The following is a 57671-nucleotide window of genomic DNA, read 5'->3' on the forward strand; positions in this document are numbered from 1 at the left end:
ACAACGCCATTGATGAACTGCTACCGCACAACTGGAAGCCGGTGAGCATTAGCAAGGTGTGATGGGCGGACGCTTACAAAGTATTCCGAAAGCTCCATCGTCTGCCGGTCTATGAAAGCGACAAGCGTGCTGAACTCTATCGGGACAAGATCCTTAACAACCCCCACTATCACGAACTCAAAGCAAGAATGGACCTGTGGTGTGCACTTTGGTTCTGGCCAGGGGAGTCCATTGAACTAGCGCCGTTACCCCAGGAGTTCCGGGCTCCTGCCATAGAAACGCTGGAAATTGTCAAACAAGTGTCGCAGCAAAATCACTTCTTTCATTGGGAGCTTGAATATCCGGATGTGTTCACGGCAAACCAGTCCGGTTTCGACGCTGTGTTAGGGAATCCTCCTTGGGAGATACACAAGCCAAACTCAAAAGAGTTCTTTTCCAACCACGACCCGCTCTATCGAGCCTACGGCAAGCAAGAGGCACTTGCCAAACAGCTGGAATACTTCCACAGCGCTGCAGAGCTTGAGCACAGGTGGATCCAATACAACGCAAGTTTTAAGGCCATGTCGAATTGGGCAAAGTATGTCGGCCAGCCATTTGGTGACAGGGTTACGGAAGATAACAAAGGCAAGAAGAAGCACGACTTGGCCCTGGGTGGTGGCGGAAGAAACAGCTTTGCCAACTCGGAGGAGATACATAAGCGCTGGCTAAAACGACGCAAAAAACACAAAGGATTTGCGGATGCGGCCCATCCGTTCCTGCATCAAGGGTCGGCGGATCTCAATACCTACAAAATGTTCCTGGAGCAGAGCCACGCAATACTGAGGCAGGCAGGCCGTATGGGCATGATCGTGCCCAGCGGGCTGTATACCGATAAGGGAACCACGGACCTGAGAACTCTGTTCCTTGAGCAGTGTGACTGGCAATGGCTGTTTGGCTTTGAAAACAGAGAAAAAGTTTTTGATATCGACTCTAGATTCAAATTTTGTCCTCTGATTATAGAAAAAGGCGGAGAGACAAAGGCTATTCGCGCCGCCTTTATGCACCGCAATGTGGATGACTGGGACCAAGCAGAGCGATTTGTCCTTGCCTATCCCCGAGATCGCGTTATCGAATTCTCTCCCTATTCGAAATCGATTCTTGAAATACGCAGCAACAAGGACCTGGAAGTTCTCAAAAAGATCTATGCCAATGGAGTTTTGTTGGGTGATCAGAGTGAAGAGGGGTGGAGGGTTAAATATGGCACTGAGTTCCATTCTACAAATGACTCTAAATTATTCCCTGAGCGGCCAAGGTGGGAGGCGAAGGGCTATCAGCCTGATGAGTATGGCCACTGGCTTAAGGGTGCTTGGAGAGCTTACAGCGGTCCGCAGGATATTTTGGAGCGTGAGCCAGGCTTGGTGCTTTCGCGAGACTCATCACAAGTAATTTCAGTTAGCGATATTGAAGATGTTGCCCTACCGCTCTATGAGGGCCGGATGATCGGGCAGTTTGATTTTAGTGAGAAAGGCTGGGTTAGTGGTAAAAGTCGGTCTGCGGTTTGGGAAAATATTCCGTTCTCCGAAAAAATTATTTCTCCTCAATATTTATGCGGGTTACAAACTGCTAGCGAGTCTTCAAAAACATATATGCACCCTAAAATTGCCTATATGCGGATAGGTTCGGCGACAAACTCAAGAACGGCCATATCGACTTTTTTAAACTATTATCCGGCCGTGGATAGCGTGTTTTTTTATCGTCCGGATAAAGTTTCAGTAAGGACAGCTATTGCTGTTAGCTCAAATCTCAACAGTTTGTCTTATGATTTTCACTTGAGAAACCGTGTGGGCGGGCTGAACTTAAGTGAATTTATAATGAATGAAACATCACTGATAAGCCCTTATCGAATTCTTGGAAACGAACGTATTCTTGCACTAATCGTGGAGCTAATGATGCCTTCTAAAGTGTTTTCGGCGTCATTAATGGAGCTGATTGAAGAATCCGGCAGCCGATTTAAGGAAGTGCTGTTTTCTAAATCTTGGAGAAGAAGGTTTGCTCTGACGAATCATGAACGTTTGAGAATCGCTGCGATGCTAGATGCAATATATGCTTGGATGTATGAAATCGACAGAGAATCTATGCGGCATATCCTCAAAGGGTGTGACTTACCGGCCGCTATGATATCCGCTGCTTACTCGCAGGGTAACATTGAGGCGAAGGGGTTCTGGAGAGTCGACAAGAACTTGGAGCCGGAGTTGCGTCATACAATTTTATCCTATATCGCGTTGTGTGATTTGGAAGAAAATGGATTGGATAAGTTCCTATCTCAAAACGAAGGCGAGGGCTGGATGATCCCCGAGAAGCTTCGCTTAGCTGATTACGGTTTAGGTCACGATGACCGCTCGCGCGATCATCAGTCCGTGGCCTCTCGGCTTGGCCCCCGCTTTTACGATTGGCAGTTGAATGAAGATGTCGAGCGTTCCTGGGAGGAGTGCGCCGCCCACGCGGAACTCATTCGCCAGATTGTCCCAGTGCCCGAAGATAACGATGAAGTCGCTGAGCCCGCCGCTGAGTATGCGGTGGAAAACCCGCAAGGAGCTTTATTCTGATGTTGAACCCCATCACTTACACAGAGCAAGTGGTCAGTGACTTCCTGCGTTACCAGCTAAGCACCTATGCGTTTGCGGATGACAAACTGTATCGGCAGATGCGTGAGCTGCTGAACCTAGAGCACACTCGGAATACACCGCTGCTGAAGGGGCCTTATATCTCCCTGTCCCGCACGTTTCAGCAGGGTTCAAGCCTGGAGCAATTGGTTAATGAGGGCGTGCTCCATCCTCATATCAAGCAACTTTCTCCGTACCCTAGTGCGTATTTACATCAGGATAAGGCATTTCGCTCCATCCACGCGGGCAAGACAACATTGGTTGCCACAGGCACAGGCTCTGGTAAAACCGAAGCCTTCCTAATGCCAATTGTCAGTCGTTGTCTGCAACTGAGGGATGAGGGTGCCCCCGCTGGTATTACTGCCGTCATTGTGTACCCAATGAATGCGCTGGCAGAAGACCAATTACAGCGTATGCGCGAGTTGCTGGCAGGCACCGGTGTGACCTTCGGGATGTACGTGGGTAAAACCCCTAAAAAAGATTCAGATATCACCGGTGTTCGTCTGCCACCGGGCAGTTCGGCGCTGGATTACCGCAACAAACTTGCGGAAGTGCAGAATAAAAAGCAGGACATCGCCGTTCATCCGCCGGAAGAACGGGCGAGCCGTGAAAGCATGCGCACGGCTGGTGAACAGCCTCGCATTCTGCTGACCAACGTGAAGCAACTGGAGTTGCTGCTGACCCGCCAGCAGGATCTGGAATTGTTTGATAATGCGCTGCTGGAATTCATGGTGTTCGATGAGGCGCATACGTTTACAGGCGCGAACGGCGCTGAAACCGCCTGTTTGATCCGCCGCCTTAGAGCTTATTGCGGTAAGGATGAAAACAGCACCACCTGTATCGCCACATCAGCAACCATCGCCGACCCCATTGATGGTCTGGAAGCCGGCCGCGAGTTTGCCAGCCGCTTCTTTGGTGTGGATGGGGCTAATGTAGAGCTGGTGGGTGAAGCCTATGAAAGTGATTTATGGGGTGAGCCAAGAACAGCGAGTGCGCCGCTGGTAGGAGACCAGGCGGTTCAATTGCAGAATCTACTAGAGGTATTGGGCGGTGCTGATAAAAAAGAGGCTGCGGAAACCGATATTCAGGCATTGAGAATCTGGTTTCAATCGGTGACTGGTAGCCGACTGGAGGCAGGTAATTGGCGAGAGGCTCTGTACCAATGGCTCAGCCACAACGAGGTGGTTTATCAGATTGCGCAGGCGCTGCAACGGCCCAAGCGACTGACTGATTTGCTCAAATCTCTTGGCGAAACCCTGGGCCGACAGATCTCGGAAGAAGAGATGCTGATCTGGCTGGCATTGGGCGCAGCTTCACGACACGGCTCCCGGCCACTTTTACGTCCTGTAGTCCACGGCTTTGTGCGCGGCGTGGGCGGCGCGGTTGTAACGTTTCCTGAGCATTCCAATGATGCAAAGTTGTGGCTGTCCGCTGAAGATGCGCTGGAGGAAAGCGACGAAATGCATCGGTTTCCCTTGTCCAGCTGCACAACGTGTGGCCAGCATTACTACGAACACGGTCTTGAAGATTTCAACTTCACCGGTACGGCACCGGGTGGCGGGACTGCAGAGGGCAAAGCCAAGGTATGGCGGGCACAGGATTTCACTCAGGGTGGGGTTAGGGCACTCTCGCTGGATCATCAGGTGGGCAGCGAAGGCGATGAAGAGCCCGCACGCACAGAAACACTGCACGTCTGCCGGTACTGCGGTACCACTCATGACCAGCAGCTTGCCGAATGCATAGGCTGTGGCCGAAATAAGAAATTCAAGCCGTTGTATTTCGTGCAGCAGAAAGAAGAGAATCCTGGCAAGTTGACCCGGTGTGTGTCCTGTGGCGCACATGGCCGGCGGTTTGTGGGCACCTATCGGGAACCGGCCAGGCCTGTCCGAGCTACGACCGTGGCAGATGTCCACGTACTTGCGCAAAGCATGATCCATCGCGCTGAGCGTCGACGCCTGTTGGTGTTTGCGGATAACCGGCAGGATGCTGCGTTTCAGGCCGGCTGGATGCAGGATCGGTCCCGCCGTTACCGTTTGCGTGAACTGATCTATCAAAAGCTGCGTCAGGCCCCCATCTCGCTCAGTGATCTGACCTTGTGGCTAGATCAGCATCTGGATGAAGACGACGAGCTTTCACGCGCATTAATTCCCGAAGTATGGCGAGTGGAGCCTAAGTCTCAGACCGGTATTGCCCATGGCGAAGAACGCAAGTGGTTCCTGCGCGTGCAGATTATGCGGGAACTCACGATGGGCTCCCGTCAGAGCACTGGCCTGGAGCCGTTGGGGCGAATGAAAATCCGTTATCGCGGCCTGGAGCCAGATTTGCCGGTTATTCTTAAATGGGCTAATCGGTTGGGCTGCTCGGCCGAGGCCATGGTCGACGGTGTAGCTTCTCTACTAGATAACGCACGGGCTCGAAGAATGCTGTTTGATCCCGTCACAAAGGCATACTCAAAGTTCTGGCTGGATGGTGAAAAAGAGGTCCTTCGGGGATACCTGCCATCGATGAAGGGTGTGCCAGAGGCCCTGGTCTTCCAGCGAGATGGTCAGCACCACAAAGGCCGCATTAAGCAGTGGTACAGCAATTACGGCAGCGTGCCGCAGCAGGCCGCAATCGCATGGGGCGTGCCAGCCGACGAAGTAGAGGAGTTCCTGCAGGAAGTCTGGAACCTGGTCACCGATAAGTTAGAACTGCTGGTAGACGTTCAGCTTAAAGGCGCCCGGGGTAAGAACTTTCCGGGCTGCCACGGCAGTGTGCAGGTTCATGTAAATCAGCTAATGCTAACGCCTTCGGAGGGGATGTATCGATGCCAGACCTGCCGGAGGCTTCACGCAAGAGCAAATCCCTCAAAAACCTGCATGGCATGGCGCTGCAGCGGAAAGTTGGCTCACGAGGCAGAGAACAAAGACAACTACGATCTGCTGTTGCTAGATCAGGAATTCGCGATGTTGCGGGCCAATGAGCATTCCGCACAAATTCCGGGGCCCGAGCGTGAACGTATTGAGAACGCCTTCAAAGGTGATGGGGAGCGGATCAATACACTGGTCTGTACTCCCACCCTGGAAATGGGGGTGAATATTGGTGCGCTAGATGCGGTACTGATGCGTAACGTGCCGCCGCTGCCCGCTAATTACTGGCAGCGGGCAGGCCGCGCTGGCCGTCAATTCCGGATGGCGCTGGACATCACCTATGCCCGATCCGCCAGCCATGATCGTGCATACTTCAACGAACCTTTGAAGTTGCTGGAAGGCCAGGTAGAACCACCGAGCTTTAACCTTCGGAATTCGGTAATGGTTGCTAAGCACGTTCATGCGACGGTGCTGACAACCTTATTCAAGTTGCTGAGGGAAAGGCATTTGCCGGCTGGTGATCACGAGGAGCTGAGTACGGCACTTTCAAACTGTTTGCCGTCACAGATCAAGCCCTACCTGTTTACCGCTGAGAACGCTGTTCGCTCTGAACCGCTATCGGTCAGCCCTCTGGGGCAGCAAGTCGCCAAGCATCGTCAGATGATATTGGAGGCCGTGAAAGCCTCTTTTAGCCAGGGTTGGCCTCGTGCGGATCTTGAGGTGGTTGAGCGTGACCGGTTAGAGGAAGTCGTCGACCATCTTGCTGACAAGCTGCAAGAAGTGGTATTTCGTTTGTATCGGCGGTTGCAGTGGGCATTGAAGCAACTGGATCGTTTGAGGCTAGTGGCTGCTAATCAAGGTTCACTCGATGCTGATGACGAAGCGCTTCGCGGGCGCTGCGAACGAATGGTGAAAAAGTTGAAGGGCGATACGCGGCGCTCGGCGAGTAAGGCCGAAGGTATAGACGATACCAACACCTATGGCGTGCTCGCTGCTGAAGGGTTCTTGCCCGGCTATGGGCTGGATACAGGATCCGTCACCTTGACCCACGTTGCCCCCCGGTTTGGCTCGAATATCAGTGACTGGGAGATCCGTCGTAACAGCGCATTGGCCGTTAGAGAGTACGTGCCGGGCAACTTGATCTATGCCAATGGTCACAAATTTGTTCCCCGTACCTTTCAGTTGGTGCCGGAAGAACCATTGGTTTTTTCAGTTGATACTGAAACGGAGTCTGTTTACGAAACCGGCGGAGTTAAGGATAAACGCGAGGCTCAGCCCGAGTCTATGGGTGCCACTCACATACTGGGTGTCTCTGTCTGTGATGTAGACGCGCCGCATAACTCCTACATTTCCGATGATGAGGAGTATCGGTTTCAAATGCCAGTCGCAGTATTCGCGCAGGATCAGCGACGGCACTCGGGCGGCTCGGCGTACGAATGGGGTACCACCGTTCTGCACCAAAAGCATGGCCTGCACATGCGGCTCGTGAACGTGGGATCCTCTGCTCAGGTTCGAAGCGGAGAGCGGTTAGGTTATCCGGTCTGCCTGGTATGCGGGGCTAGCCGCTCGCCGATGAGTACCCAGAACGAGATCGATACGTTTAGCCAGCAACATACCGAACGCTGCGGCCGACCGATACAAACGATCAGTTTCTATGCGGAAGTGGTTGCTGACGCGCTGACTTTACCGGACTGTGCTACCAAAGAGGCCGCTTACAGCCTGATGGAGTCCATCCGACAGGGAGCTGCGGAAGTACTCGATATGGAAATATCCGACCTTCAGGTTCAGGTCATTGCCAAAGCAGACACAGACCTGGTTGATGCTGTGCTCTATGACCCAATGCCAGGTGGTTCTGGACTGCTTGAGCAACTTGTTGATCACTGGCCGAAAGTGGTGAGCGCGGCGCGCGCGATTGTAGAGGAGTGTCCAAGCGCCTGTGAATCGTCTTGCATCGACTGCCTGCAGCACTTCAGAAACTCTTTTTATCATGACAGCCTGAATCGCCACACGGCACTGGACTACTTCCAGAGTCAGGGTGATAACCTCAGGCACACCCACGATATTCCACCAGTGCTTCCGGACGACACTCAAACTCAGGAGCCAGGGAATGCACCGGAACAGCAACTGGTTGCGCTGCTGAAAGCGGCCGGACTTTCCGATTTTGAGACCGAAACACCTATCAAGCTCTCAGGAGGATTTGATACTCGGCCCGATGTGTATTTTCATGAACCAAATGACCAGTTTGAAGGTGTTTGCGTGTACCTGGATGGTATGAGCCAACACCTTCATGGGAACGCCCAGACAGCGGTGAAGGATCATCAGATTCGTGAGGAGCTGCGGAACACTGATTATGAAGTGATCGAAATACAGTATCAGGAGCTTTTTGACAAAACCCAGATGAGAGATCACATCCGGCGCATAGCACGAGCTGTTGTTGGAAAGAAACAAGCCAAACAAATTATCGCCACTGATGAGTGGTTTGATAATGCGACTCCGGAGGCAGGAGAAACGTCACCGGTCGCAGAATCCGAATCGTCAGGTCTGAAGGTTATCAGTGCGAATGATCCAGACTTCGCTCCCTACGAAACCTGTGTGCCCCTCAGCTCGCTAAAATCGGCTGCCGGCGCTTTCAGCGTCGAGCAAGCGGGTTTTGCAATGGTGGGAGCTGATTCCGACACGTGGGTTCCGATTTCCGGCAGAAAGCTGGAGAAGGGGATGTTTGTGGCCCAGGTGATCGGGGACTCTATGGAGCCTGATATTCCCAACGGCAGCCATTGTCTTTTCCGCCCTGTACCTGCCGGCACCCGCCAGAACCGGAAGCTATTGGTTTGGCACTCCGGAGTGACCGACCAGGAAAACGGCGGGCAGTACACGCTTAAAGTTTATTCCAGTGAGAAGGCGCGCGCCGATGAGGGTGACTGGATGCATCAACGCATTATCCTGAAGCCACTTAACCCGGCTCATGACCCGATTATCCTTGAGCCGAATGAGGAGGGCGAGGTGTTGGCGATTGCTGAGTTTGTGGAAGTGTTGAGTTAACCGAGTTTCTTACTGATTCGATCGCGAGGAAACTTTTGCGTTTCCTTGGTCGAGCTTTTTCTGAAGTGCGGCAGCGCCGTAGGACTAGGAGTAGTAAATGGAAGTCAAGCTTTGGGACGGTGGTCTTTTCATTCATGAACTGAACGCTATCAGCAAAATGGAAGCTGCGTTTGATGAGAAGAATGCGCCACCATCAATGGCCGAGCGAAAGACAAAACGAAATCAAAATGCGATGGCACAACAGCTGAACAGTTTGGTGGGAAACAAAGCCCAGTCAGGGATGTGGCCCTGGAAGGGATACGCAGGATTCAGGTTCTCTGATTCCAAAGGCAAGGACGGTGAATTTGATCTGGTTATTATTACCCACAAGAACATCCTCATTGTCGAGTTAAAGCATTGGCACGGCACCATAACAAGCTCAGGAGATCGCTGGCTCCAGAATGGTAATGATCGGGGCCGCTCCCCGGTCAGTTCGACCAGAAACAAATTCTTTCTGCTGAAGAACAAGGTTGAACGGATTCGCGATCAGTTGCCGGAAAGGAGGGCGCCCAGAATCGAATATCGGGTTGTCATGTCGGGTAACTGTGATTTTTCCGGTATTTCAGAGAATGAGAAAGACTTCGTTCTGACTTTGGAGGACTTTCTCAAATTCTCGGATGAGAATAGATTCAACAAAGCGTTTCGCCCTCATCCAGCCCAGCAAGGTCTTAACGATTACTTTAATGTATTTGATCAGCTCTTTGATGACTCTAACGTTCAAGAGCGTGACCTTGTGGTAGATGGCTACCGGGCCAAGGAGAAAATCTTCTCCCATCCATTGGGTGCTTACACCGAATATGAGGCAGTGAATGATCAGAACAAGTTTGATCGTGGACTGCTTCGCCTATGGGATTTTAACAAGCTTTCTGGGAACCAACCGAAAACTCCTGAAGGTCGGTACAAAATCATTTCCAGAGAACAGGACGTTCTGACGCAGATTCGTTTAACCGAACCTGAGTTGTACAAGAACTGCCTCCGACCGATGTCCAATCCTTCGCAGGACGATATGACGCGTCAGTTCTGTGAGAGATTCGAACTCCCAACAGGCCACTTGCGTTTCAATGCCTTTATCAACAGCCATGTAGTTGGCTACGCGATCCAGGAGCGGATAAATGTTGGCAAGGTTCTGGTCTCTCAGTTTGCAAGGATGCATGGGGCTAAGGTTGCCCATCGAGACGTAGGTGATCACAGCATTTGGTTGTCCCCGTCGAACGCAATTACACTTTCGAATTTCATTGCAGCCTATTTCCAGCCGGCAGGGACAGTGGGGGAACAGCGAAAGGAATTGAGTATCGGGGCTATCGAAATGCCTGAGGACGACGGATCTGGCATCGAGGCGGCTACTCCGTATACCCGGGATGTTTTCGCGTTAGGTGTGTTGCTCTGGCACTTGGTTAAAGCCCAAAACATCCCTCACAAGGTCGACAGTGCTCTGTTGGAGAAGGTTGTTGAAGAAGTTCAACGATGCGAAGAATGGTATGCCCCTGTAATTCTGCAGGCGATTCATAAGATACCGAGTGAGCGCTATGCGGATGCTGGAAATCTCCTGAGCGCGTTGAATGAAGGCCAGCCATCAAATGCCGAAGTTTTCGAGTTCGATGAGGGCACTTTGGACAGGTTTCGCCAGCCGACGCTCCGTGTTGAGCGGGCTTACCCCTTGGAGCAGGAATACGTTGATAATCCTCTCAAAGAGGTTTATCGATCAGGCTCCAATGTTGTAAAGACGTGGCCCGGTTTTGATCTCGGTGGCGATGATCTGGGAGCGGGGCCAAGGCTCCTCGCGTTTCTAACGACAGTTGAGCGGCTTCAAAAGTTGAAGCTGGGCTTCATTCCTAAGATCGATGAGTTCGGGCTCGCAAAGCGCGATGAGCCTTTCGTGGTCTCTCAATTGATTGAGGGGGTTCACTGGTCAGAACTGTCGGACTTGGATCAGGAAGTGCGCTTCCAAGTGATCGAGCGGCTCAGCGATCACGTTTCGTTCCTGCACGAGCAGGATATTTCTCATGGTGATCTGCACCCGGATAACTTGAAGGTGGTGCTGCCCAATGAGCCTGGGGAATCCCCGCTTATTTATCTACTCGATTTTCCAGACCTGGCCATAGACTCAGAGGAGACAAGAAACTTTCGGTATAGCCCAGCCTCGGAAAATGCGTCTCCCTATGAGCGTGACAACTTTGCGGTCATGCGCATGTCCGCAGAATTGCTTGGCATGGATTGGGATGTTGCGCGTGACGATGATCTTCAGGGCATCCGAGATCTAATCAATCTGGAGCAGGAGAGCCAGGCAGGATTTATCGCCCTAGACAGATTTATAGACGCGATCCAAAAGGAAAGAGAGCCGAAGATTAAACGGACAACGATTTCGGTCCAGACTTCGAAGGTAAACGATCAACTGACGATATTGCCGGATAATGGTGAATTATTGCTGACCGTAGAGCCTGACCGAAAGCGATCAGAGATGTTGACGGTCAAGTTCAGTGGCATTGGAGGTAATTTCCTCTGCACATACGATCCGTCGGAGCGCAAATTTGGGCGTGTGTTGTTCTTGAACATCCAAGACGAGATTTGGGCGAGGGATCGAAATAGCGCTCAATACAAAATTGATTGTGCGCTACAGCTAACCCAAAACCGTCACGATGACTGCTCTGGGCTCAACAAATTTTTCGTCGAGAACGAAGACTTCCTTGCTTTGGTGGATGACGTACAGCGGTTGTCCAAAGAGAAACAAGCGCATAAAGAGCTTGCCGCTTCTGCCGAGGCTGAGGCCGTCAAACCAACGGAATCTGAAAAACAGAAGCTATCTCCGGAGCGCGAACCGTCGATAGACGAAACATCTCATCAGGTTCGAAAACGTGATATTCCGGTTAATCGTTTATGGAAAACCATCATCGACACCGAGACGGAGGGACTGCCGTCGATAGAAGTGTCTGAAGAGCACTCCCCAACCAGGGACCACACATCCCTACGTATTCCTTACTCATCAGAGGGGGCTGTTCTCGACAGTTTTGATAATGATGATGAAGTAAGGCTGGTTAGAAAAAAAGACGATAAAACGTTCTACCTTGGGTACGTTGATGTTCGTAAAAGCTCGGGAAAGGAGCTTGTGGTGGAGAGCACGGCTCGGACACGTTCCATAAGCCCTGACGAAACGCTTTATCTAATGAGCACCCAAAATAAAACGTCGCTTGACCGAAGAAAAAAGGCCGTTACACGGGTGCTTGACCAGCTGTCGGTTATTCCGGACCTCACGGAGTACTTTGAAGAGAATTCTGATAGGCAGCCTGTGAAGCTATCGGATGAACCGGATGAAAAAGACTTTGAGCTTTATCAGCGAGAGGATCGAGAAACGGGCAAGGTGATTGGCCTGAACACAGCGCAAAAAGAAGCTTTCAAGAAATTGGTTGCTTATGGTCCTCTGGGGCTTTTGCAAGGACCGCCCGGAACGGGGAAAACCGAGTTCATCGCAGCGTTTTGTCACTACCTCGTCAGTCGGGAAGGCGTAAACAACATTTTGTTAGTCTCCCAATCTCACGAGGCCGTAAATACAGCAGTTGAGCGAATAAGGTCTCACTGTAGAAAGCTCGATACCGACTTGGACGTTGTGCGTTTCAGCAACAGTGATCAAGCAGTTTCCGATGGTCTGAAAGATGTTTATTCCAACGCTTTGGTAAGTCAGCGGAAAGCTTTGTTTGAGGCTGAACAGAATCACCGACTGACCTCATTAGCTCAATCGCTTCAGGTAAACCCGGCGTTTATCGAGAAGCTTTTGGTCGTAGAAAAACGTATCCGTCATCCGATTAAGGAGATTGAGAGGCTGGATAAGGATCTGCAGCCTGCAGAACTCGACTCCAAGATGCAGAAGGATATGCAACGCGAGCGCGGAGCCTACCGTTCTATCCTTTCCAGCGCCTTGGATGAGCTGTTCTCTAGAGCCGTACCTGAAGAGGGGGAGTATCAGAAACTCTTGTTGGAGTTGCATGGTTCAGTTTGTGATGAATTCGGTGCAAGGCCCCATGAGCTCAGGCGTTGTCTCTCGTTAATACGTGTATCGGAAGAGATGCTTGAGCGACTGGAAAGCAGGAGCGCTAACTATGATGAGTTTCTGGTCCGTTCTCGCACTCTGGTGTGCGGCACTTGCGTTGGGATGGGCCAGGGCCACTTGGCTTTGAACAAGACCCCGTTTGACTGGGTCATTATTGATGAGGCTGCACGCTCCTCCTCAAGTGAATTAGCAGTTGCCATGCAAGTTGGGAAGCGCGTTCTGTTGGTCGGTGACCATAGACAGCTCCCACCCACGTACCAGGACGATCACAAACTTGGTATCGCTCGGGAATTTGGTGTTGCTCCCAAGTCTGACGAGTTGGAGTTCATCATGCGAAGCGATTTTGAACGTTCCTTTGAGTCGTCTTATGGGAAGCGAATTGGCGCTACTCTCACGATGCAGTATCGGATGAACAGAACAATTGGCGCTTTGGTTTCAGATGTATTCTACGGCGGAAGGTTGGAGACAGGTGAGCGTCGCATACCTGAGTGTTTTTCCTATGTACCTTCACCAATAAAGAGTGAGGTGACCTGGCTCGACACCGGAGTGCTTGGCGAGAAAGCCTACTCTAAAGGGGATAAGAGCAAGTTCAATGAAGTGGAGGCGGACGAAATCATCAGTCTGTTGAAAGCAATCGAAAATGACGATGTTTTCTGTAAAGGGTTGCTGGAGACGGTCTCGCATGACAAAGAACCGTCAATTGGTGTGATCTGCATGTATTCCGAGCAGAAACGCTTCCTGAAAAGAAAATTTGCAGCTCAAAACTGGCGTGATGATTTCAGGGAGACAGTAAAAATAGATACGGTTGATAGCTACCAAGGTAAGGAAAACAGGATCATCGTTTTGTCATTGACTAGGTCAGACCCGGAGAGAACACCGGGCTTCTTGAGATCAGACAACCGTGTCAACGTTGCTATGTCACGCGCTATGGAAAGGTTGGTCATTGTTGGGGATATGAGGGTATGGAGCGGCAAGAACAGTCATTACGGCCTCGGAAAAGTCGCAACTTACATCCGGGATCGCCAGGGGGAGGGAAACTTCAATATTCTCCCGGCATCAAAAAAGAAAGGAGGTAAATAAATGTCCATTGGTAATATTCCTCTTTTCGAGCTGGACGTTTCCGTGCCATCTCAGCTTTACATGATTGAGTATTCGCTCGTTGAAAGAGGGAGTCTGCCTTTCGTTCCCGATTTTTTACTCAAGCTGCTTCAAGTGGCAGATTTCCTTCCACAGGAGGTTGCGCACTTTTTCGGATTCTCACGGAAAGAGCTCGATCATGCTCTTTCGGGTTTCTTCAGGTCCGGAGAGGTGGAGTATCGAAAAGATGGAAAACTCGGGCTTACAGCTAAAGGGCACGCCCTGTTTTCTGATACCGATACTTCGCCGATGCGCGAGTCAATAGCGAACTATAGGAAGCCTTTTTGCTTTGACCTCTTGACCTTCAGCTACCTCGGAAACAAGCCGAGGCCTGGTCGAGACAGTCGAACTCTAAAACTTAAAGTTGATCAGGAAAAAGTTGCTGATTCTCAAAAACTTGCAAAAGACTCGTTTCAGAGAAATATTCACGAAATATATAAGAAAGGTCACCTGGTCAAAGGGGCTCCTCAAGGAGGCACGCCTGAGATCTACAAATTCAGTGACTGCAGTAAAAGAAAGGACTTTGTAGATAAGATTCCGGAAGTGCTGTCATTAAACGCTGCGACCTATCAGTTCGAGTTTGAGGATCGAGACGGGCTTGCGGAGTCTGACACCTATATTCGAGCCAGGACCGAGGCACTTAGTTCAGCCTGTGGTTCCAACAACATTAATCAAATTTCGAAAGTTGCGGACCTGCTTGAGGATGAGTTCACTCTTAGGCTGCTTCAGAATGAGGGAGTGAATGCGGAAAGATTGGCATCGCTTGCCCTTGATGAACTGCAAGGGCATGGCACCGAATCTGAAAGGCGCCGCCTATATGGTTCGTTTCAGTTGACGCGAAATTGGCATGATCTTTTTGAGAAGCTCAAATCAGCGCTGAAGTCAGACTCAGATAAGGCTGAGAAAGCCGAGCTTATTTGGTTGGCGCCATCTTCTCACGAACTCTGGGGTAAGTGTGAACGACATGGCCAAGCACTTTCTGAGATTTATGAGCTCTTCTCAAAGCATAAATCTGGAACAGACGGCTTCAAGGTTTACGTCCCGTTGCCCGATGACCGGGACAGGCGCGCAAAAAACACCGCTCAGCGCGAGAATGAAGAGGCAGGTGGCAGGCTCTTTGGCTTTGTAGAGTCGGAGCTTCTATCGCCGGTCGAGATTCTGCTTTTGAAAGACAAGTTCGTCGCAGTTCTCTATCACTTCACAGACCCTGAAAGATCTCCCGCCCCGGTTCCGTTTGGCTTTTTATCAACCAACGGTGCTGACTTAGCGCGAGTGTATTCTTTGATGACGGGGGTATTGAAGGAGTACACCGGGGCTGGGGCTCCTCGGGATTTGGGGCCAATACGTCGTTCGTAAACGAACACGAAATTTAAAATTGGTGAACTGGTGACAGTAGCGTAGCCAAACTTTCAGGGAGTGCTGGTCAACGCCGGCCCTGATCAGGTTGTGTTTCAATCAATCGTTAAATACGGACCTACCGTGCCTATAAAGCCAGGCACGGTAGGTGCATTTGTTAATGGGCTAACGGTGCGAAGCCAAAGTAGTTGAGTCCATTCCACTCATCGTCAGCTTCGAATACCACGGTGTCGTCCAGCCGAGCATCATCGAGTAGATCTTCAATCTCTAATTCATCCTCGGATTTTCCGATGGCTCTGAGCAATCTATCACTTACATATGCGAAAGCGTTCGCATTTCCGTAGTAGATGAACAGTAACGTATCATCGCTAGAGTTGGCTTCGTCTCCGATCAATGCACTGTCTCCGCTAAATGGTGAGTAAAGCGTTTCTGGCTGCTTGATACTGACTTTTTTTACCGCCATTGATTGCCTCGTCTAAAGCGTTGTTGCTCGAAAACTTGCGGTGATTTTAATGCTCTATAAAGCTTCCTCGCAATATGATATTAAAATAATTTTTGCTGCTTTTGAGCGCCAGAAGGCATACTCAATGGCCGAAATCTATCGTGACCGATGTATAGCTGCGTAACGCCCTGACGCCCTTCTCAGTAACAAGGTTTATCAGGAAGTCGCCAGACTCAAGCAGCTCGGCGGCTTCCCGAAGGGTAGCAGCATAAACTTTATTCTCAGCCTGGTTTGTCGTGTTTCCGGTTGTTGGTGATGACTTTTTCCGGTTCAGAACATAGCGTCCGGAACGGTCTTGTTTGGCGGTGAAAAGGGTAGGATCGCCTTTTACCTTACCGATGGCATAGATCCGTTTGACCTCTCCATGACTCGCTGTTACGAAATCAGTGCTCGCTACACGCGGAGCTGGGGTCTGCGCAGCTGCTTCTTCAGTTTCGCGTTTTTGGCTGGTTGGGACGTTTTGCTCGCCCGAAAGTATCGTTATTTGGCTAAGGAGTCCTTCGCGAGCCGCGTCGAGTTTGTCAGCGTTGGTCTTGTTCGAGAGTTGGCCCCGCTCCTTACGTTGGCAAAAGTAGGCAATTCGCTCCGCATTCGCGCCCGATGCATGAGGCAAACCAGAGAGAACGCGATTTCGCTCGACAACCCCTCCGTTGGCAAGCTTCTCGAATACTGCATCAACGCCCTGGCCGAGAGTAATAAATACACAGTCGTCGGGCAGTGATCTTATTTCCTCCACGAGCTGCGTCTGGATTTGACCCCAAAGATAGCTGTTTGAAATCATGGCCCTGCCGCCGGAAAAATTTAGCCCCTGGTCGAGAACCGGGTTCCGCAACGCGGATGTGAAATGCACCAGGTTTTGACGGGTTTGGAAGAGATCTTCGCAACTATCAACACTCAGCCAATGCTGTAAACCAATCAGATCCATCATTTCAGCCAAGTTGCGTCTCATGGCTCCAGCAAAGCTGGCGGAATGTTTAGCTCGTTTGAGCACTTCATCAGCCGGTAAACCCTGCTCAAGCGCTTCTTGAGCCTCTTTAATAGCAATAGTGGCCTGCTGGATGCCCGGAGTAATCCCGCAAATGACCACCTTAGCCGATTCATTGACGAAGTCGAATGGGGCGTAGTAGGTCGCGTAACGTCCATTCTCTGATAAAAGCAGTTCTTTCGGGAGGCCTGCGCTCGCGATTTCAACGTGTGCCACTGATTTTAGGTGGGCGTGTTCCATGGCTTAAAGCTCCATTTTAATGTTGCTGTTTGTATTTGTGTCCAACGGTGATGACGCGGCCGCTATCGCCCACCACAGCATACGGCGGGGCATCATTTGTTAATGCCCGGAGTAGCTGCTTCAGGGATTTGACGAGTGCTTTTCGCTCCCGTCGATCGAGTTCAATTAATGCCGTCCCGCCTTTTTGCTCCGCCATTTCGCCACGATCTAATAGCACATCGAGCACGATGCCGGAGATCGCTCGCTGGGCAGCACGTTTGCGCCCATGTTCAGTAAGTTCGTAAGTAGTGTTTGTCATGCTCATACCTCCTCCTGACCAAAATGGGCTAAATCACTGATGTTACTGAGCCACCAGTAGATTCAGGATCTCGTTAAATGCGTCACTATCTCTGACTTTGATCTTGTTGATGCCAATCCGGCCAAGCTCGCGGAACTTGGCAAGACCACTGTGGCGAGTGGTCGGCTCATCAGAACTTACCGCCGGGTAGTGTTTGACGATCGTGCTTTCCGGCAATGTGATCTCATCCGGAACCCAAAGAAATTGGGTTTTCCCTTCATGCTGGTGAGCGAACGCAGTCCCTCCCATGACCTGGTAGCCGTCAATTTTTGCATTGGGCTTGCGCTGGGCGGGGTGCTTTTCGATCAATGGGTGGTTTGTCAGAACCTCTCTGATGGTCTCTTTATCTGCGACTACGCCAGAGGGTGCTTTCGGTGGCGATTTGCGAGCCATTTGCTCTGCGAGCCGGTCAAGCATTTGGTGGCGCCTGGCCTCTGATGCCCAGACATCCAAGCTTTCAAACAACCAACATGGGTCGATCATCAAAGCCGTGCCCAAGGTTTCGGCGTTCTCGGGGGTTACCCATTGGAGGTTGTCAGGATCAAACACCTTGGTTTTCAGGTAGGCCTCGAAGCCGGGCCGATGCTCTGGTGAGAGGATCGAGTACACCTCTTTGGTTTTATCGAGCTGTCTCAGAGATTGGTGATGGATGGTTTCAGCCAATTCCCGAGCAGAAGGTGAGGGGGCTTCTGGTTTCAAAACGAAGGGAGACAACCATTTGAATTCACGGTACTTGCCTTTGTGAAGGAGCCAGCGCTGCGCATCGGCTTTACGGGCTACTCCTGGACGCTCTTGCGGCAGTTTGTCCTCACCTTCCGCAAAGCCAGCCAGGCGCACGGTTTCAACCGCCAGTCCACTCACAAGGGCAATTTCCTCTCGTGTGAGGGTATCGTCATCCTTGCCGTACTCGAAGTTCATCACCGCTTTGTGGAGGTCCAGGAGCTGCCCGAGGGTTTCTTGACGTTCCTTGAATGTCGAATCGATCACTGCGTCACCGGCGTTGAACTGGACCAGTGCCCTCAGGGAGTCCTGATCCGCCTGATCATCTGCGCCCTGGCGACGTTCAACGGCAAACTCGCGACAGCGGGTAAGCAGCATGTCGATGTCGAACTTTTCCCTCGTGCCACCAGAAAGATCTCGGGATTTATGGTTCTCAAGATCCAGCGCAAGTTCTGCCCTATCCTGTCCGAGAAACAGGTTAATGACGTCGCTCACTTCATTGTTGATGAAGTTTTGCGCAATTTTTTGAAGTTTTTCGCGGCTCGGATTTTCCATGTCATGTCCTCAGAAAAGACCTAAAAGTTCATTGGCAGCCAATTACACTTTAACTTTAATGGCAATTGGGACTTTGTGCAACTAAAAAAGTTAAATGGTTACCAAATAACTTTTGCCGCTTATGAGAGAGTACTTGGTCTAAATTGGGTTGGCTGCAACCTTGGCGCAGCAGTGGGGGACTTCCACGTTTACGACGCTCGCAATTAGACCTAACCCATTTTGACGCACTAACAAGTAAATAGGTTTTGGCCGGACCGTATGCCTGACAACTTTCCGGGTTTTCAGATAGGAAGGTGAGAAAATGTTCTATAATTTTAACTAATTGATGTTAATAGCTTTAAATTCCGGAGTGCGCGTATTTAAATGGCTACTGCAATGCTGATCTGGAGAACTACACAAGAACACTCGAAGCTTTATCTGATTGGCGACACTATTTGTCGCTGTCATGTGTTGGACTATTCAAAACCCACATTGTCACTGACTTACTGATGTATTCGGATGTACGGAGTTGCTATGAGCAGTATTGGCTGGGTGGACTTCTCATCCACTGACAGGGAAAAAGTGTCACAGGTTCTGGCGATGTTGCAGGAGCCGGGGACTTTGGATGAGTTGGGAATAGGCCAGATTCGTGATGCTTTTGCCGATCTCTTGTTTCCGGGATTCTCCACTATCCAGACCCGGGCCAAATACTTCATCACGGTGCCCCGAATCATCCGCGATTACTTTGCGCTGGATGTGCGGATACAGCGCCGGACTTCACTCAGGGATTACCTGGAGTCGCAGGAGAATGAACTTGCCAGGCTTTTGGTAAAGCAGCATGGTCCGGCAGAGAGCGGCATCATCGGCTCGGAAATGGTTGGGAGCGAACAAGGAGTGGCCCGAAAACCATCTTCGGTCTATTGGAATGGCCTTCGCCAGTTCGGGATTGTGAATACTGAAAAATCCCTGACAGAGTTCTCCAGGGAAGTGGGCCAAGTTCAATCGGCTCCTCGTGCCACAGGGCATGAGGAAGATGATTCCGATGCGATGCCGCATCGTTCAGCTGTGCATCTGGATGCCTTTGAGTCGGGTTGGATGAATGATCTTTCGATCCATTTATCCAAGTCCGAAGCCCAATTCCTCATTGATAAGCTGACTCACACCCCCGCCATCCGAAACAGTGTCGTATCGCAGTTTCTGATCCACGGTTTAGCCAAAGAACTGGTTGAAGATGATGCAGCTGCTCTGACATTTCCTGAAATTGTTGCCTGGGTGAAAGGTAGGGCCGAAGTCTCTCAGCTTTGCCGGCAAACCCTTGAGCAGGCGGACGAGTTCAGTGAGGCGGTAAGGGGAGCGCATATCCGGTTCAATATTTTAATTGCGCGGAAGTCTGAAAATATTGCTTTGGAGGCTGAGCGAGAGGCGCTCTTTTCCCATTGGCTTGAACAAGCCAGGAAACGAAATCTTTTCTCGGCCTCCAGTTTGGATAATTGGTTGCAGGCTGCAACCTCGGGCGGAGCCCGAATAAATGTGAATGCCCGTGAGTTTCTGCGCCAGTGGCATGAGGCTATTTTTCAGAATCACCCTGTGAGCAGTCTGGATCGATTGGTTGAAAGTCGAGCCCAGAAAAATAAAGGCCGCCGCTCAGTTCTGTTAAAGAAACTGGGTGACGCGCCGAATTGGCAAGGGATGGATTCATTTAGTTACCGCTGGCCGACAGTCAGGACCATTCTGAGGGATGTGGTGCAGGGTGCTGAATGCTGAATCCAAAAACTGAACGAGTGGATTATGGCTGGGAGTTAAGGCCACCGGAGGGGTACGAGCTCGATTCTGCCATCGCCGCAACCTACACGCTTGACCTGGGAGCACTTCTATCCGTGCCGGTCGCTTTATGTTTCCACGATACGCTGGAAGGAGAAATTCAGGGTGAGCGCCTGGCTCTGTTGGAAGCCGTTGGCCAGTTGAATGGCCGTTTGAAGGTGTTTTACCAAGCCGGAAAGATAAAGCTACCTGGCTCCTATAATCGCTTATTTGCCTTGCTGGAGCCTTGGCTTCAGCCGGTAATGCCAGGAAACGTAGCTTATTCCTCTTTCCATCCGAAGTTCTGGCTGCTTCGCTACACCGCCCCCCAGCGCCCTGTTCGCTACCGTCTCATCGTGCTATCCCGCAACCTGACATTCGATCGAAGTTGGGACCTGGCTTTATCGCTGGATGGAGAGGTGTCACGCGAATCAATTTACAGCGCCCACCAAGGGTGGGATGAGCTTGTGAGAGATCTGCTACTGCAGGATCCTTCCTTTGAGCCCGGCAAGGTAATCAAAAAGGAGCTTGGCCGGATTAACTGGCAGCCACCTAAAAATTTCGGAAGCCCCAGAATTCTTGCGGGTGGGCCTGGGTATGGTCAGCCACTGGATATGCCGAACTCGAATGATTCAATGTTAGTCGTTTCCCCGTTTCTGAAGGATTCTGTGGGTGGCGTCGGGGCTTTGGATGAGTTGGCTCAAAAAGCCCCGGAAGGCAGTCGCTGGTTGCTCAGCCGGGGTGAAGAGCTTGATGAGATAGGGCCAGCGAAGCTTCAGGGGTGGTCGTGTTTTTCCATTAACAGTGATGTCGTTGATGGAGAGGAACGCCTTGAGATGGGCACTGGCAGACAGAACCTTCATGCAAAACTGATTGTTATAGAGCGAGGGCAAACCTGCCACTGGCACCTGGGGTCTGCCAATGCGACAACTGCAGCCATGGGCAGCGCAGGCGCTGATCCACGCAATACCGAATTGATGGTCCGGCTGACAGGGAAAAGTCCTTTGATTGGGCCGGCTGCATTGCTAGAGCAGTGGATCGATGAAGATAACCCCCGAAACGGGCTGTTTGTTGAGCATCATTTTGAAGAGCGAGCAGAGAGTGAAGGCGAAAGTGAGAGAGATCTGTTTCGCGTTCTCTCGTTTGATTTGATCAAGGCGAATTGGACATTGTCTGCCAGAGAAGCTGTGAGCGATCCGACGCTTTTTGAGTTAGAGCTGTCGATAGATGAAGTGCCGAAGCTGCCAAAGGGACTATCGGTGGAGGTTGGTCTCCTGCCAGTGAGGGGGGCCTGTCGAGTTCTCGCCAATGTCATCTGCTGGAACAACTTGAATATAAACCAGCTCAGCGCGTTCCTGACCGTGAGGATCACCTCACAGGCAAGCTCCGAGACAGAGCATCTGGTTATTCAGACTGACTTGAACTTACCGGCGGGTACGGACCGCGAGCGGCGTATTATCGAACAGCTGGTGGATACTGAAGACAAGTTTCTGAATTACATCCGTCTGTTGCTGCAACGACATCCGGACAAAAATGAGTGGCTCGGCTTCGATAGCGCCAATAGTCAGGCGGGTGCGTTGGCCACCTTGTTTGGTGACTCCCCGATTTTCGAGCAGTTGATGCTTGCCGCTGCCCGGGACGCTGAGGCCCTGGATAGAATTCAAAAGATGATCGACCGGCTTGAAGGGACTTCTGTTCCTGTTCCGGAACGGTTTGCTCAATTGTGGCGGCATTTTGCCCCCAAAAAGCGCTAAGACGGATGTTGGTTTATGCATGAGGTTTTCGAGCAGATCGAAAAAACACTGGCCGGCCTGAAGGATTTTCAACAAGCCTCTGTGGAGCGAGTGATTGAAAACTTCTTTTCAGAGGGACATAGCGAGCGAGTTCTTGTGGCTGACGAAGTTGGTTTGGGGAAAACCATTGTTGCGAAGGGGGTAATCGCAAAAATGCTTCTCCGGAAGATCAATCAAAGCCTGGAAGCTGGCATTGAGTGCCCTCGGCAACCTTTTCGCGTGACCTACATCTGTTCCAACCTGGCCCTGGCAAACGAGAATCGTAAAAAGCTGGCGGTGTTCAGTGGCGATCTTGCCAAGAAATATGTCAGAGAGCCCTCGTTCGGTCGGTTGGTGGAGTTGGCAGCCAGAGAAAGGCACGGTGCCAATGGGCAGTTGCTTGAAGTCTGTTCACTGACGCCCTCCACGTCGTTCTCGCTTACAAATAGCGATGGCAACGTGTGGGAACGGCATATCCTCTTTCAGTGCTTGATGAGCCACAACGCACTGAAGCCGCGGCGATCGGTACTGGACCGGTTGATGCGCAGTGAAGTCAAACAGAGAACCTGGAATACCCGAGAGCGATGGTTTCAGGGGTGGTATGAGCTGAATGAAAACCTTGTAGATGAGTTTCTAAGTGATCTTGAATCTGAGGTGTCGCTTTCAGAGGACCTTGCGGATTGGCTTGAGGTTTCTGGCGGCTCTTGCATTGATGCGCTGGAGGCAATCGGTCGTCGGTTATCTGACTGCTTGCCGGACGACTCCGAGAAAACCTGGAATGAGGTTTTGGGTGTCTTGGGGGGTGGCGCATCAGATGTAAGCTCCGCTTCTTTTTACCGATTACGCTCGGAATTGCGGACCAAACTGGCTAAAACCTGTGCCCGACACATTCGCGCAGATCTATTCATCCTGGATGAGTTTCAGCGTTTTAATTCCCTTTTGGACATGTCGGCGGATTCTGAAAACGCACTGATCGCACAGGAGGTGTTTAAGCGTGATAATCCTGGGAAAATTCTGCTGTTATCAGCCACGCCTTTTAAGGCGCTCAGCCGCATAGAAGATGATGAAGTTGAAGCCTCCCACCAGGAAGAACTACGCCACCTCCTGACATTCCTTATGAATTCCGATCAGAAACGCCTTTCCGAATATGAGGCTGCCCGAAGAGAGCTTTTGGCGACCATTCTGCGACTTCGAGATGACTCATTTTCAGTTGAGGATCTTTCGAGTGCTGAAAAGCTGAGAGTGGAGCGGGCCCTTGCAGATTTTATTGCCCGCACCGAGCGTGGGCAGATCGGTGAAAACGTTGACTCGGTATTTAGATCGGAGCGCCTAGATTGCGCGAAATACTTCAGCCAAAGCGATATCAATTCATTCGCAGCAATGACCGGGCTGGCGGATACCGTCGACCAGGTGTCTCAGGCAAGACACGGTCATCAACTAATGGAGTTCTATAAATCAGCTCCCTGGGCGTTGTCTTTTCTCGGCGGCTATTCATTCCGAGACAGGCTGGAGCGGAATCTGAAGAACGCCAAAGTTCGTTCTGCTCTGGGGAAGTCAACTCTGGGCTGGCTGCCTCGGGAGCGTGTTGCTAACTTTCGGTTGAATCTTTTGGAAGACGCTCCCAATGCGAAAGTGCGTGGTCTAGTAGAGCGGATTATGAGTGACAGGGTTGAAGAATTGCTGTGGGTTCCTCCCAGCGCACCGCATTACCCCTTGCATGGCCCGTTTGCAGACAACCTGAACTTCACCAAAACCTTACTGTTCTCGGCCTGGGCAATGGTTCCAAGGGCCTTGAGTGGATTGTTGTCCTACGAAATCGAGAGACGTCTTCAGAAAAGAAAGGGCGGTCGCTCCAGATATTTTGTTGAGGATAAGAAACGGAGTGTTCCGCTTATTCGCCTGGAGGGTAAGAATGCGTTGACAGGGTGGTCACTGATTTATCCGTCACGAGTGCTGGCGTCAGAGACGTTAGTCCGGGGTGATACGACACTGGAAGAGCTCTTGACCCAGCGGAGTATGCAATTTGGAGATAGGCTGAGAAGTCTTCATCAATATGAGTCTGATGGGCCTGATGATCACAATTGGTATGCGTTTGCCGGTATGTTGCTGGACCATGCCACTGGCTACAGCGATGAGCTTGAAGATTGGCTGGATTGGCTCCGGACCGAGCTAGCAAGTTCAAAGGATGTAGGACGGCGGAAACATCTGGATGAGATTGCGGACAGCCTGGAACAGCTCCTGGACGGGCAAAAAACGCTGGGCAAAATGCCAAACGACCTGGCTGATTATCTGGCCCTGCTTTCCGTGTCAGGACCTGGGGTATGCGCGCTGCGCATGATCTCAGGGCTTTACGATGTTGGGTCGTCGGCCGAATTAAAAGCAGCGGTTGGAGTCGCTTTTGGGGTGCTGACCCTATTCAATAAGCCAGAGTCGATTTCGGTCATCGAAAAGCAATCAGGAACCCGGCTAAAGAACGCCTCCCAGCTCAGCAGTGTCTGGAAATCTCGCAAAATATTGAACTACTGCGCTCATGGCGGCTTCCAGGCCATGATCGATGAATATGGGCATCTATTGAAGGGCAGCGGTCTTTCCGCTGGAGAGGTATCAGACAGGTTTGCGGGGGTGATGGGCTTTCAAACGTCATCCGTGACCTTTCAATACCTGGGCCAGATGGATGGCCACCGGCATTTAACCCCGCTGAATGCCTCGCTGCGTTGTCATTTTGCGGTGCCACTGGGCATACAGAGCGCGACTGATGACAAGCAGCAGGTGCGTGTTGAACATATCCGGGACAGTTTTAATTCTCCGTTCAAACCATTCATGCTGAACTCCACATCCATTGGCCAGGAAGGTCTGGATTTTCACTGGTATTGCAACCGAGTGGTTCATTGGAATCTGCCATCCAATCCAATCGATATTGAGCAAAGGGAAGGGCGGGTGAATCGCTACAAATCGTTAGTGGTTCGCCGCCGGGCGACTGAGCATGCGAATTCGCTCGGATTAGACCTTGATCAACCGGTTGATGGCGGAGACTACTGGGAAACCTTGTTTTCAGAAATTGACCGTCACTCTGAAAATCGCACCAGTGATTTGACGCCTTACTGGCATATTCCCTCAGGCACCGCGCAAATTGAACGGCTTGTTCCAATGATGCCCATGAGCCGTGAAGAAGCACGGTTGGATGAGGCTCTCAAGATTCTCTCCTTGTATCGCCTGGCGTTTGGTCAGCCCAGGCAGGAGGAGCTTTTGGGTAACCTGGTTCGGAGGGAGTTTTCTGAGGATGACTGGGAGAAGATTCGGAGTGCTCTGGTTATCAATCTGGCACCTTTGAATCAAATAGTCCCCAGAAATCAACCGGCGTAGCGATGGTTTCTACCTCAGTCGCGACGCGGGTCGAGATGTATTCGCGATTTACGACTCTCATGGGTGAGTCACTTGAAGCGACAGCACATGTCGGCTTGAGGGGTTAACATCAGAATGAGTAGCAAGTGTCCTCCTCTCCACCTAAGGAATGGCCATGCCCGACTTCGACCAAGACTCTGAAAAAACCCGTCTCATTAAAAATCAGGCAGCCGCTCACGCAATACTTTTTCCGACTAGCAAGAGAGCTGGAAATTAATCTGAAGGGCTTTGTCGAGACGATTAATTAATTGGCGTGTTTCGAGGACATGATGATGTGAAGCGTTAATAAAATCGGTAACAACATAATAAAGTCGGTAACTCTCATGATGGCTAAGGTACCAAATTAGAATACCCCCATGAATTAAGGTCTGGCACATCATCAAACTTCGCAGGAGTAAAAATCGTGGCACGACGCATTTCGCGGAGCCAGCTGTTGGGCTACCTCGATAAACTATCGCGAGAAGAACCCCTGTCTGAGCCTAAACTATATCAGGCCGCACACCAGTTCGGCCTGTCCATCGATCAGTTACTTGTCTGCGCCACTCGATCGCATATCCGGCGCGACCTGGTGACATACTCGGGGGTGGATCAAGACACCCTGGCACAGTGGCAACGTATCGCAGAGGAACGCCACGAGGTTCCCCGGATTGACCAGTCCAGCATGGGTAATAGCCACGGCGCTCGCGTTAGCGGCGCCATGGTTAATGTCCGTAGCGCCCGCCAGCCACACCCTCAGGTTGTCATGGTGAACGATCAAGGCGAGATCAGCGCGCCATGGGGGAGCAACCCTGCCGCCCGGCTGGTCATCGTGGAGAATCTTGAGAACTTCCTGAGCCTTGACGGCACGCTGTCACTTCTCCCTGCCTGTGGGCTAAGTTCGGCCTGGCAGGACGCCGATATCGTCTACGGCAGTGGTAACAGCATCACGAACATTCTGCTTACCCCTTTTTTCCAGCAGTACCAGGAGATCGGCTGCCTGTTCGATCCCGACCCTGGTGGAATCCGCATGTGTGACACGCTTCACCAGCGGGGAGACCTCCCGCCCCTCTACTTTCTGGCACCAGCGGATCTTCGGGAGCGCCTGACTGCGTCCACGCGAGAACTCAATATGAAGCAACGCCAACAGTTAGCCATTCACATACGCCGTTCACCGCCCTGCGCTCATGTAGCTGGCCTGATCCACACTACGGGTAAACACCTCGAACAGGAAACCTACCTTCTACCCCTTTCAACTACGGAGAGCACCCGATGAATCTGGGCTTTGATACCTTTGATACTTTCCGCTTCAAGCAGCTGGTCTTCGTCAACAGTGCGGCTTATGCATACACCCAGATCCGCATCGATCAGCACACCGCGCTTTTCGGCGAGAACAACCTGGGCAAGACCTCCATGCTCAACGCCCTGAAGTTGTTCCTCCTGCCGGAGGTTAACTTCCGAAACTGCGGCAGCAAGTTCAACTTTCGGGGTACCAACGGCAATCTTTATGACGGGATGGCGAGCTTTCGCTACTACTTCCCGGAAGACCGCACCTTCATCATACTTGAAGCCGAGAATCCCCACGGCGACTTCTGTATTGTCCTGCATCGTGGCGCTGCCACCGAAAAAATGGAATACGCCCGCCTGGTGGTGCCTTGTCCTTATGAAAGGCTCGAAGCGCTATTCTGGGATGTCGATGCTGGCGGGGACGGCGGAATCGGCGCTCCGGTCGAGACCATGACCCTGCAGGGGGTGAAGGCGCTACTGCATGAGATGGGTGGTGAGCCGCTGAGTGACCCGAAGACCATTCTAGAGCGCCTGTTCACCAACCAGCCCTATGACAAGAAGGCCGGACGTTATAGCCTGCTCCCCCTGCGCAATGGCGCCGGCAAGCCTGAGATGGATGCATGGCGCAAGCTCGTGCACCTCGCATTCGATATCTCTGCATCGGACGAGCGCACTCTACCAGACACCCTGGCTACCATCATCGAGGGCCAAAAGAGCCGTAAAGAAGAAGAGTTGCAGCTAGACCTCAATGCGATCGTAGAAGAGGCATACCAGCTTCGTGAGGAAGGCGACCGCATCACTCGCATCCGCAACGCCTCCGATAGATGGGAGAAGTTTAACGAGAGGTTCAAGGATGAGACGCAACTGCGCGGCCAGGCGGCCAAAGCCTATGCGGATCTAAATGAAAGCGTGGAAGTCGAAGAAGGACGCCTGCAGGAGGCGATGGAGGCAGCCTCCGGAGCCCTCACTAAGGCCGACAGCCGTGCAGAAGCCCTTCGTGACATCGCAAGAGAAACCGATAATTCGGTCAAAACTACCGCTGCGGAAGTGAAGGCTACTGGCAAGCAGGTAGATCGCCTACGCAAGGAAATTAATGCTGCGCATGCAACCCTAAATGAGTTCCCCGGCATGTCTGGCCAGGAGATTATAGAGAGCCTTGATGAGCACATCGTCGAGCAGGAGCAATACATTGAGGGCTACAACAACAAGGCGGTCGCCCAACAGCAACACGCCGACATTTGTAATCGACTGGCCGGCAATGAACGCCAAGCCAAACGGCTGGATGAAAAGCTCACCAGTCGCACTCCGACCCTGTTGGACGACCTCACTGTAAGTGATGCCAGTATCCTGAACTCACTGAACCGCTCACTGGGCACCACCCACGGGGTGCTCACACACGAGCAGAAACAAGCATTCGCCCATTTCAGCCAACAGTTCCTGTCCGAAGATGGATCCTTGGTGTTAGGCCACCATCACGAGCGTATCGCTCTGAGTGATATTGCATACCAAGAGTATGACGCCGAGAAGTCCCGCCAGCACATGCAGGGCCAGCTGAACGAACTGAAAGCGATAATTGCCCAAGACAAAAAGTATCGCGATAAGCTCTTGGAAGAGGCAACCATGGGCCCGGAGGAAATCGCTCGTCGCCGCCAGCGAGCAGAACAGGAAATCAGCAAGGCTAAGAAGGACAAGAACTCGCTCAACGCCCTCGACGCCAACCTCCAGACACTAGGGAGCCTGGAAGGCGAACTGCACGAAAAAGAAGAAAAACTGAAAGAGCAAAAACACCAGTACGGCATAGCTGAAGTCCAGTGGAAGGAAGCCGATGAAAACCGCCAGGAAGCGGGGCAGGAGCATAAAAATATTAAGGGTCAAGCCCAGCAGGTACGCTTGATCCGGCAGCGCCTCGACCGCATCGGCAAAGATGCCAACAACGTTCTCGAAGGTCGCCACAAGGTGATCAAACCTACGCCTTGCGAGGTCAGCGAGGCCAATATAGTGGCCCTTGAGGAAAGCGTTGATGACCTGAGTGCTCAGCGCAATAAGGTCCATGAACAGCTTCGTAAACTGCTCACCATGGACATCCTGTCCAACACCGACAGCCTGGCCCACCTCAGCTCTTTCACCGGTGATCAGGTGGCCGACTTCCACGAGCAGCTCAAGGCGGTGTTCGACAACCTCGACACCCAGGAGGCAAACTACCGCCATCAGGTCGATCGTCACAATAAGACCACGCACTCCCAGGTCGACATCCTGCGAAGCGCCAAACAAATGGTGGCTGCCTTCATCAGCGGGATCAACGCTGAAATGGGACAGTTCTCGATCTCTGATCTGGAGGAGGTGCGGGTGGACTACAAGCTACACCCACGTTTCGAACAGCTCCTGGCCGACCTTGAGAAGGCCGACCTCCTAAGCGACGAACTGCAGGACAACAAGGTCTATGAGCAGCTGAAGGCCTTCCAGGCCGACTTCTTTAACGCGGACGCCCGGCGAACAGGGATCCTGCTCAGCCTCGACAAGATCTTGGCCGGTGTGCATTACAAGTACCGCAAACGCGGCGAGGAAGGCTGGACGACGAATGCCCAGTCAAACGGCACGACCATGATGATTACCACAAACCTGCTCTCGGTATTGATGTCGCGCCTGGTAGACGGTGACGCCCAGGTGACCATGCCACTGGTCATGGACGAGTTCGGCTCCTTGGCCACCCAAAACATGCGCACCGCTCGCCAGATAGCCGAGCAGCACGGCTACTGCCTGTTTGTGGCCAATCCCAATCGAGACTCGAAAATTACACAGGTGCTTGGCAACTACGTCCACCTCGGCCTATTCCACGCCACCCAGGCCTATGCAGAGAATCGCACTGTCGTTCACCACGGCCTCTGCGAGTCACTCGCCCGCAAGGGGACTCTCACCAGACGGGCGGCAGACACCCAGATTGAAGGAGCGTCCCTTTCGGAAGAGGAGGCTAACCAGTGAACATCAAGTCGCCGTTCGTGCTGAAGCAGATCATCGAACACCGACACCTCTTTACCCAGCTGGTGGCCTACATCGAAGATCACGACGGGGATGTGGAGATCCCCTCCAGGCTCTACCGCTTCATTGTGCGCCAAGCTATCGAGACGGAAGCAACCCAGGGTAATGACCGCGAATGTGAACGCATCCGCTACACCCTCTCGGAAGAGAACCTGTTGCGTGAGCGGCTGATCATCAGGAAAGATCCTGCTCGCGGCACACTGGTGCTGGCCCCCTTCGTCGTCGACATGCTGCGCCACTTTGATATCGGGCGTATGCGAGGGTTGAGCCAGGCGGAGCTTGAGGATCTACGTGACGGCCTCAACCAGAGCCTTGCGGCCTTCCAGGAGAGGCCTATCGACCTGAAGAACGACGACTTCACAGATGAACTGCGCCTGCTCAGGCGTCGGATACAGGACACTCTTGGCAAGATGCAGGAAAGCATCGCGGCACTCGAAGCTCAAGGGGATCACCTAGCGGATCAGGTGGAGCAACAGGACGTGGGCAGCCTCGAAGGTGCGGCGGAAACCCGCAAGGCCTTAGAGAACATCAACCGCATCTACCAGCGATATATTCTGCCAGCACTCGAATTCCTCGACCCCAAGACACGTTTCAAGAAAGGCGTCCCAGCGATCACTGCCATACGCCGCATTGCCAAGCTGGCGGGAGAAAGCGACCAACCAGCGCTCAATGAGGAGATGCAGCTCTCAGCCAACGCCATCCAGAGCTATGTTAAGGACATCGACTCTCTGCGCCTTTCACTTGAACGCTATGTCCGTCAGGACCGGCAGCAGCGTCAGCAGTACGACGCCATCGAGCGAGCCTTCAATACGATCCGGCTTGCCACAGAGGAACGTCACGACGATAGCTTCCGCAATCTCTACATTCCGGTTCGTCACGCCGCCATCCAGTCACCAGGTACCTTTGTGGGAATCAAGCGGATGCGCTTTGCCCGCCTGGACTGGCATGACATCGACCACCGGGCAGATATCGAGGAATTCACGGATCGACGCATCGAGGAGCTACGCAGCCAGCTCGATAAAGCCGGCTCTGTTACGGTAGACCCGGCGCGAGCGAGGCGCTCAGAGGCCGAGCTGCAAGAACAGTTACGCCAACACGAGATCGAGGCGCTACTCGAAACGTGGACGATCCACGATGATTGCCAAGACCTTCACGCCTCTCTTCACGATTACTTAGGCAGTAACCTTGAGGGCTACACCCTCAGCGACCTTCTGGAAGCCCTGGACTGGGTAATGGCTCTGCCGGACTTCAAGTTCCATGCCCGCTTCGAGCATCTCGAAATTGCCCACGGCGAGTTGGCACTGTCATACCACCCCCTCATTCCTCGGGAAGCCCCCACCAAGGAGATCACCGCATGAGCGACACCCCCTTTACCCAAGAAACAACCCCTGGACAGCCGGTTGTCAATCGTCGCTTGAGTCAGGAAGCTTTTCGCAAACTGACTGCGGGCCAGGTCATTAACCAGACCCAGTATGTGAATGGACAGGTAGCGCCCAATCCCCTGTTCGGCGAGCTCTTCAAGGAGCGGGACCGATACTACGTCGAGGCATACGCCAACATGGGAATGGAATTGGTACAGCGCCCGGGTTTCTTCTACGTCCGCTCTCTTTCTGAGGCACAAAACGATGATGACACCAGGGATCATGAAAGCACTGGCGCCATCCGCCAGGTTCAGGGGGTACTACTGGTACTAGGTCGCGGCGTGCTTGAGAAGGGCTTCATGTTCGAAGCCCTGACGCTACCTGATGCCGGCATCTCTCGGGAAATCCTCGAAAGCATCGGTAACAACCCGATCTTTAACCAGATTCTCAAGGCATGCAAGATGGATCAACCGCTCCCAGAGGCGGTAAAGGTGGCTCTTGTGGATCGAGACATCGCCTACTTCAATGTAAAAGGGAATCTGGTGCTTGCCGAAGCCGGGAAGGCGTTCTTCGATGATCTTTTCGTAGAATATCAGTCTGGTGAATAGACATCGGAGAAAATGCTTTTTTGTGGATTTATCAGTCACAACTAGAGCAAAGCCCAGTCCATTCCGAACAAGCAGCGTAGCGCTATCATTGACGGCGGCCTAGCGGGCTCTTTGGATTCACGGTTTCTCAGTCCCGGCAACTGGTAAACTGGACGGAAAAAACCGCCAGTACAGGTTCATGGGAATGCGGCACTGAATCAATTTGTCATCGAGTTCGGTCATCGCCTGTACGGTCACCTGTAATGGAGTAGGCAGTTACACAGATTGATTTACAGGCTCCTTTGGGATCGATACTCAGGGTACTGAAGGAATGTTGCACGCCCCCGAGCGGAGGTCACTCGTGGCGTGCTGCTAGTGTTTTTGGGCACCGCTAGCTGGCCTTGCTTTTTCTTAGCATACCTAAATCTTCGAAACTACCAAGACATCACGTATTGTGTCGTTTCTAAATGCCGCGGTGGTCCGCCTTAAACTAGTCGTCTACCGCCAGCATTGGGTTTACAGCTGTAATGTCTGAGTTTGAGCGAAGGATGTCGATCAACTCTGCTTCGGTTAAGGGGGTGCCCTCGTTGTCACAAATACGGTCCTTTTGGAAGATTGCCCATTTCAGCTTTGGTGCCATCGTAAAATCAGAGGCTTCCACGTAATCACGATGGGCGGGCTGTACACAATCGAATTTTTGCGAACAGCGGACAGTCATTCCGATGCCCGGTACAATTCCCTCATTAATCACCGTACCTTCGATGTGAACAAATTCCACCGGAGCTGGTTCATCACGACTGAACTCTTTCGCATTGAAATAATTAATAGTAGTTTCTATTTCAATATCATTTAGGCAGGCCCTAAGTTCGTTTTCGGTTACTTTCATGCTAATTCCTCTACTAAAGGCAATATCGAATGATTTACAGCCAGAAAGTCACGGTATTTTAAAAAGTAATCATAAATATCACCGGGATGAAACATTACGTTGTTGGTAAAGGTTTCCTCAATGGCCAGATTTTTAAGTTCACTATCTAAAGCAGAAGAAGTGATCATTAAGTTCAAAAACATCTTCTTTTTATCACTGCTTTCATAATAGGAATTCACTTTTTCTCCTATGTTTCGATCACAAGGAAATCGTTGAAGTTTGAGCGATACCAACCCTTGAAAAATGTCGTTCAAACTCTCGTGTGATTCTTCAAGATTAATATATGCTTCTTCAGACTTAGATGTGCTCCACTGGTCGAAATTCTTCCTGTAAGAGGCAATGAGTGAGTCCATAGCAGATTTAAATTTCCAAATGACCAGTTCCGGGAGTGCTGGCCCAATGAATGCGTTGAAATGTTTAAGGTACTCATCGTCAAGTTGTCCTGTCGTCAAGTCGACATCTGAGACCAACTTCAGGCCTGAAAACTCTTTACCTTCGGGTTTAGTAACGTCATAGAGCAGTGTGAAGTAATAGCCTGGCTTGGTTACGTAAATCGTTTCACCAGTCATTTTGCTGATGCCTTCGGCCCAATCACCGTGGTCAATATAATTTGTCTCGGAATTTTTCATATAATTACCTTTAGTGTTAAATGGTGATACAAAAGTATCATTGATTTGAGTGCATGTACCTCTCTCTAATTGATTGAATAATCCAATTACACGAGAAAATACATGCGCTGGGTTTGCTGAGTGTTAACGGACCGTTTAAATTGTTAAATAATCTTTAGTTTGCATTGTTCGCGTTGTTGGCTTTGGAACGAAATAGTGATCGTTTTCAAGCGTCAGTAGCTTTTCGTGAACTGCCCAGCTGAGCAGCTCTTTTAAACGGTCTTGTTGAATATTGATAATCCCTCCGATCTTGGCCTTGGAACGTAGATGGCTGTATGTCATTCCACTCGATGTGGAGGTCACCTGATTGAACTTGATGACTTCCTGGATTGATTGGCTCAACCGTCGGAACAGTTCTCCCTCTGATTCTTCTGGATTGCGTGAAGCAGGTGCTAGCAAACCGTTATCTAGACGTTCCAGGCTTACATGCCGGGTCTTGCCATAGTTGAATTTTTCGATTTTGAAGCACAGTGCTTCCTTGGATTCCGCTCTCGTACCTTTCTTGCCAGGAGATAGCGTTGCTGAGAAGCGAGTTGCATTCAGCAGTGCACTGGAACCTCTCGCCGTGCTGCTATTGGATTTAGGCGGGTGGTGAATCATGAGAACAGTTGCACCTGTCTCTTGTGCAAGAACCTCTATCCAGGCCGCAGTAAAACTGGCATGACTGTGCTGAATCTCGTCTAGCCGGTTGACCCGGGTATAGCTGTCAATGACGATTAATTTGAGGTTATCGAGGTTCTGGGCTGCTTTGAAAAAATTACCAAAGTGAACCGTTGTGGTGGCGCTCCTTGATGATTTCCCGTAATCGAAGAATGGAAGGTCAGTCGCAGGTCGCGAGAGAATTTTCAGGTTCTCCTCCATTTTCGCTTGCAGATCATCGGGGATTGTCTCTTTGATCCGATGAAGGCGATTACTGACCTCGCAATCGTCATCCTCGCTTAGATACATCAGAACGGAGCCCTGCTGAACCCCGAGTCCCAAAAAGTCTGCACCAGTGGCCACGCTGGCGCCGAGTTGCATTGCTAGTGTCGTTTTTCCAATGGCGCCCGGACCATTGAAAAGGCCGGCAACACCCTGAGGGATCAGTTTGTCGACCAAGAACTGCCGCTTGGGGGGATTCCCGCGCATTAGTGCGGAGATGTCTCCCTGCTGAAGGTTGAAAAATTTAGCCGAGTAGTCGCCCGGGTTATGAATGGCCTGTTTCAGCTCGCTGTTGGCGAATGAATGATGCGTGTTCATAAATTCTTTCCTTTATCGTGTTTGAGAATTCCGCCGGTGGTGTTCCGCAGATTCGTCCGGTGATAACCAATGCTGGCTGGGGCATAGGTCTCGGTTCTTGGCTGGTGGGGGGGGACGGGTATATATACCCGTCCCCCCCCCACCAGCCATACCTCTTTGCCTCTTACCCCATCCAGCGGAATAACTGGTTTCTCTCAACCAGTTTTCAGCGTTGGCTTCGGGACAACTGCAGGGTCACCCTCTGCGTGACGTTTTTAGAATAGGCTGATATGGCAGATCATCGCAACCCACTAAAAGTTCCGAAAAAACGCTAACGTGATGCTAAAAAAGCCGATAATGTCGAAAACGGACGGTAAGAGGATGTCTGTCTGTCGAGGTTCGACAGGGAGAAGCTCAGTTGATTGTCGATTTCCAACGTCCGATTTTTTTAACGATCTGTTTTTAAAGGACTCCGAGAATCACTCGGTCGAGATAGGACATTGATGAGAGCTATGTCGAGGTTCGTCAGGAGGTGTGGCGTCTGTTTTCGACATTAAACGGCCCAAATTGGGGCGTAATTGATCAACTTGTGTAAGCCTAAAAATGTGTATATTTTACAATTGTTCACAATTTTTCGAGTGGTTTCTTGGGTCAATCAGTTGAAGCAAGCGATCTTTTGGGCGCGACGGGCTTGCAAGAAGACTTATTCGATGCACGTGGGCGTGCCGGGATTAGCGAAGGACGGTCCGAACGTTTGATGACAGGGATGGATGAGATTTACCGAAAATCACGGGCAACGGTTCGTATGGAGCGGCAGACGAGTAAAGCCCGTTATGGGATGCGGCGCCAGCGTCTTTCTTAGAGGTACACGACGGATTGGTCTCAGCTGCCAGAGGAGGATTGAAGCTAGAAATCACAAACAACGGTGGTCTTACTGTGATAGCAATCCGAAAGAAATGGCGCCTCAACAAGAGTGGCTTTTCCTAAGCTTTCCCGACTATTTTGCTTCAGTGAGAAAATAACCAAAACACTCATCATCTACCGAAACGTTCAGCTTGGTGTTGCAGTATTGGCACCGGAAAGCCGGATAATCAAAGTAGGCCTCTTCGAGGTAGTTTGGTGAAATTCCACTGCCGCAACCCGGACACTCTTTCATGGCGAGCGCCTCGGAATTCATTTCCTTAATCTCCTCTAGCGGCGTTCGTGCCAACACTTGATTTACGTTATCCCGCGACAGCCCAGCTTTTATCATCCGATTCGATAAAAGATGTATAGCGACATCGTTCATGATTTTTTTCATTTTTTCGGGATCATTAAGAATAGCCCGTTCCGCATCGTCTCGTTCTTTCGACATAAATCTTTGCTCAAATGGACCCGGAGCGGACATCCGCGAATGGGGTTTCAGGTTTGCTATCTTGTTTACGCGGATTCTCAATTTCGGTTTGGTTGCAAATCCCAACTAAGCCTATTCGCCAGGAACAATCACTTTCCATGGATTTTGATCCATAACTACCGGATTTTTAGCGACTATCTCTTGGTAAATTCGGATCATGTTACCGGCCGCCTCGTCCATAGTGAGCTGATAGCTGTCAAAAGTTTCAACAGTGTTCGTAACCAAAACCTCCTGCCATTCTTCAGAAAGACCGGAAAACCATAAATTTGAACCGCCTTTTCGCAATGCTAATTCCGCCGCCACGAACTCATTATTGTAAGGAATGGGTTCCTTCATAGGTCACCTCGCTGCTTTGATTGGTGATGTGGTATCGATGAGCATGCGTATTCGCATCGCGTGTCCAGATTCTGCGGAGCACCCACTTAACTGGCACCCCCCCAGGTAAGCCCAGTCTTGGTTTCATTGGTTGACAATGCCAGAGATATCCAAGATTCCCACTGAAGCCTCTGACGGCCTAGATGGCGCGTCTTCTTTGGGAAGATGAGCATCACCATCTGCACTATCAGGGGCCCCATTCAGGCTTCGAAGATGCTATCAGCGTTTTACCAATTGCTTGTTTTACGAAGCCGTAAATCCCCGGGTGATTGCTGGCTCGCGGGCCCGCTACGTTCAGGGTCGTTACGTTAAATTTATCAGTGAACTCAACCAACACAGCTGCCGCTTTTTCCGCATCGATCAACGAAATATCAATTAGCTTGTAGGGTTTATTGAGTCGGATACAGAATTGCAGGGTCAATTCGGTACCGCCAGAAAGAAAGGCATCGTAGAAAATGGCTGTGCCGTCCGAATCTGCGACATTTTTCCGAGTGCGCTGCCGATACCCACCGCTTATTTCTTGAAGGCCATAATGATCAGGAGTCTCGCCATCTTCGGCCTTCTTACCAGCAGGACAACTTCCACTAATCGGAACTGAAGCCTCAATAGCTGCATCGAGAGCGGCTCTGTCTGCCCCTGTCTGGCCACCGCTGATGACCTTTGTAATCATTGTCTACTCTGCACCACGTATTTAATTCTCTCGCCGGAGTGTGTGCTCTTAATACCCGCCACTATTTTTTCAATTCGTCGATCATTCTGGCTCGAATCTCCTTAGGATCTCGTTATTGAATTGTCGTCAACCCTCGCGAACATAGACTTTCCACCGGATGTTTTCGCCTTTTTTTAGTTTGATAAGCTCTGGTTCGCGAAAACCATGGATCCCAGCCGGTCAGAGAATAATCTTGCCCTTTCAACTGTTGTGCATTTACGGGGGATAGTGCCAGCCTTAGCTACCTAATATTGCGCGTTGAGAGGCTTTGGCGCAATGCCCTGCAGTGCAGGAGTCAACGGAACAGGTTGAGTTGAGAATGATGTTGAGGAGGCCGAATATGATTTGTTTCACGCAGTTGCATAATGATCTTGCATCCCAATTCGGTCAACCTGAGCCGGCAGCCCATTGCATAAATCGCCCACGCTGAAGTCTGCCCAAGAGCGGTGGTAATCGGCATTTCCGTCCGTGGCCATTGGCTTTCTCTAATTGACGTTACATGACGCGAGCCCGTTATTACGCAGCCCTAGACTTGGCCAGGGCTTTGTATTTTGGATGCTTTTTTTCGTTGATCTGGCTCCAATTGCAATTTTTCGATAATTTGACGAAATTCCTAGGGGGCTGAGATATGTATCCTGATTGTTGTAAACCAATAGACAACAGGATAAAACTTATGAATTTTATCGGTCACACCCACTGGATCGATTTGCCATGTTACAACGGTGATCGTGTAGATAAAGAAGGGCACCCCACTTGCTACCGATCAAATCCTCAACAAATTGACGCAATAACAATTTTTCTCGCTGCGCTAATGGAAAAGGCACACTCATCTGTCTCTGTGATGTCGATGCTGCGGACTCATCACGAAGTAATGCTGCGTCAACTCAAAGACGCGGGCAGACTTCCGGATGCGGGACAATTGATGGGTGTAGATTTCTGCTACGCTGGTGGGGTTTGCCACAACGCAGACACGTTGATTGTGTTGCCTGTGATAGCAACCGGGACGTCATATGAACCGTTGATTAATGAAATTCGTGATCGGTCAACGGATTTGTTTGATGAGCTGGAACAACAGGAATTCGAGCGAGTAATTGTCTTGGGCGAAAGGCAAGCTTGGCTGTCCATCGGAGGATATTTTGCCAGGAGACTTGCCGAAATCCCTTCCACTACTTATCCGGTCAGCGAACGCTCATATAAGCATGACATCGTTGAAGCCGTTGAAACATTGTTTGGCGATAAACGCTGATCCAGTCAATTCAGCTACTGACGACTCTGCGGGCCGGCAAGGTGAAAAAGATCGCCTAACGGCCTAAAGGGGGGCTCACTCTCCAAGAAAGGGCGGTGAAGGCGGTTTTCCCTCGCGGCCCAGCAGGGTCCACAACTGGCAGATGGCATAGTAATAATCGCGCGCAGTGGTTGGTGCAAAATCATGAGCCTGGAAAAACTCATGGACTTGCCGGCGACCGATTTGCTCAGCCGGACGGCGGCACCATTCGACAAAAATCTCAATCCGCTCGATTTGCCTCCGGCGTGATTTTTTACCTCCTTTGCGGGCATAGAGATGAAGCTTGTGTCGAAGCTCCCGATGAATAAAAGCCATTAGCGTTGCCCTCCGAGATACGCATTGGTGATATCGATACGACTGTGGCCGAGTTCGGCTGAGATCTGCTGGCGGGCCCTCTGATCAACGTCCCGGGGCGCGTTGCCGCCTAATACCGGAGCGCGAAAGCCAGTAAGCTGTTCGTATCGTTCACATGCGTAAGCACTTCGCAGCTCGTGAATGCCTCGTATGCCGAATTTCTTCAGGGTCTCGCGGATATGGCGAAGGCCAGTCTCTCGCCAAGATTTCCAATCTTCTTCCGGGGGCATCACTGCCCGTGAAGATCCCTGAACATCGGCTGCTTGTTGTAATGCCGTAAGGTGCCTGTCTGAACTGACCGTGAATCTCCGCGATCTCCCGCCCTTAGTGCCTCGCTCGATAGTGACTTCTCCAGTTTTTACTGCCTCATTCAACGCAGACACAGCATCCAGCAAGCTTGCCTCTTTGCTGCGCACGCCCAGTTCCCGAGCAAGGCATATGATCGCTTGGCCTCGGGCGTCCAGTGCCGACGACGCCCGTTGCAGGTGTTCGCGATTGAGGCCGGTCGGTGGGGTTTTGCGCACGTGAATCCGCTTTGTGATACCACATTCAGATTGGCAGGTCGGGCTAACAGGTACCCACTGGCCCTGTGTAGCCAGGGTCAGTACGCTGTTCACCGCACTCACTCGGTTCTGAGCGGTTGACGCACCGATCGATGGCAGCGCTGTATCTGGGTGAGTTTCTCCCGTTGGGCGGTTGAGATTGCTCCGGACCTGCGCGGCAAGCTGTCTCCCATATTCAATGACGAGTGCGGTATCAACATGCTCCATTTGCCGTACGCCATGCTCAGCTGCAAACTTGCAGAATTGACCCCACCGTTGGCCTTGATCTGCTGAGGTCTGAAACGATATTGCACCAATCATTTCGGCATTTTTTAAAGCAAAAATACCGGCCTTTTTCATGCTCCTACTGCCTAAGCCAAAGTTTTTACTCATGGTTTTCCCCTAACTGAATCCTGTAATGTTAAATTTTTCGCAAGTCATAAAGTGTTGGAGGGCGCTCGCAGACCCATAGGGAAGCGGTTGTTTGATGTGGTTGTATACATCCGGCAGGCCGCGCTGCGATGGGCATTTGTGAGTTATCAAGTGTGAAACGTTGGTGCTATGGCGAGAGTCAGTCGCATGCCGTCAAACAACGTTTTACAACGCGCTTGATAGCTCCGGCTTAACGGGGTGTCCCCGTCACCGCTGCCCTTTGCGGTGCCTGTCACACGAAATTATTGGGTGCCCTGTCGGGCAAAGGTGGGAGTGCTACGATCGGGTGAATCTGGCTTTCGTCGTATTTCGTCCAATTTCTGCTTGGCAAAAATAGGCTGTGGATGGCTCAACCACGCCTTCTTCGAAACATTTCATGCAAAACGTCTCTGTGGAGGCTACTTGGATAGAACCAATTTCGTAGTCGCGGTGACACCGCGGTGGGGGAGAGCTTGCGATACTCGGCCTCGACCGAAGTGAGACATGAGGGCCAAAAACGCTATTCCAGGATCTCATAGAAGTCGCGAACGCATAGACGTTGCTAATGGCCTGGAGAACAGCATTTCGATGACGCCTCAACGGGCAGGAAAGCTCAATTTATGGTTGCCGAAGCGGTTGGGAGTCGTACTTTACTAGTGGGCGCCCTTAGGCGATTAGATGAGGCCGTGTGGCCGATATTCGGGGAGCAGAGCGAGGTGCTTGCTGTAGTAGAAAGCTGTTTGTTTAAAGTGAGGCCAGCTACCTCACAGCTGCATTGCAACTTAACACTCAAAATTTTACGGCTATCTTGGCGTCAACGCAAGGGTTTCGGGGGCGAATTGTCGCGAACATGTTCGGGATGAGGCTGAAACGTTCTTGCCTCACCGTAATTGGTGCCAGCCGCTTCGCCGAGAAAAACTGAGCGTACCTGTAGTGTACTCGCAGTGTACCGGGAGTGTACTCAACCCTCCCAGTCTCAGAGCTTTTTTATGATTTCACCGCATCCCAAGGGCTTCAACGCCTGTTTGTGTACTCCCAGTGTACCTGCAGTGTACCGAGAGTGTACTCACAGGAGTTCCTAAGGCGGTTTCTGACGCATATTCTGCTAAAAGGGTTGCGCTTCGCTGCAGGAACTGAATTTATAAGATTCCGGCTCTGACACTTTTAGCGTGTAAGAACCACAGTATAACGAAGAGAAGGGCAGGTCACAGCCACCATTTGAGTTCGTCGTTGGGTATCGGAGTGCCTGAAAAGTGTCAATCAACTATTACTACGAGCTGCCGCAATGTGTGTTTCATCAGTTTCTGAAAGGTTGCAGTGGTTCAGTGGTTCCGGACTACCTCGTAGATGAAGGAGGCACTCGACCATGGTCGGGAATAGAAAGATCAGTAGCGGTGCCAATGGCATTCAATTGCGGTCTCTTTCGGCAACAACTTCGGCTATTCTCTAGGGTATTGTTACCGTATTAAATCTTTCGCCGGTCATGTTGTTTGAGAGGGAGTAACGTAATGGAAATGACGGTGCCCGAAGCCCGCTTGGAACTTATTCTCCTTGAATCGAGAGTAGAAGATTTTAGTGGCGCTGAACGCGATGCTACTTTTTTGAACGCAGGATTGCCGCCCGAGGTAACCCTTCGGCTTCGGGGGCTCTGGGAGAAAACATGCGTGGTCGGTGGCAAGTTGTATCGAATCGGGAAAATAATTCTCATGGAGTTAGCTCGTTTCGCGCGTGAGAATTCGCATTTAGCGATCGGCATCGCACTCGGGGCCGGTGCAGGCGTATTGGTCTCGCTGATACCGATACTTGGGCCAATTCTTGCGCCCCTTGTTGCGGTATTAGGCGCTGGCGTTGGTGCGGTAGCCGGGGCACGAATGGATCGCCGGAACTATTCTGAAAATGGTGCAATAGGCATAGCTCAAGAAGCTATTCTGATTGCTCAAAAGTTTTTTGAGCTTTTTGCTGCCATCTTCAAAGCACTTTCCTCGGAGCCCAACTAAGCAAAGATGAAGCCACTGACAGAGAAACAATACGTAGATGCGCTGGAGAAAATGAAAGCCAGCCCCAGGGATCGCATTGGCATTTTGGGTGAGCTCGGTGCTACGGGTATGGGGGCTGCTGCGGGTGCGGCGCTTTCTGGAGCCGCCGCAGGTGCTGCCGGTGCAGCGACATTCGCAGGCTCCTCGACTTTAGCTTCGATTATGGGTGGCGTTTTTATAACTACAACGCCTGTCGGCTGGATTGTTGGTTCGGTAGCCGTGGGTGCCGGTGTGGGATACGCCATCAGTAAGCTAGTGCGCAGCGGTGGAAAGGCAGACGTGTATCGTGTTCACTCAATCCAAGAACTCGAAGCGCGTATTAAGCAGATCAGGGCAGCGCTAGCCGATGATGCCGCTTTTGAGGAGAAATTCCAGCAAGTCATTACTGGGGTCCAGTACTTGGTGGTTAATGGCCGTATTGATCGAGAAAAGGCAACTGAACTGATTGCAGGAGTCGAGCGGAAAATAATCGACGTTAACGATGGGCTTAAGGCCATTGAAGATTTGGCAGCGGCTTGAAAATCGCTGCTGAGCGGGATTTTTGTGCAGCAAAAGGCCACGAATTCTACTAGTACGGTCAAGCCAAGCATTAATGCTTCCGTATCCGTTTTTCAGTAGTTTTTTTAAATATCGGCGGTGTTATCTCCAGTCGAACAGAGTCAATGATTTTTGATGGTGTAGTGGACCGCTTGATCAACACATCTTTTATTACAAGAATCCCGTTAAATGAGTAGCGCAGTTGACCTGTGCAGCTACAGTTTTTCCGAGACGAACGAAGTCGGGTATCGCTTCTACCTTGTCCATTTTCATCGACGAGAGTCCTAAAGTCGTGCCTGCTTGTTTCAGGGAATCCTCAGTTAACAAGGTGTCGTACCTGACGTAACTAAAGAGCTTTCCATAGCGCCGGTTACTCGTGACGCAGCCGACTTCATTGTCAATTTTTGGCCCAAACCTGCACTCTCCAAGCATCCGGCACATTAGATCATTCTCTGCGGAAGCTCCGGCCATCAACCAACCTGGGGCTGCTCCTGCGGTGCGCCATATACCGGTTCCGTTTGCATCAATGGTGTTGCTCAAATTCTCAACTCGACCAGTCCCGACCGAGACCAACAACATACGATCGACACCGCTGGTCCATTCCAATCGATACTCTGGAAGGGTTGCCATCTGGAAAAGCTTAAGAGCTGGGTTGTTGTGTGGGGTTAATCCTCCATCCTGAAAGACCCGACACGACGCAGAATTGCCGGTGTTGTCTAGGGAGTGGTGGTCAAGAATGAAAAAGTGGGACAATCTTGAGACATAAAAAATCAGCCACCATAACTTGACTGATTTCCTTATAGGGAATTGGTCGGGACAGTAGGATTTGAACCTCTGCCCGACTCGGGAATAGCAGTGTCGCCGAGAACTACTCGCGGAATCATTCCCACTCGAAGTTTGAGGGTATGTGGGGTGATATAGATTAGAGTCTTTCCCGGCCATGAGGAAGCATGTCTCGGCCTGCAAGTTCCGTCGCTTGGGCGAGCCTCGGCATTTGCTGGTAACTACAAGTTATATTCTTCGCTTCAGGTGTGGCAGATAGACCGTTGTTTCTTAGTATATTACCCCCAACCTGCCACACCGAGCAGCTTGGTGAAACTTTGTTCCCATGGCCGGGGAAAGCTTGCTTGGTTTTCAGGAGTTGCGGAGCTCTGATAGCCTAATGCGTCGGTCGGAGGCGTATCCTTTCCCCGGCCAAGAGCAAACTTTATGGTTTCGGTGCTAGGTGTGGCAGGTAGGACATATGCTCTTAATTTATAACCCCCAATGTGCCACACTGAGGGCCGTTGTGCATTACGGTTGAGGTCACATGGCCAAGAGGCGCCTCCAACCCATTTCTGTGGCCAGGGAAGAGCTTTGCCACTTGTTTCCAAGAGGTTAGTGCAATTCCCGCTGGCTATGTTCACGATATGTTAAATCTGTCTCGACCATTTTAGTCACCTCGCGACGATAGTTGCGCTGGTCGGCTAAATGCTTCAGTTTTTGGTAACTATCGAACGTCACAGCATAAAAGCGCTTGGCGGGGTTTCCCGTGCCACTTTTTTTTGTCAACTCTCTCTCAAAGCACTCAACTCTGCGTTTATCCGCCTCCTTGACGGCAAGGCCAATATTTTTTAGCACCTTGTTCATCAGGCGTACGGGTTGGCCGCTTTTCTTCGTTAACGCAGGCGCGACACCGAGGAAATTGAGCAGGTTTGATTGCTCGAAAATTCGGTCTGCCACGATGATTGCTGTATCGTCTCGGTAGGGTCGTCCAATGTCGATGCCTGCAAACAGCCATCTGAGTATTTTGGCCGTTGCCAACGGATATTCGCTGTGAATAGCTGAATTTTTCTGCCGAGTGTTTTTAGGAACGATTCCCCTGAAGGCATCGAATAGATCCAACTTTTTAATCCCCCGGCCATGGTCCCAGAAACTGACTAGCTCACGGGTAAGAGGAGCATCACCTATGCCGAAACTCATTCGCAAAGCGTGGGCCTCTAACATGAGATTTTGTGCCTCTGTGCGGTTGCGGAGGCGCCGAAGTTCTACGATTTCAATGTCATCTAAAACCGGAGCTGAGATCAGTGCATTAACATATCGTTTCTGTAGGTGTGCTGCAGCCGAGGCTTGAGCATCAATGAATGATTCGCTCGGCCGATGTGAGCTCGGCACCAGATTCCATCCCGCGGCGTCGAGTTGCCAAAGAAGGCCCGCTGCAAAGTCATTTTTCGTGTGTTCTGCCTCTGCCTGTATATCCGCCACGAAATGATCGAACGATGTAATCTGCTGATTGTGGTTCTCTAGGTTTGCTGCCATTTCTACAGCTTGAATCTGAGCTCTGAAGTCCAATGCTCCTATATCCTTTTTTCCGAGCTGTCTGAGCCCGACAACGAAGTTGTTTAGATAACGGACTCGCCTCAGCTGCTGAAACGCGTCTACCGGCGTATGCGCATATCCACCACCAACGTAGAGCCCTAGGGTGAAACGTTGTTCCTCCGGAACGTCTTGATGCTGAATTGATATACCCGAGCTGATGACAGGTGAAGCGATAACAACGTCATAATAACGGCTTTCCACCTCCGCATTCGCCAGAAGTCGATTCTGTGGTTCCCCGCCTTTATTGTCCGAGTAGACTGCGAGGGTCCGATAACCCTTCTGGGTAAAAATCTCCTCCAGTTCCTTCACAGAGGTTACCGCCTCTGCCGCAACACAGATTTTTCCGCCGGAACTGAGTTCTGCCAGCCCTCGCTGGGCTATGTATCCCACAGCATCTTGGCCCAAATAGTAAACACCTTGGATACCAGCATCCTCTGGTTCGGGGACCTTAATGATTCGAAAACTCTCACCAGGGCGGCATGTTTCCAAAAAGTTAATGGTTCTTGTATCAATATGCGCATCGGCAACGACCACGCATTGTGCATTCGTCACAAGGTTTTTTAGGTGTTCATAAACCTGACTGTTTCTTGCCTGAGAGCTGCTGCAATACTTTCCAGCGGCGAAAAATCTAAGTACTTGCGAAATCTCATCAATGAATAGCACACGGTTTTTATCAACGAAAGAAGCGAATTCCAATTTGGTTATGGATGGCAGGCATATGGCAAGACCCTGGCTGGGGTTAATGGGTGGCTGATCGTTGTAACTGTTTAGGGCGAGACGCTCCGCGAGTTCGGTAGCTAGGCTGACCCGATGGCAAATTGCCATAAACGGGAGACCTCTTGCTGTAGCCCATTCAGCCAAAGGACGCCCGACCCTCTGCGTTTTGCCAGCTCCCATTGGTGCCTGAGCAACTATGACACCCTGCCACTCAGGGTCTTGGATGGTAGGGAGTCCGGATGAGCATATTTCTAGTCGATGCGAGGTGGCTACTGTTTGAGGCAAGCTTACGGGCATCAGTGCCTTTTCACGGCGAAGGTTCAATTGTCGAGAAAGCAGCTCCCAGATGTTATCCATCGTCTGCGGATGTATAACAGGGTTTTCCATAGAATCCTCTATAAGGTTCTGGAGCTCGCTCACGCTCATTTTGACCGGCACCTCAGGTAATAACCGACGAGCGATGGTCAGCGCGAGAGATGCGGCATGTTGTGGGTCGTGGGTATCTGAAAGCTCTTTCAGCCAATGCTTTCGAGTTCCAGATAGCTCGATGTAATCCAGTTCATGAGCGCGAAAGACGGGAATTTTGGAAATCGGTGAAAGAGACAGGATCTTTTCTATGTCCTCAACCCCCAGATCATGGAAGCTCTTGGTCAATTTCGACATGTAAAATGGCATCAAGGTGGCCATAGCGTAGTTTATTGAGGTGGAAGTAGATCGAGTCCACGAGGTGTTGGCAAAGCCGGATTGTGTGTAGGTGGTCGAACTCACAGCGATACAATCATCCGGATGATAGGGAAACATCTTAGTGATGGTTCGCAACCATTCAGGTTTCCAACAGACGATGACGGTACGGCCTGTTGCTCTCCATAACGTGTACCCACTGGCGTAGTCGAGGCAGAATATTCGCCCTTTTCCATCACCTGTAATTCTGGAGTAGCCGGCGGAGCCCTGAACCAGTTCCGAGAATTGTCCGTCCTGGCCAATAAGCATCAGATCAACAAGTGGGAGGCCATCACCTTTGAACATGGGAATGAGAAGTTGTTTTTCCTCCTCGTCGAACCTGATGTCCAATAGGCCTGGTTCAATATCTGAAACCTGTAGAAAAAAATGGTCGCTTTTGGAGAGCGGCGTTTGCCCGGTCTGCCACCGAATGTGTGCTTTACAAGTGGTGGTGGCGTTAAACATTGGATTGGTAGGCTTTTCAAATTGCTGAGGCATTATTCGATTATTCCGATTTAAGTATGAGGCTATAACGTAAAGAAAATGAACCCGTTTCAATTTTCTGTAATTTGTTTTTTTAGAATAAACAGGCTTAGTTCAAGTAGGCAATACCCTGAATTTGCCTCATATGCGAACCTGCGAGCATCGTAACGTTAGGTGAGGATTTGTAACGAAACAGGGGTTGAAATTTGGCTGTTTGGCGTCGAAATAGGACGGCGAAAACAATATCCTTGTTGCTAATTGTTAGGCTTTCACTTCTCGTCTATTTTTTATATATCACTGAAAAATAGCACTATTAATAAAATTAGTTTTAGGTGTGTCGGCACTCGACATTGATCAAAATGCGCGTGCGTCTGACCTCGACACATGGAATAGACGTTAATCATGACTGTCGAAAATCGATTTCGGAGATAGGGTAGATTTGTAAATATTGTTAAAAAATGTAGTTTTTAAGGATTTTATGAAAACATCAAAAAAACTGATAGATTTTTTGTTGAAAGCAGCTGATGAGCATGTATTTGACTTTTCTATCGTATAAAAGACTTAGGAAAGGGGGGCGGGTTTTTGGCCGGCCCTGAACAAGTTTTTAGGGAGCACTATGGATCATAAATACCGGCATTCAAACGTGTTGGTTGCTTACGAGAACCCGAACTTGGCGATCCATCAGTGACCCAATCATGGGCAGTGTATCTGAAGGGAGCATGCCAATCTTGAATGATTACTTTGGGTCATTTCGCGGCACAGTTTGCGCCGATAAAGGCGGGGGCTCCGCCTAACGAGATCTGTCGGGTAGTCTGAATAGGTAAATTGGGGTTCCCGGATTTTATGGATGCTAAAACTATAGTTCGTTCTCATGATTATTTGAGACGAGATCAGGCTGTGCAATTTTAGTAAGCCGGAAGCATTACATCAGGTGTTTAACGCAATATTGATAATTTTATTTTTACTTTCATTCAGGTCTGGCTTGTAGGAAATCAATTTATAGGCTATGAGTGTTGAATAGAGAGGTTTAAGCCAAAAAATAATACAAGCATTGTTAAAGTGTGGTGAACCACAATTTGGGTACTCGATAACATTGATCACTGGCCAGGGTTTTGAGATGTAAGGCAATAGATCAAGTCAAAAATGGCGCCGACTTTTGCGCGTGTTGGTACGACTTTTCGACGACTGTAGAGAGGCTTGGGATATTAAGTTTTGTGAAGCGAGAGTATCTGATTAGGTTATAAGAGGGAAGTTCGCAGGGAAGGGTGCTTATGTCAAACATTCTTGCCAGTTTAAACGATAATGGTACTACCAATACGATAGAGACGATCGCAGATCGTCTATGTTGGCGACTCATTCTCCGAAAGGCGCGCTTAACGATCGTCTGGTTGTGCGTATGGATGGTATTGGTGGCTAGTCCTATCCGCACCTACGGTTCGTTAGGCGCGGGAAAACCGATCGCGCCCGAGGTGGCGGCTGAACTGACTGCCTACGGCGCCACGCTTGTGCAATTTTTGCAGTTTTGGTCCCCCGAGGAGCAAGAGCCCCTTAAGGATCCGGCCTGCGAAGGCCACGACGGCAAAGTGTGGTTGGGTGAAATGGATCCACATTCTCCACTACCGTTGCAGGTTCAGAGCCATATCGTCGACAAGTACGAATTACAGGGTGTTCACTGGGACCACCCTCCGCCTTGCGCGAACATTGACCTCGCCAATAATCGAATTGCAATTATTGCCGGCGAGCTAGCTAAGTCGGCTGCAAATTACCAATTCGGGCTCGATGCACGGCGCGGGGGTGAGGCTAAACAACAATCAGCAGTTTGCTTGCCGGGTGAGAGAGGCAAGAAATGTGAGTTTGAGTTTCTCGACAGCCTGCCCGAGAGGGGTTGGTTAAGCAGTCCCAATACGCTACGGCTAAAACCCAGTTTATCTCGATGTGACCTCAGCCAAACCGTTCTCGGGGCTTCCTGCCTACATGAGCAGACATCGCTATTGAATCTGGCAACCTTTTGGTACCTAGCCGTTAGCCGAGTCATGGACGTGCGCTATTCTGCTGATGAAGACTATGTCGAAATATCTCCAGCCGAAAGGCTATTTCGTGTTGACGCAGCGCGGCGATTGATATCATTTCAGCGTGCGTTACTTCCTTACTCACAGTGGATTGATTCTAAAGACCTTATATCCGAGCTGGCGGCGCTTGAAATAAGCGCATGCTCATCACCCTTTGGGGATGGGGAGCCTTTGGACGAGGAAAGCGGCTGCTTGATTCAGGCGCGTGATCCGGCCACCGATGACCAGACAGAGGGCGGTGAAGAAAAGCTGATAGATCTTCCGACCCATGAAACTTGTCTGAAAATGGAAAGTCGCGAAGATAGAAGTTTTACAGGTTGTAATCTACGCCGAGACTTCTTTTTTGCATTGCGAACGGCGCACCTGACAGGGTTCTTCGCCAAAAAACTGTATTTGGCGGAGGAAAAAGCATCGATGCAAGGTGGTGCAATCCGAACTCAAGTAATGCAGTTGGCTGTGGCTACTGCCCAACTGAGTCCAGCGGCGCAATCGTGGTTGGCGCTGGGTGAGGCGAGGGTGAATTCATTTTCCGAGGCGAATCGCGTATTTGTGGACGGACTGCTTGGCGACAAAGCTTTAAAAGCTCAGCTGGAGGTTAGTCTGCGAGCAAAGAACCGCTCATCTACCGATAAAAACAACCCGTGCACTGTCGTTTTTGACTACCACACGTATCCCGCCGATGCGGGAATGGAGCCGCCTGATCAGAACTATGAAAGCTGCGGAACATGGCTCAAGGAATCGACATCCCGAACCAGGGACGAGGTTGAGTTCTTGCATGCTGTCTTACTTAACCAAAGAAAACAGTTCGATACGGCCTGGGTTATGTTATCCGCGGCTGCAGAAGTGGCAGAAAATCATGGATTGAGGGACTTAAATTTTGGAGAAAAGGCCGCGTATGGTCTTTACCTTAAGACGCGGGCGGCTGAGACTGCCAACACCTTGTACCAACGCCTGAGCAGCTCCACAGAATGTAGTAAGAGAAAACTAGAAGCTACGGAGGATGACCAGCAGCACGACACTATCCCTTGCCAATTAGTGCTTCCCGATTCGATGAAAAACTCGCCAAGTGGCGCTATGCGGCTCACTCTACAGGTTTTCCCGGTAGAGCAATACAGCAGCACCTACAACGTGCCCATGAGCCAACTGGTTGAGGTGCGCTTAACGAGGGATGGCTGCGGTGATGACGTCGCACAATGCTATGTTGCAGAATCGGAAACGCCCGCTGTGGTTTCGTTCGTTCGCGGTTCAGAGAATAAAAATAAGATCACAGCCTTCGAGCATCATGACTGGAAACTAAACGTCATTAACGTACGTGCGCGGCAAATCGGTCCGGTCGATTGTGCGTTTTCGACTATTTCCGAACGGTCCAACAACCAGCGGCTTTGCCGGCCAGGGCGTGTTCCTATGGAGCTGGATCAGATTCAGCATTGGGTTTGGCAGCGTCCCGGTATCCCGGAACGACCGCGCGAGTGGCTCGGCTACCTCGGCGCCAATGCCTTTGTTTCTGCGGACGGCATTGGAGTCGTTTGGAACCCTGATAATGAGGAGCTCCAAATTTTCGGCACTTTCACAGCGTCGACTTTAGGAAGCAGTGCATCTGAATCGTTTTCGCTATCCCTGACACACAGCTCGGAGTCGGATTGGCGGCGGAGTGTGCACCAGGCGTCGTTGCGTGCGGTATTGAAAGCACTGCCCGGATTGAACCATGTCTACCAGCACTCGGACTCGGTTCCATCCTCGCTTAACCTGCCTGAGGACATGGTCTTTGTTGCGCTAAGTTTGGATTCGGTAGAGCCCCTCCGGCTTCGACTATATGCGCACCCAAAGAGACATCCGGCTCTGATTACTGCTTTTACCGGGTCTTTGGATCGTACCGGCACACTCAACTGGAGCACGCCACGCGCATTGCTACCGGCCAAGCTGCTGTTGTTTGTTCAGACCGCCGACTTGGACGCCATGGAAGAGTTGGCCTCGGTGTTCACTAACACCGCCGGTGCTGCAAAGGATAAGAACGGACACAACGGAAACCTTCTTGGCGAAACACTGGCGCGTCGAGACCTTTTCGATGCGTCCGTCCTGAATCTAGCCGCTGTCTTAAGGGACTCGGGACAATATGAATCCGACACACAACTTGAGCCTATCAATGTGCAGGCCACCCTGAACCGATATCGAACCTATGCTTTGGGGCTGGAGGCAGACCCTGCGGCTACGGTGCTTAAGGTGTGGCAGAAGACGCGTGATAACCACGAAACAGAGCTTGATGCGCTGCGTGCTGACCTTGAAACACGACTAGAAGGCCACCTTGCCCCTCCTAAAATACGATTAAGCGGACTGGACGCGAAGGTTAGAGCGGAATTGCTTGAGTTACTCAACTTAACAGACTGGGAAGAGGCAAACGAGCTCATAAAAGCGCAGCTGAAGGGGCTAGTGGTTGAGGTATTGCGGGCATTCAGCGCAAGCGGCGCACTGTTTCAATGTTGGGCAGCCCATCAAGAGACTGCTTCCGGAGTCGAGACTGGGATTGATGCCTTGTGTGCCCCCCCTCAAGAGGCGGCAACTCGCATTAGCACCCAAATTTCGCAAATATTTGTATTGGGCTCCCATCTAAACGCCAGCGAATATAACAAAGAGGTAAAAAAATTCAGGGACCGCCTCAACAAACCGCCGGGACCACTGACAACCCAGCAACTGCTCGATGCGGCACACGGAATACGATTGTCTGTTAGCGTTGATGTAGAACTATCTGTCACTGCGGCATGGGCCGCGGTGATCGCAGGTATCAATCGAGATTCAGACGACATTTTAGCCCCCTTAGTTAGGGCGCTTAAAGACAAAAATAAATCAGCCGAATTGCTTGCCGCGCTTTCTGAAATTCAGGTGAACTGCGAGAAATCACCGCTCGGCTGCGAGCGTATTCTTGTCAGTCTTGCGACGACTTCGCTATATGGCGAGGACATCGTATTGACCTCTGGATTGAGGCCGCATCTAGAGCGTACGTTAAGTGCTTTAATTCCTCGCCCTAGTGTCGTTTATGGACCGGCTGACGAGGCTTCGACCAAAGAGAGCAGAAAACTTGCCAATACATTGACTGGTGCCCAGTCAGAACTGATGACAAAGCTCCAAAGTGCTCAGAATGACTATAGCCGTTCAATTGGCCGTGCCGTGGACGCAGTCGGCTTGACCGTGCGTGACACGATAGCGTTTGTCCCTCCTGTAGAGGTGCGCGAAGGCGCACTTTACCTTCAGCTGAACTCGCCAGCCTGGGGGGGGCGAAAGGGCGACAAGATTCTGGGTGTTAATTGTCAATCTGACGGCACCAATTGTGTTGCCAGTGCAGAGGTCTTGAAGACCGCCGCAGATTTAAAGGCGGCCTTGAGTATTGCCTTGCCGACAGCGAGTCCCCCAATGCCGTTTATACGCGTCGAGCGTGCGAGCAGGAGGCTGACACTACACCTGCCGCGATCGGCCTCTTACCAGATTGCTATCGTGCCGCGAATTCCGGGCGAGGCTCCTTTCCCCAGCGCTGATGTTGAGCAGCTGATGGACAGTGTCGACCCGCGCAATGCGGAGGCGGTGCAAGAAAAGATTAAACTGGCCGAGGCCAAATACGCAGTGTTGACGGCGACGATTGAACGTCTTAACGCGGCTGTACCATTCGATTGGCACGCAGCATACGAAGGCGAGCTTGAAGCGTTTAAAAAGGCCTGTAAGGCAGCGACTAAGGGGTTGCTATCTTGGTTCGGAGAAAGCGACTGCGAGGAGCCAGTAACGCTGTTCCAAAAAGCCTTCGTTGATCTCGACCTACGCATTATTTCGGCGGACATAGTTAAAAATATCGCAATTGGCGCAACTCCTCTGCTTCGTCCGACCTGCGTGCCCAACGATGAAATGCATGAAGTCTTGCAAAATGCAGCCAATGCGGCTTGTGGAAAGCTGACAGAGCAAGTGATTTTCATCGAAGATGAGTTGGAGTCGAATAATTTGGCTGAGGCCAGGGCTCAGGTAGCGGCACTGCCCCAGACCGTGATTCAGGCTTTTGGCGAGACTTTTGCCGACGCAACACAAGAAGAAGCGTTGGCGAGTTTGATGAGTGTCGCTTCGGCAGCCGAATTGCTGCCGCTGCAGCAAACAACATTTGATTACGAGGTCCATTCGAAGCGAGTGTGCGCCGAGGCACTTGAATCGATTGTAGGCGATCGTATCGATGGTTGCGGGGGGCTTAGAGAAGTCTACGTAAAAGCCCTGAACCTCGATCTTGGTGCTATCGCCAGCGAACAGGTGAATAAGAAGATTAATAAGATATGCGTTGAGGCATCCCGAGAGATTGGCCTTGGCGGAGTCAGTAACTGCTCAGATCTAAAGGTCGAACTGAATCAGGCGGTGGTCGCTGAAGCGAAAAAGTACATGAAGGAAAAATTCCAGCTAAATCCCCTCGACTGCAACCCTCGCGCAGGTATTGATTCAATTCTAAGGGGCGCCTCCCAAGCGGCCTGCGACATGCTGAGAGTGCAAGTCAAAGGTGTAGAGTCAGCCGTGCATGATACCCAATTCGAACGGGCCCAGAAGCTCACTTCCGAGCTGCCACGGAAAATTGCAGAAGCGTTCGGTGACAACCTCAAACAACAAGGGCGGCGGGAACTCAACAATTCATTTCCTTACTGGAAGGAAGTTCAGCAATACGAGCATCAGGCCAATCGATTGTGCATCACTATGCGTGATCGGACGGCAGACCTTTTGGGCGACGAGTTGCCGGCGGTAGAGGGTTGCAAGGGGGTTGATGCAGTGCTTGATCCCGAGCTGATTAAGGATCTACTGGAAAAGCGAGGTAAAGAACTTGAGCAGGCGGCTCGCGATCGTGTTGAGGCCGAACTTAAGGCTCGGGCCAAGACGCTGATCAATGCAGCGAACGCTGCATACAATGAGCAGAAACAACTCTTGCGGGAGGCGGCTAAAGCCCAAGCTGCCCCGCTCCTGGCAGAGCTACGCGAGGCTGAAGCGCGCATATGTCGTGCGATCGACATATTGTTTGATGGAGGTAACACAATCGAGTTAACGGTAATTGCGGGGGCGCCGTTCACGATCCGTCGTCCCAGCGAACTCGGTGCCCAGTGTCTGCCCAAAACGCTGGGCTTGGAAGCACAGCTCAGTCTGTTTGGCAAAGATGTAGATATAATTGGTGGCGTGACGCTGAATATAGACCGCCTGCGCGACGAAGCGCTGCTTGATAAGGTAGAGGCTGGTAATTTTAATCTGGCTAGCCTCGTCGATTTGAATTGGCACAAGTTCCGAACCAACCCATCCCTCGAAACAGTGCTGACCGAAAGGCTTCGCGATACCGAATCGGGGCTTTCCCTGCAGCGACTTGTAGCGCGTGCTGACAAAATTGAGGTTAGCCTGCAGTATCAGCCGGCTGCGTTCCCATTCGCGGTCCCGGTCAACACCCAGATCAGCACAGACGGTGTGCAGGTGGAGCTGGGCGAATTGAGTCCGGTGATGTACAAGGCAATCTGTCATGAGATTCGCGACTACATCTTGAGAGAGCAGCCTGAGATCCTGCCCGATGCGCGCATTGTCGGGGCACCGTCCGAGTATTGCGAGAAACGCGAGGTCAAGGGGCTGGAGTTTCAGGTGGCAGTGGATCTCGCCAAAGGTATCGGGCGAGTCGACGTGCAGATGTTCATCGACATCGAAACCGGCCTTCGTATAGTACCGCCGGACCTCAAGCAACTGGCCGCTGCCCAATTCCTCAAATTGTTCGGTATTGATGCTGTTAGGCCTGTAGCACCGTTCTATGACAGTACCGATGGCCTCACGCTTTATCTGGAAGGCAAAGCAGATACACCTATCGGCTTGGCGCTCCAGGCAGGCTTTTCCGTCAGCCCCAACCGGTTGAAGTTTAGAGGGCCTATTGGCCTGCGCATTCCTGGCTGGTTCGACACAACTGTTCTCTCCCTAGGCAACCTCGGCATCACCTACAACCCAGAGAACAAAGAGCTGTCTTTGTTGGGCGCTGTAACTGTCACGCCGGGCGCAGCCACGAATCATCTGGTGCGCGTTGATGGTCGAGGCAGCTTGGGGATTGAGGAGCAAAAGCTTGAGATTACAGGCAATCTTATGGTGCTGCGACTGCTTGGTGTTGCAGGAACTCGAACGACAATCAGTCTCCCGGAGCGCTTATTCGAACACACTATTGGTACCAGCCCGATGTTGGCCGACATAGTGAAGTTGCAAGGAGAACTGCGAATCCAGGACCTCAAACCAAATCCTTTCCTTGCAGGCTCCGGCGAGGGCGGCCTCTTCGGCGCCGACATCGCTATGATGAAGGTGGAGTTGCAACGTAACTTAGGTGGACATTTTGATGCCGGTTTGCGAATCCCGCTGGATAAATCCGCAGTAACGTTCAAAGTCGTGGTTGAGGAGGAGATGGGTGATGTGACGGCGGGCACCAAAGCCGAGCTTGAGGTCGGCCCTGTTAAGCCAACATTTAGCATGGATGCAAGCGCGAGCTCGGTAGGCATTGGCATGAAGGTGAAGTTCGAGGGGGCCGGCAGCCTCGACATCGGGTTTGCGCTACCAAGCTTTGCGTCACTGACGCCGGAATACGTCCTCAGTTTGCTTATGGATATGGGACTGACCTTCCACGTCCCCTCGTCCCTTGCCACCATAGCCAATGGCGCGCCAGAGGGCTATTCGGGGTCGAGGACCGGCAGCGGTGGTGAAAGCCAAGGGCAAGAGGCCGATAGCAAGCGGCCCGAAAAGCCGACAGATCCGCCCGGGAATTACCAGCGCGCCTGGCGCATGGTGCCGGTCGAATATTGCAAGCCGTTCAAAATTGGATTCAAGTTGTGGTGCGAAAAACGCATCCGTTGGGAGCCTGCTTTCGTCGATGGCCGAGGCGGCTCAATGGCGCAGCAAGCTGGTTACTCGGCCAGGACGGCCAAGCACTATGATGTGCACTACAATTCCAGTTACAAATACTACGACCTGCTCGTCGGTGCCGCCAGGGGGGATAAACGGGCGTACGCTTTCGTCAAGGACGGCGGCCAGTTGTGGGCTGGTCAATATGAGGCTAGTACACTCTCCGATCTCAATAGCAAGCCATACGCGCACAAGGCTCGAAAAGGGGAAAACCTCTTGGTGGTGCGTACCGGCGATGAATATTTCGGGATCAAGCCGAATGAGGTTCTTGATGCAACAGGCCAATCCAACAAACTGAATGGTGCCGGCCGTTGGCTGCAGGACAACGATTCCGGTGAGTTTGCGCGCCGACTCCTGCCGAGCGCGGCTGAGGCGCAGCTCTACAACGACAGCATGGTCGAGCAGAAGCCAATCGGCAGATCCGCCAAGTGGGTATTGCTCGTTATCACCAAAAAAGGCGGCCCGTCGACTCCGACACACATACTGGCCCAAACGCGCGGCGCAACGAAACCACTGACTTATATGGCACTCGTTGACCTCAATAAAAACGACGGCAGCGGGGATACGACCGATAACCTCATACAGAACTTAAGTGCCCTCCAAAAAGACCTTCCGGACGTTTTGGACCGGGTGTGTCCGCCGCAGGATCCAGCACAGGAAATTGGATCGTCACTAAGCGCTCCCTGCGCGTACCTTGCTGTGGGGCAGCGGACCAATGGCAAGCCAGTTGCATTCGGACTGGATGGAACCCGTGATAACCGACCAACGGCGCTGCTGGCGACCAAGTCACAAGCCTGGGCCGCACCCGTGCATTGGCCGAAACGCTTTAGCGCCGCGTCGTTAACAGACGTGGATCCGGCCATGTTACTGAAACTCTTGGACTCACTGGTTCAGAATTCCGCTCATCTTGATGGGATGAGCGAGCTAACAAATATTGTCATTGATCTATCTGCTAACGGGCGGATTGCGGTGAACGGCTTGGAAAAAGAGGGGGAGTTCATTCTGTTCTCGCCACGCAACATACAAATTGATGAAAACGGTAAACCTCGGCATTTTGAGCCGCGTCACCTGAATATGGGGTGCGTAAATGATTTTTGGGCTGATCAAGGAAGCCACCTTCGGCCTTACGAGGAGACACTCCGGGCTCAGGGCGTGAGCGAGAAAATGGCACTGATGCTGTCCTTAATCCATCACGACGTCTTCAAGACCTACGGTTTCGCAGCCGATCCAGTCGGGAGCTTGTACAAGCGCTGCAATTAATGGAACAAAATTATGATTGGTATTGCTTTGCTAGTGATTATTGTTGTGCTGGCGGCCGGTTTAATGCTCGTTTACTGGTCTTCACGATGGGATATCGCGTGGACGATCAGCCCTGGGGGCGATAAAAATAGCCAAGAAAGCACAGATCAGCAGAAGCGGCTGCTATTCAGCCACCGGCCCAACCGTGTTGCTGAAGACGAACGGTTCCCATCCACCTGGTGGAGTAAGGCGCAAGCGCTTCGGCTTTGCTGGCAGGGTATCCTGTTTGCCGTAGCGTTTATGGTGCTTGCCAACCTAGTGCTAATGGCGGCTGCTGAAATGACGATAGGAACTGCCACTGTAACGAATAGGGTTTTTACAAAAGCCGGTCTTGCGACTGATGGCACTTGGCTTTTCCCAATATTTAACGCTATCCGGACCAGTGGAACCAATGGCGGATACGTAAACACAACTAAAACGCACGAGGTGAACCGGAAAGCTTTCTTGGCAGCCTATCTCGTCGACCTCGATAAAGCGTCCGAGCTGGAACAAAAAGATGAGCTTAAGCTACTTGAGGCGGTTGTACGAGAGCGTTCTTTTAAGGGCAACACTAACAACATCTGTTCCAGCGGTCTGGATGTTTTTAAAGTGCAGTGGCTCACGGTTGCCAGCAGCTCCAACGAAATTCCGAGCTTGGGGGATGGAAAGCCTAAGTCATGCGATGAGTTTATTGCCCAAGAGTTGCCGAGCGTGAAAGATAACAGTATTCGAGATTGTGATCTGATGGACTACGGCCACCAAGCGACGAAAAAAGTCCGACAGGCTTATGGAATGGACTGGGTTCGCGACCTTGGCGGTTTAATTGGCCTTGATGGCGCCCCGAGTTCGCCACGAGAGTTGCTGAAGTCGTTAGAGCAAGGAACCACGCTCAAGCCGATTAAAGAAGGAATGAGCGTCGGAATCGAAGAAACTTGTAATGCACAGCTTGTGGCCAGCTTTGACCAAAACCCATACGCACGTGAGGTGTTGCTGGCGCAGCTGTCGCACTTGCGGGACAGTTTGGACGGTATT

The 57671-nt window shown here is 51.3% G+C and carries 30 protein-coding genes (1 of these 30 running past the window's edge); 16 read left to right on the forward strand and 14 right to left on the reverse strand.

Annotated elements, in window-relative coordinates; genetic code table 11:
- Positions 1 to 188: 188 nt before the first annotated feature.
- The 4 genes from ACN0RL_RS14170 (at position 189) to ACN0RL_RS14185 (ending at position 15104) form a co-directional block, all read left to right on the forward strand.
- Positions 189 to 2585: an Eco57I restriction-modification methylase domain-containing protein gene (locus ACN0RL_RS14170; protein WP_417517879.1), complete on the forward strand. Its 2397-nt coding sequence runs from the start codon at positions 189 to 191 to the stop codon at positions 2583 to 2585.
- Positions 2585 to 8530 (forward strand): DEAD/DEAH box helicase, encoded by a 5946-nt coding sequence (locus tag ACN0RL_RS14175; protein ID WP_417517881.1) that lies wholly within the window; start codon positions 2585 to 2587, stop codon positions 8528 to 8530. The genes ACN0RL_RS14170 and ACN0RL_RS14175 overlap by 1 nt, the downstream gene beginning before the upstream one ends.
- Positions 8531 to 8627: 97 nt before the next feature.
- Positions 8628 to 13691, forward strand: a complete 5064-nt coding sequence (locus ACN0RL_RS14180; RefSeq protein ID WP_417517883.1) for an AAA domain-containing protein — start codon at positions 8628 to 8630, stop codon at positions 13689 to 13691.
- Entirely contained in the window at positions 13692 to 15104 is a 1413-nt protein-coding gene (locus ACN0RL_RS14185; protein ID WP_417517885.1) for a hypothetical protein, read from the forward strand. It begins immediately after the preceding gene.
- Positions 15105 to 15261: 157 nt separating this feature from the next.
- Here ACN0RL_RS14185 and ACN0RL_RS14190 read toward each other — a convergent pair whose 3' ends face one another.
- From ACN0RL_RS14190 to ACN0RL_RS14205, 4 genes are all read right to left on the reverse strand, one after another.
- Positions 15262 to 15567 carry a hypothetical protein gene (locus ACN0RL_RS14190; RefSeq protein ID WP_417517887.1) on the reverse strand — a complete coding sequence of 102 codons (306 nt, stop codon included), beginning with the start codon at positions 15565 to 15567 and terminating at the stop codon, positions 15262 to 15264.
- Between the two features lie 121 nt (positions 15568 to 15688).
- Positions 15689 to 16831, reverse strand: a complete 1143-nt coding sequence (locus ACN0RL_RS14195; RefSeq protein ID WP_417517889.1) for a hypothetical protein — start codon at positions 16829 to 16831, stop codon at positions 15689 to 15691.
- A gap of 16 nt (positions 16832 to 16847) precedes the next feature.
- Entirely contained in the window at positions 16848 to 17135 is a 288-nt protein-coding gene (locus ACN0RL_RS14200) for a hypothetical protein (protein WP_417517891.1), read from the reverse strand.
- 36 nt (positions 17136 to 17171) lie between these two features.
- Positions 17172 to 18443, reverse strand: a complete 1272-nt coding sequence (locus tag ACN0RL_RS14205; RefSeq protein ID WP_417517893.1) for a hypothetical protein — start codon at positions 18441 to 18443, stop codon at positions 17172 to 17174.
- 513 nt (positions 18444 to 18956) lie between these two features.
- Here ACN0RL_RS14205 and ACN0RL_RS14210 point away from each other — a divergent pair.
- The 7 genes from ACN0RL_RS14210 to ACN0RL_RS14240 all read left to right on the forward strand — a co-directional run bounded on the left by ACN0RL_RS14210 (position 18957) and on the right by ACN0RL_RS14240 (position 31664).
- Complete coding sequence (locus ACN0RL_RS14210; RefSeq protein ID WP_417517895.1) at positions 18957 to 20186, forward strand: DUF6361 family protein; 1230 nt, start codon at positions 18957 to 18959, stop codon at positions 20184 to 20186.
- Positions 20180 to 21976: a hypothetical protein gene (locus ACN0RL_RS14215; protein WP_417517897.1), complete on the forward strand. Its 1797-nt coding sequence runs from the start codon at positions 20180 to 20182 to the stop codon at positions 21974 to 21976. Before ACN0RL_RS14210 ends, ACN0RL_RS14215 begins: the two co-directional genes overlap by 7 nt.
- A gap of 15 nt (positions 21977 to 21991) precedes the next feature.
- Positions 21992 to 25357, forward strand: a complete 3366-nt coding sequence (locus ACN0RL_RS14220; protein WP_417517899.1) for a DEAD/DEAH box helicase — start codon at positions 21992 to 21994, stop codon at positions 25355 to 25357.
- Positions 25358 to 25799: 442 nt separating this feature from the next.
- Positions 25800 to 26648, forward strand: a complete 849-nt coding sequence (locus ACN0RL_RS14225) for a hypothetical protein (protein ID WP_417517901.1) — start codon at positions 25800 to 25802, stop codon at positions 26646 to 26648.
- Positions 26645 to 29638 carry a hypothetical protein gene (locus ACN0RL_RS14230; RefSeq protein WP_417517903.1) on the forward strand — a complete coding sequence of 998 codons (2994 nt, stop codon included), beginning with the start codon at positions 26645 to 26647 and terminating at the stop codon, positions 29636 to 29638. The genes ACN0RL_RS14225 and ACN0RL_RS14230 overlap by 4 nt, the downstream gene beginning before the upstream one ends.
- Entirely contained in the window at positions 29635 to 31053 is a 1419-nt protein-coding gene (locus ACN0RL_RS14235; protein WP_417517905.1) for a hypothetical protein, read from the forward strand. Before ACN0RL_RS14230 ends, ACN0RL_RS14235 begins: the two co-directional genes overlap by 4 nt.
- Positions 31050 to 31664 carry a condensin complex protein MksE gene (locus ACN0RL_RS14240; protein WP_417517907.1) on the forward strand — a complete coding sequence of 205 codons (615 nt, stop codon included), beginning with the start codon at positions 31050 to 31052 and terminating at the stop codon, positions 31662 to 31664. The genes ACN0RL_RS14235 and ACN0RL_RS14240 overlap by 4 nt, the downstream gene beginning before the upstream one ends.
- Before the next feature lie 469 nt (positions 31665 to 32133).
- Here ACN0RL_RS14240 and ACN0RL_RS14245 read toward each other — a convergent pair whose 3' ends face one another.
- From ACN0RL_RS14245 to ACN0RL_RS14270, 6 genes are all read right to left on the reverse strand, one after another.
- On the reverse strand, positions 32134 to 32529 hold the full coding sequence (locus ACN0RL_RS14245) for a hypothetical protein (RefSeq protein ID WP_417517909.1): 396 nt from the start codon (positions 32527 to 32529) through the stop codon (positions 32134 to 32136).
- On the reverse strand, positions 32526 to 33197 hold the full coding sequence (locus ACN0RL_RS14250; protein ID WP_417517911.1) for a hypothetical protein: 672 nt from the start codon (positions 33195 to 33197) through the stop codon (positions 32526 to 32528). Before ACN0RL_RS14250 ends, ACN0RL_RS14245 begins: the two co-directional genes overlap by 4 nt.
- Positions 33198 to 33332: 135 nt before the next feature.
- Positions 33333 to 34475, reverse strand: a complete 1143-nt coding sequence (locus ACN0RL_RS14255; protein ID WP_417517913.1) for an AAA family ATPase — start codon at positions 34473 to 34475, stop codon at positions 33333 to 33335.
- Positions 34476 to 35451: 976 nt separating this feature from the next.
- The gene (locus ACN0RL_RS14260; protein WP_417517915.1) at positions 35452 to 35913 is read right to left on the reverse strand and encodes a hypothetical protein; all 462 of its coding nucleotides are present in this window, start codon (positions 35911 to 35913) and stop codon (positions 35452 to 35454) included.
- A 6-nt stretch (positions 35914 to 35919) separates the two neighbouring features.
- Positions 35920 to 36183 (reverse strand): hypothetical protein, encoded by a 264-nt coding sequence (locus ACN0RL_RS14265; RefSeq protein ID WP_417517917.1) that lies wholly within the window; start codon positions 36181 to 36183, stop codon positions 35920 to 35922.
- 226 nt (positions 36184 to 36409) lie between these two features.
- Positions 36410 to 36892, reverse strand: a complete 483-nt coding sequence (locus ACN0RL_RS14270; protein ID WP_417517919.1) for a putative molybdenum carrier protein — start codon at positions 36890 to 36892, stop codon at positions 36410 to 36412.
- A gap of 712 nt (positions 36893 to 37604) precedes the next feature.
- Here ACN0RL_RS14270 and ACN0RL_RS14275 point away from each other — a divergent pair.
- Positions 37605 to 38177 (forward strand): hypothetical protein, encoded by a 573-nt coding sequence (locus ACN0RL_RS14275; protein WP_417517921.1) that lies wholly within the window; start codon positions 37605 to 37607, stop codon positions 38175 to 38177.
- A 75-nt stretch (positions 38178 to 38252) separates the two neighbouring features.
- Here the strand turns inward: ACN0RL_RS14275 and ACN0RL_RS14280 are convergent, their stop codons facing one another.
- A complete protein-coding gene (locus ACN0RL_RS14280; RefSeq protein WP_417517923.1) occupies positions 38253 to 38531 on the reverse strand; it encodes a hypothetical protein in 279 nt (92 codons plus the stop codon).
- A complete protein-coding gene (locus ACN0RL_RS14285; RefSeq protein WP_417517925.1) occupies positions 38531 to 39187 on the reverse strand; it encodes an integrase domain-containing protein in 657 nt (218 codons plus the stop codon). Before ACN0RL_RS14285 ends, ACN0RL_RS14280 begins: the two co-directional genes overlap by 1 nt.
- 1844 nt (positions 39188 to 41031) lie before the next feature.
- Between ACN0RL_RS14285 and ACN0RL_RS14290 the strand changes: the two genes are divergently transcribed.
- Together ACN0RL_RS14290 and ACN0RL_RS14295 are read left to right on the forward strand one after the other, a co-directional pair.
- Entirely contained in the window at positions 41032 to 41520 is a 489-nt protein-coding gene (locus ACN0RL_RS14290; RefSeq protein WP_417517927.1) for a hypothetical protein, read from the forward strand.
- Positions 41521 to 41526: 6 nt separating this feature from the next.
- Positions 41527 to 42078: a hypothetical protein gene (locus ACN0RL_RS14295; RefSeq protein WP_417517929.1), complete on the forward strand. Its 552-nt coding sequence runs from the start codon at positions 41527 to 41529 to the stop codon at positions 42076 to 42078.
- Positions 42079 to 42267: 189 nt separating this feature from the next.
- Here the strand turns inward: ACN0RL_RS14295 and ACN0RL_RS14300 are convergent, their stop codons facing one another.
- Both ACN0RL_RS14300 and ACN0RL_RS14305 read right to left on the reverse strand, forming a co-directional pair.
- Entirely contained in the window at positions 42268 to 42702 is a 435-nt protein-coding gene (locus ACN0RL_RS14300) for a hypothetical protein (protein ID WP_417517931.1), read from the reverse strand.
- Between the two features lie 771 nt (positions 42703 to 43473).
- Positions 43474 to 46389, reverse strand: a complete 2916-nt coding sequence (locus ACN0RL_RS14305) for a plasmid replication protein, CyRepA1 family (protein ID WP_417517933.1) — start codon at positions 46387 to 46389, stop codon at positions 43474 to 43476.
- Between the two features lie 1256 nt (positions 46390 to 47645).
- Between ACN0RL_RS14305 and ACN0RL_RS14310 the strand changes: the two genes are divergently transcribed.
- Entirely contained in the window at positions 47646 to 56621 is an 8976-nt protein-coding gene (locus ACN0RL_RS14310; RefSeq protein ID WP_417517935.1) for a hypothetical protein, read from the forward strand.
- A 12-nt stretch (positions 56622 to 56633) separates the two neighbouring features.
- Positions 56634 to 57671, forward strand: the 5' portion of a protein-coding gene (locus ACN0RL_RS14315; protein ID WP_417517937.1) for a MotA/TolQ/ExbB proton channel family protein. 570 nt of this gene lie beyond the right edge of the window; the window shows 1038 of its 1608 coding nt (coding positions 1-1038); the start codon lies at positions 56634 to 56636; its stop codon lies off the right edge, out of view.

It is taken from the genome of Marinobacter sp. (genome assembly GCF_048259445.1).
Lineage (GTDB): Bacteria > Pseudomonadota > Gammaproteobacteria > Pseudomonadales > Oleiphilaceae > Marinobacter.

Coding starts and splice junctions, on each gene's coding strand:
- ACN0RL_RS14170 (WP_417517879.1), top strand. CDS start 189: ATGGACCTGTGGTGTGCACTTTGGTTCTGGCCAGGGGAGTCCATTGAA.
- ACN0RL_RS14175 (WP_417517881.1), top strand. CDS start 2,585: ATGTTGAACCCCATCACTTACACAGAGCAAGTGGTCAGTGACTTCCTG.
- ACN0RL_RS14180 (WP_417517883.1), top strand. CDS start 8,628: ATGGAAGTCAAGCTTTGGGACGGTGGTCTTTTCATTCATGAACTGAAC.
- ACN0RL_RS14185 (WP_417517885.1), top strand. CDS start 13,692: ATGTCCATTGGTAATATTCCTCTTTTCGAGCTGGACGTTTCCGTGCCA.
- ACN0RL_RS14190 (WP_417517887.1), bottom strand. CDS start 15,567: ATGGCGGTAAAAAAAGTCAGTATCAAGCAGCCAGAAACGCTTTACTCA.
- ACN0RL_RS14195 (WP_417517889.1), bottom strand. CDS start 16,831: ATGGAACACGCCCACCTAAAATCAGTGGCACACGTTGAAATCGCGAGC.
- ACN0RL_RS14200 (WP_417517891.1), bottom strand. CDS start 17,135: ATGAGCATGACAAACACTACTTACGAACTTACTGAACATGGGCGCAAA.
- ACN0RL_RS14205 (WP_417517893.1), bottom strand. CDS start 18,443: ATGGAAAATCCGAGCCGCGAAAAACTTCAAAAAATTGCGCAAAACTTC.
- ACN0RL_RS14210 (WP_417517895.1), top strand. CDS start 18,957: ATGAGCAGTATTGGCTGGGTGGACTTCTCATCCACTGACAGGGAAAAA.
- ACN0RL_RS14215 (WP_417517897.1), top strand. CDS start 20,180: ATGCTGAATCCAAAAACTGAACGAGTGGATTATGGCTGGGAGTTAAGG.
- ACN0RL_RS14220 (WP_417517899.1), top strand. CDS start 21,992: ATGCATGAGGTTTTCGAGCAGATCGAAAAAACACTGGCCGGCCTGAAG.
- ACN0RL_RS14230 (WP_417517903.1), top strand. CDS start 26,645: ATGAATCTGGGCTTTGATACCTTTGATACTTTCCGCTTCAAGCAGCTG.
- ACN0RL_RS14240 (WP_417517907.1), top strand. CDS start 31,050: ATGAGCGACACCCCCTTTACCCAAGAAACAACCCCTGGACAGCCGGTT.
- ACN0RL_RS14245 (WP_417517909.1), bottom strand. CDS start 32,529: ATGAAAGTAACCGAAAACGAACTTAGGGCCTGCCTAAATGATATTGAA.
- ACN0RL_RS14250 (WP_417517911.1), bottom strand. CDS start 33,197: ATGAAAAATTCCGAGACAAATTATATTGACCACGGTGATTGGGCCGAA.
- ACN0RL_RS14255 (WP_417517913.1), bottom strand. CDS start 34,475: ATGAACACGCATCATTCATTCGCCAACAGCGAGCTGAAACAGGCCATT.
- ACN0RL_RS14265 (WP_417517917.1), bottom strand. CDS start 36,183: ATGAAGGAACCCATTCCTTACAATAATGAGTTCGTGGCGGCGGAATTA.
- ACN0RL_RS14270 (WP_417517919.1), bottom strand. CDS start 36,892: ATGATTACAAAGGTCATCAGCGGTGGCCAGACAGGGGCAGACAGAGCC.
- ACN0RL_RS14275 (WP_417517921.1), top strand. CDS start 37,605: ATGAATTTTATCGGTCACACCCACTGGATCGATTTGCCATGTTACAAC.
- ACN0RL_RS14280 (WP_417517923.1), bottom strand. CDS start 38,531: ATGGCTTTTATTCATCGGGAGCTTCGACACAAGCTTCATCTCTATGCC.
- ACN0RL_RS14290 (WP_417517927.1), top strand. CDS start 41,032: ATGGAAATGACGGTGCCCGAAGCCCGCTTGGAACTTATTCTCCTTGAA.
- ACN0RL_RS14295 (WP_417517929.1), top strand. CDS start 41,527: ATGAAGCCACTGACAGAGAAACAATACGTAGATGCGCTGGAGAAAATG.
- ACN0RL_RS14305 (WP_417517933.1), bottom strand. CDS start 46,389: ATGCCTCAGCAATTTGAAAAGCCTACCAATCCAATGTTTAACGCCACC.
- ACN0RL_RS14310 (WP_417517935.1), top strand. CDS start 47,646: ATGTCAAACATTCTTGCCAGTTTAAACGATAATGGTACTACCAATACG.